This is a genomic window from Psychrobacillus psychrodurans (assembly GCF_050209195.1).
Taxonomy (GTDB): Bacteria; Bacillota; Bacilli; order Bacillales_A; family Planococcaceae; genus Psychrobacillus; species Psychrobacillus psychrodurans.
Genome location: NZ_CP189791.1, coordinates 576,715 through 634,385, shown reverse-complemented (window position 1 = coordinate 634,385; position 57,671 = coordinate 576,715). Strand labels below are relative to the sequence as shown.

The following is a 57,671-nucleotide window of genomic DNA, read 5'->3' as shown; positions in this document are numbered from 1 at the left end:
TAAAACAGAGCATTTTTGCGATAAGTTTGTCCTACTTCTTTTCGTTGAAAAGCACGCTTTCGTTGCTCTATCTCTGCTATTGTATTGGAAGTGCCATTACCAGTTGCTCTTACTAACGTCATCTTTTCCACCCCTTTCCATATAATTGTCCTTCTTAACATTTTACCACTTTCACCAAATATTCAATCTTACTTTTGTCATAGAATAGGTATGCACAAAGACTCAAATATTTTTTGGTAAAATTTACCGACTTTAGGTCTTTAGTTCTACAAAAATAAACCTCCGAAGTCGCTCTTTCGGAGGCCTATTCTAATATATTTAAATTTCTCGTTCGAATTAGATAGGAATAATTTGTTCCATATAATCCTTGATCATTTCTTCACTCATTTCCCCTGTGATGACTTTCTCTATTTTACCATTTGGGTTGATAAGTAAGGTGGTTGGTAAAGGATTAATCTTGTAAGTTTCCATCACACTTTTTTTGTCATCGATTAGTACTGGAAAAGTTAATCCTTTACGATCTATAAATTTTTGAACCGCAAAATCAGACTCTCCTATATTTACCGCCAATATTTCTAGTCCCTGGTCTTTATATACTTGATATTGTTTATCCATAAGTGGAAATTCTCGTTCGCATGGTTTACACCAGGTTCCCCAAAAATTTAAGAAGACTCCTTTACCTTTATAATCGGATAGTTGATGTTTTTCTCCATTCATATCCACAAGTGCAAAATCTGGAGCATCATCCCCTACCTGTATTAACGCGGTTCTCTCCTTCGTTAAATTTGTATAAATAGTAAAAACAATCGCCACTACCATTAAAGCTAAAATAATTGTCCGCATATAGAAGCGCTTTTTCTTTTTATCCATCGTTATGGCTCCCCCTTCTTTAATGACTTAATTACGTTTCCACAGCACTAGCATCATTCCCAATATAAATGTAAATGCAATGAATGCCAAAAATGGAATTGTTACAAAACCAAACCAATTGATATATTGTCCTGAACATGGAACTCCGTTTGTACATGCACTGAACACACTTAAAGAAGGAATTTTTTGCAGTGCATAATGATAACTTGATACTAGCATCCCAATCACTGACAGCGGAAGAATATACTTATAAATCTTTCCGTCATTCTGATAAAAAGCGATACCTAAGAAAATGACAAGTGGATACATCAAAATTCGCTGATACCAGCAGAGCGTACATGGTATAAATCCCATCCGTTCACTAAAAAATAAGCTACCTAACATCGCTATAATCGACGTTATCCATGCTAAGAGAAGCGGTTTATTTACCATCTGTTGACTCATCTACCATTTCCACAAAATCATCCATGGTTTGTCCAGTAAATTCTTTACCACCAATATAAATTGTTGGTGTCGAATTGACACCAAGATTATTTGCTGTACTCATATCTTTATCCCAAGCAACCTTTGCTTTTCCTTCACTGAAGGCAAGCTTCACTTTTTCAACTTCTTCCTGAGTTGCAACTTCTGCTAAAACCGCACTCAAAAACTCATCTGACATTAAATTCTCTTGACCTGAGTCGTTCGTTTGATTTTCGAATAGAAGATGATGGAACTCCCAGAATTTCTCGTTACCTAGTTCTTGATAAACCGATTCCGCAAATTGTGCTGACGTAATCGAATCTGCAGCAATAAACGAATAATTCATAAAGTAAAATTTTGCCTTACCTGATTCTATTAATTCCTCGTTAATCATCGGTAGGAGTGTGCTATTAAATTCCCCACAGTGCGGACATTTATAATCACCAAATTCAACTATCTCAACTGGTGCAGACTCTTCTCCCAGAAATGGTTGCCCCTTGTAATCTATTACTACGGAATCTTCTTTAGCATTCGTTAACATGACTATAGCAATCAGGCATATAGCTAAAACTCCGATGAACCAAAATATTTTCTTAGACAAATAAAACACTCCTCTTGTTAAATTAAAACTACATTATGTAGTGTAAAGTGATAAAAATTTACGCAAGAGCGTAAATAAAAAATGCACATATCAAAACAAATATAGCTAATGACAAAAATGCTTTTTTTAATGGAACCTGCCACCGAACATCCTTTAATGGATCTAATATATACTCAATCCGGTAATTTACAGATGTATCCGCAAATGATGCATAAGCAAATGGCATTTTTTCTTGCTTACCAACCTTCAACATCTTCAATAATGCACTACCTAAGTTCACAGATGTCTCCTGTTTACTAATAGCAAATTCATCTGCCAATACTTCCTTAATAATTCTATACTGATGATTGAACCACTTTAGAATCGGGATGTATCCAATTGTGGATCCACAAAGTGAAAGTATAAATATTTTTAATGGATCACGATTGTTCTTATGATACATCTCGTGAGAAATGACTGCTTTTAACTCATCATCCGTTAGTATGCTTATCAATCCTGTTGATATAACAATTTGGGGCTTTACGAATCCCATGGTTATAGCTATTGGTGCAGGATTCGATACGATAATGATATCTTTTTCCCCGCTACTATGTGTTTGGTTCATATTGTTCGTGAGCAAATTATCTTTATATCGTTCAAAATGTCTTTTCAATCGTGAAGAATAGAAAAATTGAGAACCTATTTGCCAAATGGTAAGCAACAGCGTATAGATTACGAGTGCATCAAGTGCATATTCAAGTGAAGACAGTCCGATTCCCTTCAACCAACTGTGACAAACTACCACAATATTAAATTTGACGTTCCAACCAGCCAACATAGACAGGACATATAAAGCCATTTGAATAAAAATCGTTCCTGAAATGACAAGTGACAAGAAAAATATAAATGAAGATTGACGTTTAGACATACACTACATATCCTTTTTCAATTCTTTAATTTTTTGCTCGAGCTTAGCAACTAAATCATCATCTACATCTTCTAGCGCGTCTAACATATGACTGACTACGACATTCCCGAACTCATCCATTAATTCATTTGTCATTTCTTTTGACTGCTGACTCAAAAATTCTACTCTTGACTGAACAGGCTTATAAAGAGATGACCTACCTTCTGCCCGCTTTTCAAGAATCCCTTTTTCAACTAAGCGGTTCATAACCGTCATCACTGTATTAAAGTTAGTCATCTTTTCCTTATCTAAAACTTGCTGAACATCTTTTATCGTCATTTCTACGTCATTCCAGAGAATGTCCATAATTTTAGCTTCAAGAGGGCCAAAAAAGCGGTTTAATCCACTTTCATTAATTTTAAACTTTCTAATCAACATCAATTTACCACCTCACATTACTCATTGTAGTGCAAATGTTTCTCGAATGGAAGTATTTTATTCAAGAAATACTGTTGTTCCAAGTTAACTAGAGCCGAACGCAGTCTGGTAAGCCTGTCGATTACTTCGATTATTCATTGCTCCCAATTGCTATTGTATAAATTTCACCTGAAATGTTCATACTTCCAAAAAAGAAGAAGGTGAACACTTTGACTAAGTTTGAATTAACCTTAAATGATTTTTATGTTGAAACTCTGAATGACATTGTTAGACAATTCAACGAACTTGTACCTGAGCATTCTTCATATTCTTATTCAGCGCAAGATGTAATTGAATTACTACTTGTTCGTGAACATGTGAATAGCGAATTAAAACTCATTAGACCTTGAAAAAGGTCTTCTTATATATTGAGATGTACTTTAATCGATTTATGATGTCTTTTTCAGCTTTTCAAAGCCACTAAATTTAAATAACTCTGTTATGGTTCATTATAAAAATAGAACTACAAAAAGGAGAAAGTAATTATGGAATTAGTTGTTCATGAAATTAAACGTTTAGTAGAAGATTATTACAAATGTCCTAACTTCCTAATTAAAGAGCAAATCCTTAAGGATATTGAACTCTTGAAAGATGCATTACTACTTTTAAAAATTGACTTTGAATTAGATACTCCGTTAAAACATACATGATAATACAATATCTTTTTTTAAACAAGAAGATGTGTAATTTTAATAATTAGCCTAAATATCTTCATCATCAGACGTTTACATATTTATGCTTTGCAAAAAGGAATATACTAATACTATAAAAATATAATAGAGGGATATGAAATATGGACAATTGTTTTTTCATCAAATATTTTTAGAATATTTCCACAACTTATCCACAATGTTGATAACTTATTAAGTTGGATTTTGCTTTCATAGCAGTCTTCACTTTCTTCCTCAATCTTCAATACTTCTTCAACTCATCTAATTCAATTAATCATCCGATATGTAAGAATGCCAATAATGGGATCTTGGCGAATGCATTAAGTTCCCAAGTTCCTCCGTCATCTTCAAGTAATCCATTAAGAATACTGTATAGAGCAAATTAAAGAGACTAAAAATGGATTGGTCAAATAATGACACAATCCATTTTTAGATACTAGCTACTCAAATTTCATCCCTTTTAATAAATCTGCAAAAGCATTATTAATCGGCTCTTCTTCTTTATCTTGTTGTTTCAAATACTTCTGAACAGATTTTTTATCTACTTTACCGCCACCTTCTTTTTTACGACGCGCTTCGAAAGCAGATAATTTCTCTCGATGACCACATTTACATACGAAAATTTGTCCTTCTCCTTCCCCACGAAGTTCTAATTTCTTTTTACACTGTGGGCAGCGAGCGTTAGTAACACGGGCTACATTCTTACGATGACCACATTCGCGATCTTGACATACAAGCATTTTGCCTTTTTTACCGTTTACTTCAAGCATTGGTTTTCCACAGTCTGGGCAGGATTTCGTGGATATGTTATCGTGCTTGTATTTTTTATCGCTACCTTTAATCTCCGCTACGATTTCTTTTGTGTAGTTTTTCATTTCTGATATAAATACTTCTTTTTTCAGTTTGCCATTAGCAATAGCTTCAAGTTTTTGCTCCCACTTAGCAGTAAGTGTAGGAGATTTTAATTCTTCCGGGACTAAATCAAGCAGCTGTTTTCCTTTTGAAGTTAGGTATATATCCTTTCCTTTCTTCTCCATTAAGAATGAATTAAATAACTTTTCGATAATGTCTGCACGTGTTGCGACAGTTCCCAATCCACCAGTGGATTTCAATGTTTCAGCAAGGTTTTTATTTTGTGTTTCCATAAACTTCGACGGATTTTCCATTGCCGATAGTAATGTTGCTTCATTAAAACGAGCAGGTGGCTTTGTTTGTCCTGAAATCTGCGCAATTAATGTTACGTTTAAAGTATTCCCTTTTTCTATACGAGGTAGAATTTGTTCTTTTAAGTCTTCCGAAGTATCATCGTCTTCGAATCGATTTTCATATACTTCTTTCCAACCACTTGATAAAATAGTTTTCCCACTAGCAACGAATTTTTCATCACTGATTTTTGCACGAAGTGTTAATTGCTCGTATTCAAATGCCGGGAATAATACTGCTAAGAAGCGTTTTACTACTAAATCGTAAATTTTGCGTTCTTTATCATTAAAAGCTGAGAAATTTACATAGCCTTCTGTTGGAATAATCGCATGATGATCACTGACTTTGCTATCATCGACAAACGTTTTCGAAGCTTTTATAGGTCTCTTTAAAATCTTATTGGTTAGCAAGCGATATTCCCCTATACCACAAGCTTTAAGACGTTCAGAAAGCGTTCCAACAATATCCGTCGAGATGAAACGTGAATCTGTTCTTGGATATGTTAATACTTTGTGCTGTTCATACAGCTTTTGCATTATATTTAATGTATCTTTTGCAGAAAAACCAAAGATTTTATTGGCATCACGCTGAAGTTCCGTTAGATCATATAGACCAGGTGAATATGTTTTCTTTGGTTTCCTTTCAATTTCCGTCACAGTCGCATTAGCATTGCCTAGTTTTTTTACAATCGCATCGATTTTGTCTTTATCGAAGCTCCGGCTATTTCCTTGAGCATCTTGCCAAGTAAGCTTTAACTTATCAATAGTTTGCGCTTCTATACCGTAATAAGTTTGAGCTTTGAAGTGCTTAATCTCTTCTTCTCGCTTAGCAATAATAGCAACGACTGGAGTTTGAACTCTTCCACAGTTTAGCTGCGCATTGAACTTTGTAGTTAATGCACGACTTGCATTTAACCCAATATACCAATCTGCCTCGGAGCGAGCTACAGCTGAAGCGTATAGGTTTTCATATGCTTTACCAGGTTTTAAGTTAGTAAATCCATCTTTAATCGCTTTATCCGTTACAGATGATATCCATAGTCGTCTAATTGGTTTATTTACTTTTGCTTTTGTAATAATCCATCTCGCTACTAATTCACCCTCACGACCGGCGTCAGTTGCTATAATAATCTCATTAACGTCTCCACGAGTAAGTTGAGATTTCACTGCATTGAATTGCTTTCCTGATTGTTTTATAACTGTAAGCTTAAGGTGATCTGGTAGCATAGGTAAATCTTCTAAATTCCACGATTTATATTTCACATCATAACTCTCAGGATCTGCCAAGGTTACAAGATGCCCTAAAGCCCAAGTAACAATATAGTCTTTGCCTTCTAAATAGCCATTTCCTTTTTTATCACATTTAAGTACACGTGCAATATCACGTGCAACAGATGGTTTTTCTGCTAACACTAAACGTTTTGCCATTAATAACATCCTTTCATAAATCCCTATCCTAAATATATCACACGTTTTATATTGGTTCAGTTTTGTCCTAAAAACATTACAACCTTATTTTAATATGCTACAAGGGTAATATAGTTTTAGCTACACATCAAATTACTACTACGATTAGTGTGTGTTTTCTATCATACGAATAATAGATTTTATTTAATTTTATACTCAATTCACTATAAATTATTCTGGAAACTCCAGTACCGGTCACATTTACATCATTTCGTTACTGAAACATTACTTTTTTCTCACAAATTATATTCAACAAATGATATTATTGACATAATAATAAAGGATGAAAGAGGTGAAATAGTTGGATGCATATAATACTTTTACACAAACAATATTAAATACTTCTGAGGATTTAATCCTCGTTTTGGACGAAACAGGCAAGATATTAAATAAGAATAATGCGTGGAATAAGATTAAGCATGTAAATGAATATACCCTACTTATTACAGAAAACTTTAACTTCACCGATTTATTGGAGTCAACCAATAACTACGAGCAACTAGATTCTATCCAACAGGTACTGCGTGGTGAAATCGATGAATTTCGAAAAGAATTTACAAGCCTTATAGAAAGTAACCACTATAGTTACTTATTCCATTCGTACAAATTGAATCTTTCTTCGAATAGAATAGGTGCAATTATTATATATTCATTATCGAAAAAGCATCTGGTAGTGAATTCAGAGACGACTAATATTTTAGAAAGTATGACAGATGCTTTCTTTTCTGTGGATAAACATTGGAATGTTACCTATATAAACGAATACGGAAAAACATTACTAAGCGAAGTGCATACAAGCTTTAACTATTGTAATTCCGAAAGTCCATCTTTAATAGAAACAGAATTTTACCCTTTCCTTCAACAGGTTATGTTAGAGAAAAAAACTAGGCAACAGGAAATTTATATCCCCTCTATCCCAACTTGGTTCGAGGTAAAAGCCTACCCCATGGCTGAAGGAGGATTGTCCGTATTTTTTCATCATATAGCCGAAAGAAAAAATATAGAGAAGGATTTAAGAAGTCTTGCTTATTATGACTTTTTAACGAACTTGCCTAATCGAAGAATGACTTACGATATTCTCAAGCACAAAATAAAAAAGAATCAGTCTTTTTCCTTTTTTTACATAGATTTAGATGGTTTCAAATTAATAAATGATATGTATGGTCATGCACGAGGGGATGCACTTCTTGTAGAAATAGCTAAGTTTTTTAACCAAAGTATGGAGATCGATAAAGTAGTTGCACGTGTCGGCGGTGATGAGTTTGTTATATTTACAGATGAAGTAAATAAGGAACAGCTAAGCGTTATAGCTAATAAACTGATTCAAGATTTCCAACAAACTTCCGAATCCAAATCAGTACCTTCTATTCCACTAAGCCTTAGTATTGGAATTTCCAGGTATCCTATGGATGCACCTGACACTGATTTACTGTTTCGTTACGCTAATATTGCTATGTATGATTCTAAGAAACGAAATGTTAATAACTTCAGTTTCTTTGAACACTCTATGATTGAAGAATTAGAAAGAAAGGTAAATATTGAAAATGAATTACACGGAGACTTAAGGGAAACATCGCTTCATTTTGTTGTACAACCTCAGTTCAATTCTATAACTAATGAAGTAATTGGAATAGAGGTACTCACGCGTTGGATTCATCCAAAATACGGATATATTACTCCCCCAGAGTTTATTGAAATTGCCGATAATAGTGGAAGAATTGAGGAACTAACAAAGTATTTAATCAGCGAGGTATTTGCCAAAGTTTCTAGTTGGATTCAAGATTATGGATTTGATAAGTCTGTAGCTATCAATATCACTCCTAAGCTACTTGGAAATAGGCAGTTTTTTAATGATTTAATCCATTTTATCCAGTACTATAGAGTTCCACCCCAAATGGTAGATATTGAAATTACAGAAAATGCAAACTTAGAAACTGATCAAAATATATTAGAAAATATTGCATTTTGTAGAAAGCATGGAATTCGCTTATCACTAGATGATTTCGGGACAGGATATTCAAAGCTAGCAGATCTTGTAGATTTTCAAATAGATAAATTGAAAATCGATAAGTATTTTGTGGACAAGATTGGAAAAGAAACAAATGCAGAGCTCATTCTACATACATTTATGAATCTTGCCAAAGGATTAAAATGCGATGTTCTCGCTGAAGGTGTAGAATCAAAAGAACAGGTAGACTATTTAAATACTCTTGGTCTAACATACTTCCAGGGATATTATTTCTCAAAACCTATTTCTTTCGATGAATTTGAAGAAAAATACTTACGAAGCAACTAATAGAGCAGGTGAAGAAAAATGTACATTTTTCTTCACCTGTATTTGTTATCTTGATGCAACTGCCTATTTTATTTGAATAGAAGCAGAGCCGTCTAAGTAATTGGGATATGCAATGAAATCTAGTCTAACTGGGTTAATTATATCTTTCTCATCTAAAGTATTTATAGAAAATTGTTCTTTATCGTTGCCATGATTACTCTGTCCAGGTATATCAACTATTTCACCTTTTGCATTTTCTCCTTGAGAAAATAAGGTATACATATAATTCTCTCTAATCGGATAATATTTAAGTTCGATTGTATTGCTGCCAATGTTTAATACTTCTATTTTTCCATGTGAAGGCTGTTCCAGGATTTCCTTCTTTGCAAAGTCTACTAGCAAATAGCTTTCCTTCTTAGGGAGTGCTTGCACTTTATCGAACTTTAAATATAGCTCTTTCGGCTCCTTAAAATAATTACTTTGTAAGAAGTACGTATTTTCTTTGTTTTGATTTTCACCGCGACCAGATATCCCATTACGAATAGAACTCCATATTTCACCGTTTTCATCTTCTATCCGCATATCCTCAAACTGCAATATTTTCATTTTGTTTTGTTTATTAAATTCTAATGTAACAGCTACTCTTAATGGATATATCTTTATTTTTTTTACTTTTATTTGTTGACCTTCTATCTCAACAGTTTCATTTAATGTATATATTTTCCCGGGCTTAATTTCTTTTTTGAGTGTAAAAGGTACATTGAAAGGCGTTGTTTTGTTATTTTGCTCTACATCAAACTGAATTTCAAATTTATTACTTGTAAATTGTTCTGTCTCTCCAAAAACAAAACTAAATTTGTCCACTATTCTATTTGCTGTTTCTTGGTCTGGTAGATCATAACCAACAGATGCTACTAGTTCGTGTCCATCGTTAAATACCTTAACTACTTGGTAACCCATGCCTTCAAGTGAATGGGGAGCTTCTAATGTATAAAAGACTTCTGCACCTGTTTCATCAATAATAATTCCATCGACAGTAAGGGTCATATTATCTTTAATTTGGCTTTTACCTATTGGTTCATAATAATCATTTTCAACGATTGCTTTCATGCCTTTATCTAGCTGAACGAGATGCACGAACCTATCCATGCCTGGTATTGCAGAAATAGCACTCGCAAATGCAGGTGATACACGAATGGATGTCACGAAGGTTAGTAGTAGAATTGCAGCAACTGAAAAAGCCCATAACGTCTTTTTACGCTTTTGCTTTTTGTTTTTCGCTTGGAGTACCCCTTGCTGAATAGCATCATTTACGAGTTGTTCAGGTACTTCAACTTTTTCTAACCTATTTTTAGTTTCTTCAAGCATTTGTTCTTCCTTTTCAAACATGGTCCGCATCTCCTTTCTCCGTTAGAAAACATTTTAATGACTTGAGTGCTTTGTGAAGCCTTGACTTGACAGTGCCTTCTGGAATTTTCTCTAGTTCTGCAATTTCTTTTATTTTCGTATTTTGAAAGTACTTTAGAAATATTAACTGCTGTTCAACACTAGACAAGGATTCTATTGCTTCGTTCATCTCTAGGTGAGTCGCATCTTCAAATCCTATCTTCTGTAGCACCTCGCTTGAACTATATCTTTTACGCTTTTTCAACTGGTCCTGACAGTAATTCATCATGATACGAACTAGCCATGTTTTCACGTAGCTTGGTTCTTTAACTGTATGTATTTTTTGATATGCTCGAAAAGTTACTTCCTGCATAGCTTCAAGAGCATCATGTTCATTTTTTAAAAATGCAAAAGCCGTACGATATAATGTATCTTTATATAATTGCATTAACTTTAAGAAAGCCTGGTCATCCCCTTTAATGGCTTTTTTAGCAATTTCTGATTCTACCACTCGGTCACCCCCCTTGTTCTGATATACATTAGACATTGCAAAGTCGAAAAAGTTCATTTAAATTTTAAATTTTTTTCCTATGAATGGTTATAAATGTGATTATTAAAATGGATATGATATTAAATTGTGGTTACTTGCGCACACAAGCTGGTTACTTGCTTTCAGCTCATTTTAACTTGCTCACCAGATAGATTTACTTGCGCTATTTTCTATTTACTTGCTTTCCCGTTGCTATTACTTGCCCTTAGGATATTTTTCCCATAAGCAGATCACTTTCTCATACTCTTTCAGCTACTAAGCATTTGTTACTCCATATTAAAAAAAAGATGTCTCGATTTACCGAGACATCTTAGTTTAACTTAGTGTGTATCTATTGTTTCCTTGCAGAGGTTTTTGCTCATTTCGGCGTATTGGACAAATACGCGAGCTAGCTCTCTTAAACGATCATGTACATCACTATCAATAATGACATTATTTTCATCGAAATGGTTTTTATGAGTATACACATAATTAGGTGTAACTAGGCATCTAAAATAATCTAATATCGGTTTCAGCTGATTTTCAATTACAAGATGATGCTGATATGTTCCTCCATTCGCCACGATTGATACTGGTTTATAGCGCATTGACTTTGGATGTAGGAAATCGAATGTGTTTTTTAGTACACCTGGTATGGACCCCTGGAAAATAGGTGAAGCAATTATAAAACCATCCGCTTGGTCAAATTTACTTACAAGCAGTTTCATATCATCGTTGTAGTTTTCAAATGGACGTCCATCTACAAATTGATGCTCGTAATTTGAAAGGCTAATAATTTCTAATTTGTATTCTTTATTAATTTCTTCTATATAGTCTTTCACTTTTTCTAAGATGACACCTGTTTTCGTGCCAATTATCGTTCCGTCTACGAGTAGAATTTTCACAATACAGAACCTCCTTATTCACCCTTATTGTATCAAAAAAAGGCGATATTTTTGCAAAATGAAACTGTATTTATTAAAGTTCATCCTTTTGACGGAGAGGTATTATCGTTATTTGACTCTAGTATATGTGTCGGAGGTGTCAAGCTCACGACAAGATCACCTGGATTTGCACTGAGCTCCATTTTGGTCGTAAAGAACTTTAAGGTGCCATCTGCTCGAAGGATATAGAGCAGAGTTGAGTCTTTAGCGCGAGCATCAAGGTATTGGTTGTAATCATACTGCTCTGTAATATTAGTCTTACGAATGACAAAACCTTTTAGCACAAGTTCCGTTAAATCATAAATATTCGCGGAGCTATTGAATAGTATTTTACCTCCAATAGATGGATGGTACTCACTTTCTGAAACATTGCTAGAAGCAGTTTGATATAGTGCATCTCGTCCCAACTCCACTACAAAGTTTGAGCAGATCAATGCATTATAAGCATCCATTTCTGTAGCGGCAATCATTTTAGGAAAAGGAGCCAAATCTAAGGAATACTCTGTTTGCTCGGACAATATATCCCCTGCATAAGTTGGTACTCCTAGTTTTCTTGCATATCTTAGTTGTTCCCATGAATTGTCCACTACTAGTACATCCATTTTCTCGTTAAGCAATGAAAGTGCGAGCTCTGCAGTGAAAGCATTTCCACCAACAATTAGTACACCTGGTTTTTCTGTGGCAACAAGCTTGAGTTTTTTAGCAACCCATCCAATGGAAAATCCGTGGAAAATAACGGTTGCAAATACGAGTGCAAAAGTTAAGGCTATAAGCATTTCTGCATCTTCATACCCGCTTTCTTGTAACACAGTAGCAAAATATCCGGAAACAGTGAGGGCCACTATCCCACGAGGTGCAATCCAACCGATTAATATTTTTTCATTGTTCATTAGGTCAGTCCCAATGGTCGATAACCATATTGATAAAGGGCGAACGATAAACAACATGGCTAATACAAATAATACGATTTGAGGATTGAAAATTTCCAATAAAATACTCGGGTCTAAGGACGCTGTTAACATTACAAAAATACTAGAAACAAGTAACACAGATATGTTTTCTTTGAAATGTCTCATATCGTTGATGGATGCAATATGCATATTTGCCATCGTTATGCCCATCGCAGTTACAGCAAGTAAACCTGTTTCATGCATTATTACATCTGAGAAAACAAAAACTAATAGCACAACAGCAAACACTACAGGTGCTTTTAAATACTCTGGAATCTGACCTTTTTCAAACATTTTCCCTAATACCCAGCCGAATAACCAACCTAATCCCCCGGCAAAAATAGAACCTGTAAAGAAAAGTAAAAACGATGTGAATGACTCATCGCCATTTATAAACTTAATAGCTTCAAATGCAAATACAGCTAATAATGCACCAAACGGATCTACTACAATTCCTTCCCATTTTAGAATTGCGGCTGTTCTGGATTTCAACTTTGCTTGTCTAAGTAATGGCAAAATAACCGTTGGACCAGTCACGATAAATAGCCCACCGATAACAAATGCGACAGCAACTGATAGCCCAGCAATATAATGCGCAGCAAGAGAGCCTGCGATCCAGGCTATGAAAGCTCCAAGCGTTACAATACGGGTAAGTGGCTTGCTAAAGCTTCGTACTTCACGGAAATCTAAATTTAAACTTCCTTCAAATAAAATAATAGCTACTGCTAAAGAAATAAGAGGGCTAAACAATTCCCCCAAGCTCTCTTGAGGGTTGACCAAACCCAAAATAGGTCCTATTAATAGTCCTACAATTGACATTAATACAATTGCAGGCATTCTTATCCGCCATGCTAACCACTGTGAAAATATTCCTACTACTACAACAAACATCAAAACAAATAACATCGAGTCAAACATAGCGTCTCCCCTTACTTATTGACTTTTTCCTGATCTACAAAAATATCTTCTCGCTTTTCCCAATTGAATAATTCTTCTCGTGAAATCGGCTGTTCCTCTATATCCTCTAAGGGTTTAGCGTTTAAAATATCTAATGGTCTATAGATTGTTACATCATTTTTAGTATTATGTATTGCGAAATGGTACATAGCAAAAGCCAATTGTTTCCCTTCAATGGACCGCATTCTTCTTAAAGGTCCTATTAATATAGGGTTTAAAAGTTGAAAAACACCTTCAGATAGGCGCTCTGCTAGGCGAAACTCGCCTCGGTCACCTGTTAGCAAGGATGGTTTATAAATGAAAAGATGTGGTAGCTCCATTTCCATTAACGCCTCCTCCATCCTACCCTTCACCTGACTATAGAAGAAAGGGGACTTTTTATTGGAGCCAACCGCTGAGATAACATGAAAATTTGGAATCCCACGTTTTTTGGCTAAAGAAGCAATTCGTAATGGGTATTCTAAATCTACTTTCTCAAAGTTCTTTTTTGATTTAGCTTTTTTCATCGTAGTTCCCAGACAGCAAAATAGGTCATCCGCAATATCTAAATCATCTTCCCCTAATTTATCAAAATCCTTTACTTGAATGTCTAGTTTGGCATGTTTATAAGAAAAATCTCTTCTGACGATGACTGAAACCGCAGCATATTCTTCACTCTCACATAGTTGTTTTACTAAAAACTGTCCAGTAAAACCCGTAGCACCTACTACTATAGCTACCCTTTTAGCCATTTTACTTTCCCCCTTGTCATAAGCACCTGTCCATTTCCATACACTAAAGAGATAACCTTTGGAAAGGAAGATGTAATTTGAAACTAGCTTATTTATTGAATACATTACCACACCGTGGACTTTATCCTGCAGATCGTGCAGTAGCATTGCTTGCTACTTTAAAACCAACTAACTTTGAAATTTTTGTGCTTAGCTCTAATACAAGCCTCATTCAATATTTAAAAAAACTACAGATTAAACCTCTTTTGTATAGAAATAATTCTCACCTGATAGAGGAAATGAGAGCTTTTAATCCAACTTGCATTATGCATGATGGGGGAAATTCTGAAAAAGATCTTATTCGCCGTTTAAAAGTGTTAGATAGTACGCTTATTCACTTGGACGACCATGGAGATGGTGGGGCTTTAGCTGATTTGGTTATTCAATCGTTGTATGAAAATCCTAAGGACGTAACGAAAGAGTGCTATGTATATGGTCCGCTTGGATATATTCCAACCAAACAAATTGTCTATAAAAATAATAACACGATACAGGATCCCCCGCATATAATCGTATCTTTCCCTCATGAAGATCCCGAAAATTTAACTTACCGAACTTTAAGGCATCTTGTACAGCTTCACATTCCACTTCAGATTAGCGTGTTAGTGGATGAGCATTACAAGCATGACATACTTGAACTAAAACGTTTTGCACTTACTCGTAAATCGATACAAATTATCTCTACATCGGAACCTGATACATTCATTTCTAATAGTGATATTGTCATAACTTCTGGATCATATATGCCATTCCTAGTGGCACAATTTCAAATACCTTGCATTGTTCTTTGTGCTCATGAAGAAGAAGTTAACTACGCATTCCCACAGGAAGGACATGGCTTCGCAAACTTAGGACTTGGTAGGAAGATAAAACAATCTTATCTTCAAAACGCAGTAATGGAAATTATCTTGCATGATAATAGAAGAAATGCCTATATACAAAAACAGAAACGATTTGATTTTAGTAATAACTTAGTAGAATTGGTAAAACTAATTGAACAAACAATTGCAAGTTCAAAAGAGGAACAAGAAATAGTACGCTAAGTCCATTTTTATGCTACAATAAATGCAAAATGCTGAAGGTGATCGATGATGACAAAATCACAGCTACAATCAGAAATTGCAGAGCTTAAATTGGACTATATTAACTTGCAAGGTGATATGGAAAAATTAGAATCAAATGGCCATCCTACTCAAGTTGAAAATGCTGAACGTAGACTAGCAAAAATGGAAGAAAAACTTGCAGAACTAAACAAACAGCTCGCGGACTTATCATAAGCCGCAGAGCTTTCTTTTTGGAGGAAATAAAAACATGAGCTTATTAGTAGAAAATTTAGGACATACATTCGGTGATCGTACGTTATTCAAGGAAGTTTCATTTCGCTTAGTCGAAGGTGAGCATGTAGGACTTGTAGGTGCAAACGGTGTTGGCAAATCAACATTGATGAATATTTTAACAGGAGAAATCATTCATGACGAAGGTCGAGTAGAATGGTTACCAAACACACATTATGGATATTTAGATCAGCATACACGTCTACAATCTGGACGCTCTATGTTTGATACGCTTCGTGATGCATTTTTGCCTCTTTATAAAAAAGAAGAAGAGTTAAATGAAATAATCGGTAAAATGGGCGATGCAACACCTGATGAGCTAGAAGTATTATTAGAGCAAATGGCAGAAATTCAAGATGCTTTAGATGCTGGCGATTTTTATTCATTAGATATGAAGGTAGAGGAAGTTGCTCGCGGTCTTGGATTGGATGCTATTGGACTGGACCGTCCAGTAGAAGCACTTTCTGGCGGTCAGCGTACAAAGGTTTTACTTGCAAAGCTATTATTAGAAAAGCCTAAAGTATTGCTGCTAGATGAGCCTACCAACTATTTAGACGAAGAGCATGTAAACTGGCTTTCCAACTATTTGAAAAACTATCCGCACGCATTCTTATTGATTTCCCATGATACAGAGTTCATGAATGGAATTGTCGATGTTATTTTTCACTTGGAATTTTCTAAACTTACACGATACACTGCATCGTATGAAAAGTTCTTAGAACTTGCCGAGCTGAATAAAAGACAACATATCGATGCTTATGAGAAGCAGCAGGATTTTATAAAGAAACAAGAAGATTTTATCGCCAAAAATAAAGCACGATACTCCACAACAGGACGAGCAAAATCTCGTCAAAAACAGTTGGATCGAATTGAACGAATTGATCGCCCTGAAACGGCAGCCAAACCAGAATTTAGCTTCAAGGAATCTCGTAGCCCTAGTCGCTACGTTGTAGAAGCTGAGCACTTGGAAATCGGTTACGATTCAGCGTTACTACCACCATTAACGTTTACGATTGAACGTGGTGAAAAAATTGCACTTGTTGGAATGAACGGAATTGGGAAATCGACCTTACTAAAAACTATTCTCGGCAAAATACCGCCTGTAAATGGGACAGTAACACGTGGTGATTTCTTAACACCTTGTTATTTCGAACAGGAAGTAAAACCTGGAAATATTACACCAATCGAAGCTATCTGGGAAACCTATCCAAGTATGGGCCAAGCCCAAGTGCGTGGTGCATTAGCTCGTACTGGCCTTAAGAGCGAACATATCTCCCGTCCCCTCTCTAGTTTAAGTGGTGGAGAGCAAGCAAAAGTTCGTCTGTGTAAGCTTATGATGGAAGAAACAAACTGGTTAATTTTCGATGAGCCCACAAATCATCTGGATATACATGCAAAAGAAGAATTGAAACGAGCAATGAAAGAATTCAAAGGTACAATTGTGCTAGTTAGCCATGAACCTGAGTTTTATGAAGACCTTGTAACGAAAGTATGGAACGTGGAAGAGTGGTTCTCTACTGGGAAAGAAGTTATTAAAGAATAATAAATACTCGAAGACCCTAAGTGTGTTTGCACTAAGGGTCTTTTCCGCTTATTGAGTATCATAGTATTTACTTCTATATGAAAAAGAGCCTCCCATCAAAATGGAGGCTCTTTACATTTATGCTAGCACTAATGAATCTTTTGCAATTTCATCATTCATTATTAATTCTTTCAAACGTTGTTTGGCACGGAACAATCTAGACTTTACTGTACCAATTGACACTTTCATAACCTCTGCAATTTCGATTAGTGAAAATTGATGTACATAAAAATACATTACTGTTTTCTGATATATGCCATCCAATTCACTGACCTTGGATCGAATCATTTCACCAACGTCTTCTTTCTCTAATTGCTCTTCAACAGTTAAAACATCTGATGCGATTAAGTCCAGCAAAGAAATATCTAATTGCTCTGGCTGATTTGCTACGTATTTGCTGCGTCTTACTTGTTTGCGGTATCTATCACGAAATGTATTCATACAAATAGTCGTTAACCATGCTTTTACATGATCCACTTCTTTCATATAAGATTCGTATCGCACTACTTTAACCCAAACTTCTTGCATTAAGTCTTCAGCTTCTATTTGATTTTTAGTTAATTTCAAAGATAAATAATATATGTAACGGTTATATTCCTCATAAATTTCTTCTAATTGAACCTGCATGTTATTTTTCCTCCGCTCGGCTTTTCTTGTTAACTCTATAATGCCAAACTTAAACCTTACCCTCCATCGTATTCTCTTTCAGAAAAATTACAAAGGTGTAAGCCAAAATTTAGGAGGAAAAGAAATTAACTATGCACTATTACTTGTTTTATTAGTGTTTTCTTGTTCCACTTGTTTCTTACATACTTACATCATACTCACCTACAGGAAAGAAAAAGGCTGAAGGCAAATTTAAACTGTACCCTTTGTAAAGGACATTTTGAAAAAGGTTAGGCAACTTGTTGAAGCTGCTGTCTGTATTTTGCAGGCGGCAGCTTTTTTAAATTCCATTGGCCTCTATAATAATTGTAATATATCATATAACACTTCACTTCTTGTTTTACTTCTTCTAATGTTTCGCATTCTTTTATATTTGTTTCATCTTTAAAATGCCCAAAGAATGATTCTTGTGGAGCATTGTCCCAACAGTTTCCACGGCGTGACATTGACTGTCCAAGATTCATCTTTTTCACTAATTTTTGATAGGTCGGATTTGTGTAATGAAATCCCTGATCCGAATGAATAAAGGCATCATTTCGAATATGTGAATGACGACGTCTTAATTGGTGAAGTCTATCTAATGCGATGTCTAATGTAATTTTATCTGAGACTTCATACGCTAAAATTTCATTCGTCTCTGCGTCTTTAATCGTGGATAAATAAGCACGCTTTCCGCTTCTGTAGTTTAAATATGTGATATCCGTTAATAACACTTTTCCAGCCAACCCTTGTTTAAAGTTGCGCTGCAATTCGTTCGGGCATGTGCGATGTTCTTTTGTTGCTTTCGCCATGCGGCGATAGGGATTCGCTTTTAGAATTGGACAAACAATCTCAAATTTCTTCATAATGCGGCGAATACGTTTTAAGTTATATGTAATCTGGTACTGGTTTTGGAGTGTCATTTTAATTTGGCGTGCTCCTTTTTTGCGTCCTCGGAAATGATACGCCTTTAAAATGATGTTTTTCACCACCTCGTCCGAACCGCCTTTAATTGCACGTTTTTGAATGGATTTTTCATCAAAGTAATTGTAGAAACCTGATCGAGATACATCCATTACCTCGCAAAGATAACTTACCATACGCTTTAACTTATACTTTTTAATAATCTGGTTAATGAGTTCGAATTTTAATTCTGGCGCAATTTTTATTTTTTCTTCACCATCTGCCTTTCGAGTAAATCGAGCTTTTTTAGGAGTTCGTTCTCTGCCTCAAGTAATCGAGTCTTCGCTTCTAATCGTGCATACTTTTCCTCGAGACTTAGTTCTCGTTCAAGTGGGCGACCAGAACTATATTTCCGAGAATCTTCTAACCCAGTAATTCCTTGGTTTTGGTATGCTGTTTTCCATCGAGCTGCCGCTTTATGAATGCGTGTCATCCCCATCATTTCGATATCAAATCCTGCATCTTCAAAAATTTCACGCGGAAACTTTCCAAATTCATTTTCAGTAATAAATAATCGTTTAAATTCATCTGTGTACGTAATCGCTTTATTGCTTACAGCTTTTACATATGGATTCTTTTTTAGTTCTTTTTGTTGGTTAGGTGTTAAATAATTTTTAGTCGTAATTTATCGCTCCGAATACTGTTTTTTTCATTATAAACAAAAAGACCCTATAAGATGACCTTTTTTAAAGTGGTACAGTTTAACTAGAATGCCCACCTTTTTAAAACTAAAGACTGAGCTGTAAGAAAGGCTTAAATTTTTAAAAGTTCCCCTTATCCACCCTCACGAAATGTAAATCAGTACGCGGTAGTTAATTGTTTACGTTATTTGTACTCATGTGACAGTGCTGGGTATAACTTGTATTAAGAGGAATTGAACCTCGAGGTTACCCCGAAACCTCTGCCCGTTGTCCAACTTGACCCGTTGGAGGGTTTGCACTCGCCTTTACATTTCGCTACCAACTTTCGACTATTCAATTACATTTGTAAGCCAGTTAATTTCTTGAATTTTAGTATCCAACATGCGATGTTTCTGGGATAATTCATCCACATATTTTTGAGTTTCTTTCACATTGATTGTCGTGACAAATTTAATCTCTGTTCTAGAGTATCTATCCTGTTGCATCGTAGCTGCCTCCAATAAAGCACTGTATACTTTTCTTTCTTGACCAAGAAGATCACGTTCCGTTAAAGCGTCGGCAAGAGATTGATGATCATCAAAAGCAGTCTGTAAATTTGTTCGATTAATATTTTTAATTAGTTGTTTTAGATCACTAAATATTTGATTCAGTTCTTTTTTTAATTCATAGGGATCCTCGTTCGGAGATTCCCCTTCTTGTATTTTAGCATTTTGAAGTAGTCGATTTCTCAGCTGTTCAATACGCTTTTGATAATCAGATCTTACTATTAAAGCTTCTCCTAATTTCATGCTTATCCCCCCTATCTGAATCTATTCGCTTTATGTCGGAGTAAGTCCTCTTTTTAATTTGTAAAAAATAGAGCCTTACTTCGAATTACACACAAAAAAACAAGGGGAGTTTAATCCTCTTGTTTTTCGACCTCTGTTTCAGTTGCTTCTTCTCTTTTAGTGATAGTCAATTTAACAATACGGCTGCGATCCATTTCGTTGATCTCGACCATTAAATCATCATAGGCGAATTGCTCATGCTCTTCGGGTACATGCCCTAATTGATCTAAGACAAAGCCACCTATCGTTTCGTTTTCATTGACTATCGAAATATTGAATAACGAATTGACTTCTTCAATTTCCATTCTTCCTGCGCAGACTAAACGGTTTTCCGTCATCTCATGGACAAGAATTTCTTCGTCATCATCCGTTTCATCTTCTATTTCCTGTCCAATCATTTCTTCTATTAAATCTTCATGGGTAACGATTCCTAGAGTTCCACCATATTCATCTAATACAACAGCCATATGTTTTTTATGGGTCAGCATTAGTTTAAATACTTTTTCTACACTCAAGCTTTGTACAACAAATACTGGATCTTTATCGATAAACGTTTCCAGTCTTTTAGAAGTATCCATTGACCATTCGATAAACTTTTTCGAATAGAACATACCAACAATGGTATCTAAGCTATCGTCATAAACTGGATATCTTGTATAATGATGCTCCAGAATAGTACCTCGAACCTCTTCATATGTGGCTTCAATTGGGATACCTACTACCTCTGTTCTGTGTGTAGACAAAACATCGGAGACATCCTTATTTGGAAAATCTAGCATTCCTTTTATACGTTCTGATTCTTCATCTTCAAAAGTTCCATCCGTTGAAGCTAGATCAACCATGGAAAGTAACTCTTCTTTGCTAATCGTCGTTTCTGTTATAGCACCTTTTGAACCAATTCGAATAAATAAATTCGTGATTTCAGCTATAAACGCTGTAATCGGACGTAAAATGATGACAAGTAAACGTATTAGTGGAGAAACTACATACACAACCCTATCCGAAAACGTTGCAGCAATTGTTTTTGGAAGTACTTCACAAAAAATAATAATAAATACTGTTAAAATACTAATAGACCAACCAATATGCCATTCAAAATGTTCCGCAATCAATATTAAAATTACAGCCATACTTATATTAGCTATTGTATTTCCTACTAAAATAGTGATAATCATTCGGTCCGGCTTTGAGAGAAGAGCAAGTAGTTTCTCCGATTTTTTATCTCCCTGTTCCACCCTTAGCTGGACCTTCGTCCTATTAACTGTCATTAACGCTGTTTCACTACCTGATAGAAAAAGGGATACAAGTACTGAAATAGCAAAAAGTACAAATTCTATGTACAAAATCGTTGCCTCCTGTGAGTATTAATACGTTCATATGTTTTCTTATTACTATATCATATTGTGATTTTAGTTGTCACAAAACTAATACCAACCATTACTAAATACACCTAGTACATACAAAACTTATGCTATACTATTTCTATTCACGAAATTTTTTGAAAAGAGGGATTGTAATGAGTCATTTAACTACACTAGACCATTATTTCACAGAGAAAAGAGAAGAACACTTAGAAGAACTAAAACAGTTTTTACGTATCCCTAGTATTTCTTCATTATCCGAACATAAAGAAGATATGCAAAAGGGCGCACAGTGGCTCGCAGATTCTTTGACTAATTCAGGTTTGGACAATGTGGTAGTCGATAAAACTAGCGGCCATCCCGTTGTCTATGCCGATTGGTTACACGCTGAAGGTAAACCTACCATGCTTATATATGGACATTATGATGTTCAGCCAGTAGATCCCCTTAATCTTTGGGATAGCGAACCATTTGAGCCCCAAGTACGAGACAATAAACTATATGCTCGTGGATCAAGCGATGATAAAGGACAAGTATTTATGCATGTAAAAGCTATAGAAGCACTTCTTCAAACAAATAAAACCTTACCTGTAAATGTTAAGTTTTTAATTGAAGGAGAAGAAGAAGTTGGTAGTCCCAACCTAGAAGAATATATTAATAATAATAAAAAAAAGCTTGCAGCTGACGTTATCGTAATTTCCGATACGGGTATGCAGGGTCCTGGACAGCCAGCAGTTTGCTACGGTTTGCGTGGGCTATGCGGTGTACAAATCGATGTAAAAGGTGCAAAAGGTGATCTTCATTCAGGTCTGTATGGTGGGGGAGTTCAAAACTCGATTCATGCATTAATTTCTATTTTGGAATCTTTCCGCGATGCTGAAGGTACAATTGAAGTAGAAGGTTTCTATGACAATGTCCGTGCTTTATCTACCGAGGAAAAAGAAGCGTATGCCTCCCTTGGCTTCGACGAAGACGAATTGAAGGCTGAAGTTGGTGTCGATGAATTATTCGGCGAAAAAGGCTACACTCACTTAGAGCGCGTCTGGGCACGCCCTACTTTAGAGATCAATGGTGTCTTCGGAGGTTTCTCTGGTGAAGGTATTAAAACAGTACTTCCAAGTGAAGCAGGTGCAAAAATTACTTGTCGACTAGTACCTGATCAAGATCCAGAAGAAATTGTTGCTAAACTAAAAGCACATATTGAAAAGAACAAACCTGTTGGTGTCACTGTTACATTAACGGAATTCGATAAAGGTAAGCCGTTCATCACTCCTTTTGACCACCCTGCTATTCAAGCAGCTGGACGCAGTTACGAAAAAGTATATAACGTTCCTACAGCATATACTCGGGGCGGAGGTTCTATTCCAATTGTTGCTGCATTTGACGAAATTCTTGGACTTCCGGTCGTATTAATGGGCTTTGGCTTGTCTTCAGAAAATTTCCATGCACCTAACGAGCATTTCCATTTAGAAAACTTTGACCAAGGCCTACGTGTAATTGGGGACTACTATTTTGAACTAGCTGAGCTTTCGAAAGAAGATTTAAAGAAATAACTGTTTAAGACACATGGATTATCTAATCCATGTGCCTTTTTAACATAGGAGGATAGTATGGATACAGGAGTTAGTTTCATCTCCCGCAAGCTAATTGCGACTTTTGTTACAACAATACTTGTTGCTATGGTTATGAGCCTTCTTAATATAGATATGACTATTTATGAGCAAGGTAATCATTTTGTAGGCTGGACTTTCTTTTTCTCCCTGTACGTCGGGGCAGTAATTTTAGTATACGGAAATATTATTTCAGTTGGAGTAGAATTATTACAAAAAAAATATTTTGTTCTTCACAGATGGCTATATGTAGGGATACTTGGGGTTTTTGGAGCATTATTCGGCATTGCTTATAAGGAATTGTCCTTAGCTATTGCTGGTTTTTCAAGCGCAATCTTCTTCGCTCTTATAGATTTATGGTTGATAAAAAATAGTTATAAAACAAAGCAATTATTCTTCCTAATTCTCTCTCCTTTTCTTATCTTATTCTCTCTGTGGTTGTATTTACAAGTCATGTCCCCTCCTCTCCCCCCATTTACACAGGAAGACGCAGTTTCGTATGCAACTTCGGGTGAAGGTACGATGATTAGTGATTTTCCGAAAAAAGTGGGAACATGGACCGGAATCGTTGATAACTATGAGGTAAAGAGGGAAACAAGTGTAACTTCCATTAGTGATGAGGAATATGTAGTAACCTTTTCAGAAGAATGGAAAAGAGGATACATCTCAGGTAGATATTTTACTTCTTATATCGTAGATCGAAATTCTATGACAATTAAAGAATCAGAAGGTAATTATCCTCCATATTATGCAAACCACCCAGCAAATAGTTATTCCCACTGAGAAGAATAAAAGTTGGTGTATGATTTCTTTAAAAACGAATAGTTGTAAATAGTATTAGATAAATAAACGAGTATTATAGAAAAAAAGACGGAAGCAATTAGCGCTAGCATAAGAAAAGCTTATTATCTAAGCGATATGCTTTGCCAAATACCTAGTAGAGCGATACTCCCTCTATTGAGAAAAATGACATGTGGCGACTCCAGCGGGATAAGCTTCACTACATTTTTATATGCTTTCTTTAAAAAAGCGAGTAAGAGACTAATGCCTCTCACCCGCTACTCTTTTAGTTAATCTTTTTTCTCAAATATCGTTACTAGGTCTTCTATACCTTTGCGATCTTTTGGTTTGGGCATTTCATCAAAGTATCCGACTTGGAGCATGCTTATTATGCGTTCACCTGGTTGAATTCCAAGGGCTTTACGAAACAATGGATTGTCTAAGTATCCTGGAGTTTTCCAACAAGATCCAACACCTCGGTCCCAAGCTAATAACTGTATATTTTGTACAAGCATACTTGCTGCGGCATAATCTTCTAAACGTTCTTTTTGACGAGCATCCTCAGGAACAACGACAAATACATATCCTCCAGGAGTCGTAAATTTCTTCATTTGTTTTTCTAAATCCTCTTCCGAAAGCTCTTTCCATTTAGGAACTGCAAATTCTTTTAATACACTATATAAATCATCTAATTCTTTTCCACACGCCACGATAAATCTCCATGGTTGTCTTAATTGATGGTTCGGTGCCCATACCGCATCTTCCATAATAGATAATAGTTCTTCTCTATCTACAGGCTGTCCATTAAATAATTTAATAGATCTTCTTTGAATTATCGCATCGCGTACTGTTAGTGATTGCACCATTTAATATTCCAATCTCCCTTTTTACTATTTGAGTTATTTTCTCCATCATACCAATTTAGTCGTCTATAAGAAAGTGACTTGATTTTTTTCCGTTATACTTGGATGCATTTAGAGTGTTATTCGATATTTTTTTCCTTGTCTGTGGTGTAAAATAAAATTTAAGATTCTAAGGTCCTCCTCCTTTACTTTACATACATACCTGAGGTGATATTATGCTTTACTATTGGTTGTTCAGCTATATTTTTGGTAACTTTCTTTCTGCTTGGTGGATTGGTAAATGCAAAAAAATTGATTTAAGGAAAGAACGAAGTGGTAATTTGGGTGCAAGAAATGCTGGGGCTGTACTTGGGAAATCCGCATTTCTCCTTACATTTTTGGGTGATGCTTTAAAAGGTGTTCTTGTAATATATATTGGTTTCTATTTTCAGTACTCTTTGCAATTTATTGCCATTGGTGGCGTAGCAGTAATTTTGGGACATCTGTTTCCATTTTGGTTAAAGGGTAAGGGTGGTAAAGGAATTGCCACGTTTATCGGTGTATCGATAGTAATAGAGCCACTATTGTTTGGTATGCTTGTCATTTGTTTTATCATTTTGATAGCGTTGCTTAGGAGTGCGACCCTAAGTATGACCATATCATTTAGTGTATACGTTATTTTGTCTTGGATAATACCTACATTTGCTTCCCTATGGCCGCTTTCTATTGCAATTCTCATTATTCTAGTTCGTCACCGATTCGATATCGTGGAATCATGGGATAAAAGATGGTGGAAACAGACAATTTAATGTTATTGTTTTTATAATATTTTACTGATACAATGCACATATATTAAAGACTAGTACGATTTAATTACTATCTTTTAAATAATAAATAAGTTAGGATGTTCGAAAATGACTTTGAAAGAAATCGCGTGGTTAGTCGATAGTAGTGCATATATGAGCAATACATTAAAAAACCACCCAGATGTATACACGATCCCACTTAATATTCATTTTGGTTTAGAACAATTTGTAGATGGCATAGATCTAACACCCGAGCAACTGTATGATCGTATACGTAATGGAACAGAATCAATTAAAACCTCTCAACCTTCTGCTGGTGAATTTGCAGTGTTGTATGAAAAGCTGAGTAAAGAATATGATTCTATCATAGCAATACACGTCTCTAAAAGTCTGAGTGGTACACTATCTTCGTCAATTAGTGGAGCTCAGGTTGCACAAGTCCAAGTAGAATTTATCGACTCACTTTCCTTATCAGCAGGTATTACAGGATTAGTTGAAAAAGGCTTGCAGTTACAAGAAGAGGGCCTATTCTATGAGGACATTGCAGCTAAGTTACGAGAAATGACTTCGAAGTTTCGTAATTATATCTTAATAGGTAACTTAACTCAGCTGTATAAAGGCGGAAGGTTGAGCAGTGCTCAATTCTATTTAGGAAGCCTACTGAAAATAAAACCAATTATTCAAATTACCCCACAAGGGGAGCTTAAGGAATTAGATAAAGTTCGATCTCATAAAAAGGCGCTCCAGTATCTTATTAATAAGGCGGTTGAAGCTGCAGACAAGGATGGTCTAAAGCATGTGTATATAATGCATGCAAACGCGGAGCAGCAGGCAATTGACTTAAAAGAAGCAATTTTACAACAAGCACCGCATTTACAGTTCACTATCGGTGAAATAAGCACATCCCTTGCAGTACATGCCGGTGAGGATACAGTTGCCTTACTTTGGTATTTGTAATACCTATCAAACTTTCAGTAATTTTTCCAAGTCTAGTAAACAGACATAAAAAAATTCGCAATTAAGGACAATTTTTTATGGCATGTTCATCGTATTTACCGCTTGGTTTGTAGCTACATCTAGCTTCACGCGACCATCGTTTTGAGTAGCAGGACCTTTTCTTGTTTCAACAAAGCTTTTTCGGAAGAAATAATCATAAGCAACTCCGAAAACTATGAATAACAAGGAAATTCCTAGTATTATTGAGATGAGCAAAATTTTCAGCTCCTTTCAATCTATTCTTTGCAGTCATTATACCATTATTTGATTGAATATTCAAATAACTATAATCGTAAGTCCCTTTTAAAAGCTTGCTGGATTAATTTAATACACAACTAATCAAAAACCTCTACTAAAATAACCTATAAAAGACTTCCGAAGCGTTACTATCGGAAGTCTTTTGAATTTAATCATCCCTATGATTCTTCATTTGTCATAAATCATCCTTAAAATTTATCTTTTATGTGGAAGAATATATACTTCGTTCTTGGTGTATGCGCATAAGAATCCTCGTAGCTCCAGTAACGATTACGGCTATTATTCGTATGTGCATTAACATAGGGAACGCCATCTTGGACACTTGTTACAATGGTAGAGTGATCGTATCTACCATCGCCTTGGAAATCATAAAAAATTAGATCACCTGGGATTAACTGATCAGGTGAATTAACTTGAGTTGCTTGAAGCCCCTTTGTCGAGCCAGCCAAGTACCAGCGCAATGAATGAGGAGTGCTCCAGCTCAGACTCCATGTTTCATTACTTAACCACCACCCGCGCTCCCGATTTGGTTGCCCTCTCATTGGGGCCCCCCCAGCAAACAAGCATTGTGAAATGTAATTTGTACAGTCTACATCGAACATTGGAAATCTTGGGTTATAACTATTCCACCACTTTTGTGCATAGGCTACTGCTGCCTCACGATTGTAAGTTGCCAATTTTCATCCTCCCTCTATTTTGTTTATATGATTAAACAGAAAATATATGCTAGTATGGAATTAATGAACTAATTTATTTTTTTGACAAATTACTTTAAGAAAGGAAGATGGCCAGTGAAACAGCATGCAGAAAAAGAAATTTCAGAGCCCACTTTACTTTGCGATAAAAAAGGTAATTTGAACCCAAAAGCAATTGGATACGCAAAGAAACCCATAATTGAAAGCAATTTAAAAGGTCACTATATGCGAAAGAAAAAGTGGAATTACTGGTGTGTCTTTGGGGATGATATTCTTTTTTCTGCAACTATCAGCCATCTAGATTACGCAGCAGTTTGCTTTGTCTATTTCCTTAACTATGAAACGCAACGATACGTAGAAAAAACAGTTACGATTCCTTTGGGAAATAAACTAAAAATGCCAACTAATATTTTGGAAAGTATTCAACTTCATTCTAAAGAAATGTCTATCCAATTATTATATATACAAAACGAAACTCATATGACGGTAACAATACCTGATTTTGATGGTGATTTACTACATGCTGATTTACATATATCTCACCCTGCTGAGGATGAATCTTTAAATGTAGTAATTCCTTGGAATCGGACCCAATTTCAATTTACCGGGAAGCACCATACACTCCCAACGTCTGGCTTTGTAAAGATTGGTGATTCACGTTACAGCTTCCAGCCAGAGGATAATTTTGCAGTACTCGATTATGGTAGAGGAGTTTGGCCAAGAGAAGCTGTATGGAACTGGGGATTTGCTTCTCAACGAGTTGGTTCTAAGAGAATCGGATTAAATTTTGGCGGGAAATGGACGGATGGTACAGGGATGACCGAAAATGCTATCATCATTGACGGTATAATGACCAAAATTCATGAAGATTTATTGTTTACATATAATACAAATGATTTTATGAAACCATGGAAGGTCAATACAAAGTTTTCTGATGAAGTGAATATGACATTCACTCCATTTTTCCACCGCATTGCTAAGACTGATTTAAAACTTATCTTCTCCGAGGTTCATCAGATGATAGGCTATTTTAACGGCAAAATTCAACTAGAAAATGGACCTACACTTGAAGTAAAACAATTACTAGGATGTATTGAAGAACACAAAGCTAAATGGTAATTTCAGAAAAAACGGACAAATAAACGCCCGGTCTTTAAAGTTCAAAACCTGTTTCAATTGTTTTTGAGGGCTTTGGACTGAGGTTTTACTATATAATTATCGAGTGAATTTTTAGTTCTATTGGTTGCGACATACGTCACAGCCAATAGAACTTTTTTTCGGTAATCTTATGGGTTAGTCTGTCACTTCTAGAAAAAGGTTTATGCACTTTTGGTTAACTGGAGAAAAGAAACTATCATATTCATAGAGGTAGCCCTCGAAGATGTAATTTTGTTTGCTACCACGCTTCTTTAAAGGGCAAACACTTACTATTTTTCTTTACTTCCAATAGTGTAAATTCTTAAAATACTATAAGCACTAGGTGTATGACTAAATACTCCATATTCTTAGCTTTTGAGAAAAGCATTTTGTTTTTACTTGCTCTCATCTATTATTTACTTGCTTCCATCTGTAGATACTTGCGCTCGTAAGGATTTACTTGCTCTAATTCTATATTTACTTGCGGTCAATTACCTTTTACTTTCGGACCGGATAATATTCCCAAGTCATTTAGTAATTCACAATCTAAATGTGCAGACTCTAATTTACTATCAATATAAAAAAGTTGTTTCCAAGTATAGATCACTTAGAAACAACTATTTGGTGGGTAGGTTAATTAAATGCATAATTTTTATACGAGTTGCTTTACTAGTTTTTTATTTCGTTCTTTAAATACTTCATTATGTGAAGATACCATCGCATATTTATTAGCATCTGGTTGAATATATTGCTTAGCCTGATTGACCGCATTTGCAGCATCTTGGAAGGTTCCAGCTATTAAATTTACTTTGCCTGGATATTGAATAATATCACCTGCTGCATAAATACCATCGATGGATGATTCACATGAGCTTGTGCCTCTTACATAAAAATCATCTGCGATTTCAATTGGTACTCCACTACTTTTAAGTAGTTCTGCTTCTCGGTCATAGCCGTGGTTTATAATAACCTCATCAATTTCTACTTGTGTTGTTTCTCCCGTTTCATTGTCAAAAATAGCAACTCGTTCTATCATATCATGGTTTGCATTAGCAATTAGCTTGGTAATCTTTGTATTGAAAAAGCAGGTTACAGAGCTTTCTAATAATTGTGTTACCTGTGCCTCGTGACCATTTAATGTATCTTTACGATAAGTTACATATACTTTTTTCGCAATCGGCTCTAGTTCATTAGCCCAGTCAATGGCTGCATTACCTCCGCCTGAGATAATAACTGTTTTATCCTTAAAACGTTGAATTGATTTGACCGTATAGTTTAAGTTGCTGACCTCGAAACGCTCAGCGCCTTCGATTTCTAACTTAGTTGGTTTTAAAATTCCACTTCCTACTGCAATGATAATAGTTTTTGAGTAATGTTTTACGCCTGAGGCAGCATGCAATACAAAAATACCATCTTCATTGCGGGTAATGGAATCTACTTTCTCATTAACTACAACTTCAGGGTCAAATGTTAGTCCTTGTTGAACTAATTGATCGATTAAACGCTCTCCTGAAATCGGAGTCTGCCCACCTACGTCCCAAATCATTTTCTCAGGGTAAACATGTAGCTTTCCTCCTAGTTGAGGTTGAAATTCTATAATTTTCGTTTTCATTTCCCTTAAACCACTATAAAAAGCCGAATATAGGCCCGCTGGACCTCCACCAATAATCGTCACGTCAAATACATTATGCATTTTCAGTCTCCCACCCTAAAAAATATTTTGTTGACATCAGTTAAATTATTAAATATAGTTGCTAATATGATAATGATAATCGTTATCATTAAAATAAGCAAGAATTAGTTTGGAGGTATTCAAATGGTTCGTTTATATACGGACGATTTATCCATTGGCTACGGTGAGCAACTCATCGTAAAGGATTTGTCTGTACAAATCCCAAATCAGAAAATTACTACGATAATAGGCCCGAACGGTTGTGGCAAGTCCACTCTTCTTAAAGCGATTACACGAATCATTTCTCATCATTCTGGTGCAGTTGTATTAGATGGTAAAAACGTTGCGAAAGAAAACACTAAAATCCTTGCAAAAAAAATGGCCATTTTACCTCAAACACCTGAGAGTGCAAGCGGCCTCACTGTAGGAGAATTAGTATCGTATGGGCGCTTTCCTTACCAAACTGGTTTTGGAAGACTTTCCAAAAAGGATTACGAGGTAATAGATTGGGCACTCCAAGTGACCAACACTAGCACATTTAAGTATTTACCAGTGGATTCTCTTTCCGGTGGTCAACGTCAGCGTGTTTGGATTGCGATGGCCCTTGCACAAGAAACAGAGATTATATTTCTTGATGAACCTACCACTTATTTAGATATGGCACACCAATTAGAAGTTCTTGAGCTCCTGCAACGTCTAAATCAGCAAGAGAAACGAACTATTGTAATGGTCTTACACGATTTGAATCAAGCAGCACGTTTTGCAGATTATGTCGTCGCTTTAAAGTCGGGTCAAATTGTGAAAGCGGGCTCTTGTGAAGAAGTAATTACGAAAGAAGTATTGCGAGATGTCTTTAATATAGATGCCGAAATCGGAATAGATCCCCGTACAAGGAAACCAATGTGTATAACATATGATTTACTAAAAGGAGAATAGACAGATGAAGAAGTTACTATTGCCGTTTACAATTTTACTAGTTCTTATCTTAGGTGCATGCAACAGTGAGACTACCGATACAAAAGCAAGTGAAACGAAAGATGAACCTACTACCATTACATACGAGTCCGAAACTGGTCCGGTAGAAGTTCCAGCAGATCCAAAACGAGTTGTTGTTCTTGCTACTTATGCAGGAAACGTAGCTGCACTAAATGTAAATTTAGTTGGAGTAGATTCGTGGTCAAAATCTAACCCAGGATACGATTCTTACTTAGCAGATGTGGAGGAAGTTTCGGAAGAGAACTTAGAAAAAATTATTGAATTAGACCCAGATTTAATCATCGGTTCCTCTACCACTCAAAACTTGGATAAAATTAAAGAAATTGCACCGACAGTAACATTCACTTATGGAAAAGTAGATTATTTGACACAGCATTTAGAAATAGGAAAATTGCTGAACAAAGAAAAAGAAGCACAAGCATGGATTGACGATTTCAAAGAACGTTCAGCAGTAGCTGGAAAAGAAATTAAAGCAAAAATTGGTGAGGATGCAACTGTTTCTGTTATTGAAAACTTTGACAAACAATTATATGTGTTTGGAGATAATTGGGGACGTGGTACAGAAGTTATCTATCAAGCAATGGGACTGAATATGCCTGAAAAAGTAAAAGAAATGGCTTTAGAGGCCGGATATTATGCTTTGTCTTTAGAGGTTCTTCCTGAATATGCAGGTGACTATGTCATATTTAGTAAAGTAGCAGATCAAGATAACTCATTCCAAGAGACAGACGTTTTTAAAAATATTCCCGCTGTTCAAAATGGACAACTGTTTGAAGCAAATGCAGAAGAGTTTTACTTTAATGATCCAATATCGTTAGATTATCAATTGGAGTTCTTTAAAGACAGCTTTTTAAAACAGTAAGTAAGTAATAATAGTGGAGGAATTCTTAGGGATTCCTCCACTATTTTTATAGAAAGGATAATATAATGAAAACCTCTATTCATTTTAGTTTTAAATTTGTTATTGGACTTATTTTGTTGGTAGCAATATTCTCCATTTCAATGGTTTATGGTGCGGCTTCGACATCCTTACAGGATGTATGGCAAGCATTATTTACTCATATAAAAAGCGATTCTATCAATATTTTAAGAGAGCTAAGACTTCCTAGAGAAGTGGCCGCTATGTTGGTTGGTGCCGCCTTAGCTGTGTCTGGTGCGATTATGCAAGGTGTTACCCGTAATCCACTTGCTGACCCTGGATTATTAGGTTTAACTTCTGGAGCAAACGCAGCACTTGCTATTAGCCTTGCGTTAATTCCGGGGATAAACTACTTTGGAATTACTATTGCATGTTTTATCGGTGCAGCAGTTGGTGCAGTAATGGTATTTGGTATTGGAGCAGTGAAAAAAGGTGGCTTTTCTCCATTACGAATAGTTCTTGCAGGTGCTGCGGTCTCCGCCTTTTTGTATGCGGTTGCTGACGGCGTTGGAATCTATTTTAAAATTTCCAAAGACGTCTCTATGTGGACAGCCGGAGGATTAATAGGAACCTCCTGGAGTCAACTCCAGATGATTACTCCTTTTATCGGGATTGGAATCGTTGTGGCTCTTTTATTATCTAGACAGTTAACTATTTTAAGTTTAAACGAAGAAGTTGCCGTTGGACTTGGGCAAAAAACTATTCAAACAAAAACGATTTTATTTGTAGTAGTTATATTACTTGCCGGCGCTTCAGTCGCACTTGTTGGAAATATGGCATTTGTAGGTTTGATGGTCCCTCATATTGTTCGAGCAATAGTTGGAACAGATTATCGATTAATAATTCCAATGTCTATTATTGCAGGAGCTATCCTTATGCTACTTGCTGATACAATTGGACGAACTATTAATATTCCATATGAGACACCAGTTGCTGCAATCATAGCTATTATGGGATTACCTTTCTTTTTAGTGGTCGTTCGTAAAGGAGGGCGAGTTTTTCAATGATTCATCGCCAGCTAGTAAAAAAGCAACGTATACTTTTTATCGTCTTACTATCCTTAATCATTATTACTGCTTTTATTAGTGCAGGAATTGGATATTCCACCCTTTCCTTTAATCGTCTTTTACCAACTTTTTTAGGGCAAGGAACATTTAAAGAGGAATTTGTTTTGTTCTCAGTTCGTTTACCTAGAATTATTATTACAATTCTTGCTGGTATGGCACTAGCGTTATCCGGTGCTATTTTGCAAAGTATTACACGCAATGATTTAGCAGATCCCGGTATTATTGGGATTAACGCTGGAGCAGGAGTGGCAGTTTCAATTTTCTTCTTATTTATACCGATTCAACCTGGTTCTTTTATATACCTACTACCACTAGTGGCATTTGTTGGTGCTTTAATTACTGCATTTTTTATTTATATCCTTTCGTACAACCGTGGAACGGGTTTGCAGCCAGTTCGATTAATATTAGTAGGTGTTGGATTCTCAATGGCTCTTTCAGGCTTGATGATTGTCTTTATCTCATCTGCTGATCGTCAAAAGGTAGATTTCATCGCTAATTGGATGGCAGGAAATATTTGGGGAGCAGACTGGCCATTTATCTTGGCTCTTTTACCTTGGTTAATTGTTCTTATCCCGTTTACGTTATATAAAGCAAATAAGTTAAATCTACTCAATTTAAATGAACCCGTTGCGATTGGTGTAGGGGTTTCAATTGAGAAGCAGCGAATTATTCTTTTATTAGCCGCTGTTGCTCTTGCAGCATCTGCTGTATCTGTAACTGGGGGAATTGCTTTTATAGGCTTAATGGCTCCTCATATTGCTAAATCTTTAGTAGGGCCGCGTCATCAATTATTCATACCTATTTCTATCCTAATCGGCGGTTGGCTTTTACTTTTTGCTGATACAATCGGTCGCAACCTTGTCGAACCAAATGGAATTCCGGCTGGAGTAGTAGTGGCTTTAATAGGTGCTCCATACTTTATGTATTTATTGATGAAGAAGTAAAGATAGTTTACTGCTTTAGAGATATGCGCTGCAGCCCAATACGCATGGGTTTTCAGTATGTGTCGTTGAGCTCCTAAGTAAATATATAGTTGTTGCTGATTTTTTAAGTCAAAATAAAAATGGACTACGCTTTTATCCGTAGTCCATTTCCTTATGATTGAAGATATTTCCACATTCTCTCTGGATAATCTGTGAAAATGGCATCTACTCCAACTTGTTTTAGCAAATCAGTATATTTCTCTTCATTTACAGTAAAAACACGAACATTTTTGCCGCTCGCAATCGCCTCCACACCCATCGGTCTAAGGACTGTCGGGAAAAATGCATGCAGTGCATCTGCTCCTACTTTGTCTGCATATATGTGCGGCTCTATCATCACTTCCATAAAGAGGACAGCTGTTTCTATTGAGGGAGCCAATTGTTTAAAGTTTCTTACCATCTCATGGTTAAATGAAGATATAACGACACGTGCTTCTAACCGATAATCATTTAACATTTGCAGTACCGCCTGTTCCATACCTTCATATGGAAATACATCAGATTTTAACTCTATATTAAGGTGATGATGTGTATCTTTAAATACATATAACACTTCTCTTAGCGTTGGGATTGTTTCTTGTTTAAACTTGGGGGAATACCAAGAACCAAAGTCAAATTTTTTCAATTCAGCTAACGTCAAATCTTTAATAAAACCTGTTCCATTCGATGTGCGATTAATGGTTTCATCATGTATAACAACCAATTCATGATCTTTCGTCATATGAACATCAAATTCCACACCATGAACAGGTAATTTTGCCGCTGCTTTAAAAGCAGCAATTGTATTTTCTGGATGCGTACCTGAAGAACCTCTATGGGCATAAATTTTCATAAAGCCTACCTCCTTGTACTATTATTAACTATATTATACCTCTTTACTTTCTATATAAGAAAGTACAGTCCAGCAGGTCTTTATTCCTCTTCTAAAATATCTTGTAAAAATTTTTCTCTATTTTGTAAAAAGTATTTGGTTATTTGAAAATGGTCCGTTTCCTCATATTCTATCTCTTTGATTTCCTCTTGGTCAAAACTAAGAATGTTTGCATTGGGGTAGCCTAATAGTATTGGTGAGTGTGTGGCGATAATGAATTGACTATCATCTTCTTGAACTAAATCATGTAGAATTCTTAGAAACGCTAGTTGTCGCGCTGGCGATAAAGCAGCCTCTGGCTCATCCAGCAAATAAATACCTCTGCCTCTAAACCTATTAGAAAAAAGGGAGAAAAATGCCTCTCCATGTGATTGATGATGCAAGGATTTTCCACCGTACGGTCCTGTTCCCATTGTATCAATATGAGAAGCGAAATTATAAAATGATTCCGCACGAAGAAAAAAACCATTTGCTACTTTTGGAAGCCATGACAGCCTGATATAATCTCCAAGTGCTGATTCTGATGCGTCTACGTCATAATAGTTATTCCTCCCCCCTCCTGCTGTATTAAATTCGCATTTATCTGCAATTGCTTCTAACAAAGTAGATTTTCCCGATCCATTTTCTCCAACGAAAAAAGTAACATTATTGTGTAAATCTAGTTGATGTAGATTTCTAATAGAAGGAATGGAGAATGGATACTGACTATATGATGGAATGAGATCCCGCTGCAGTGCAATTCTTTTTAGGGACATTTTATCACCTACAATTTCATTGTTATTTGAGCTCTATTATACATTACTAAAATTTCAACCTAAATGCTTCGTACAGTTATAGAGAGAACAATTCCAAACACCCTGTTTAATATTAAGAATAGTTATTGAGGTATTATCTAATTGTGTTTTTTGGAACCGCTCAGGTAGCAGCCTTTGCAATGTAAGTCCTATTAAAGCTCCATGGCTAACTACCAATACTCGTTTGTCACTATATGTATTAGTTAGTTCTGTTATAAATTCATATCCTCTATCAGATACATCGCTGAATTTTTCTACTCCAAGGTCTAATTCTCTCCAGTTACTTCCCCACTTTTTCAATCTTTCTTCTTCAGTTGTACCTTCAATTTCTCCGCAATTTATTTCTCGTATTCTTTTATCAAATACATTGATAGATAGATTTAGTTTAGCAGCGATTATTTGTCCTGTTTCTTTGGCACGTGCTAAATCACTGGTCACAATAACATCCCACCCCCCTTCTAATACGAGTCTATTTGCTAATGCACTTGCCTGTTGCTTTCCCAGATTATTTAAGGGAATATCTGATATACCTTGTGCTCTGCCGAGTACATTCCAATCCGTAATACCATGCCTTACAAGTCCAATAGTAGTCAAAATTCTTTATCTCCTTTTATTAGTTTCCCAGTAGAACTTTTTCCGCTAACATAATGTTTTCTTTTAGATAAACTGGTATATCTTCGTCCTCTAGAATTTGTTGTGTCGACATCCAAAAGACATCATTTACTTCATCTATACATTTAGCATAGGGCTCGCCAGATTGATACTCACAAAGAAAAACGATATCTACTACAGATAAGCCAGTATCCGTTTCAAATAAAGAACTATTAACATACCTAAGATTTGAAACCTCTACGTCTACTTCTTCTGTAATTTCTCTTTTTAGAGTTTCTTCTAATTTGATGTTATCAAGTCTTTTTCTACCTTACCTCCAACAAGGGATAATAATCCTCCTGCGTGCTCTTCTTTTTCACTTCTTCTTATTAATAACCACTAATCATTTTTGTAAATTGCTCCTTCAAAGTTAACTATAAACATTTACTTCCCTCCTTGTTTTTATATTCTATAGAACAAATCCCTTCTCCTTATTTGTTGCACTCATCTTGATGGAACAAAAAACAGCGAACAAATCAACACACAATTTGCTCGCTGTTCTCTTATAGGTTAACTCTTTTTGTAGAAATGGGTGTTACTCTCTGTGGTAAATCCTACTTTTTTATAAATGGAAAGAGCTTGATCATTGTCTGATTCTACATCCAAATAGACGGACGCTTTTCCCATACGATTGGCTTCGCACTTAGCCCAGTTTAATAAGTTGGTTGCCACACCTTTACCACGTGCATTTTCATGGACAGAGAGACCTGTGACCCATAGCTTGTCACCGTCTTCAACTAAAGTAAACGTCCCTACTAATTCGTCACATAATTTAGCAATCATCAATTGGCGATTTGGTGTTTGCGTATTAAAGTCGATTAATGCTTTAGCTTCTTCTTCATTGTCGCCAAATGCATTTACTAATACCCGAACCACTTCTGACTCCTCATTAGTATATCGCGAAACTTCCACTTCACTATCTAATTCTTCTATTACTGCTTCAGCTGCCATCGTTCTCTCTTGAAAATCAAAAGTATAACCAAATTTGTGAAGAAGCTCCTGACCTGCTACAGAGCTGTCTGGAATTAGAGCGAAATCCGTAGCAGCTCCTCTTATTTCTAGATTCCTACCCAATTCTTTTACTAGTCTTTCTCCTATACCCAATCTTCGAGCACTAGGTAGAACAACACCACTCCATTCAAAATCTAGTGTTGCTATTCGATCTATCGAGGTTAAAACGCCGACTAATCGGTCGCTATCGTCATCATAAGCTATTAAGCAAAAACCTTTTGTGTAAAAATCAGATAGCTCTACCACACTTAGTAGTGTTGTATAATCCACCTGATCAGCTGTTTCTGCTTCAGCTATTAATTGCTTTATTTCTTCCATTGTCTCCTGGTCTAACGGAAAGGACACAGCCATTACAGATATATTCATTTATTTCTCCTTAAATCTTTGAATTCGTTAACATACTATAATATCTACCTCGTTTTTGCAATAGCTCTTCCTGTGGACCGGACTCCACTAGTCTTCCAGCTTCCATCACGAATATTAAATCAGCCTGTCGTATAGTATTTAATCGGTGTGCTATGACAAAACTTGTTCTACCTTCCATCAATCGTTCAAGAGCCTCTTGAATTTTCATTTCTGTTACTGTATCGATGCTAGATGTTGCTTCATCTAACAACAGTATCGCTGGATCTGCAACAAGTGCTCGAGCAATGGATAATAACTGCTTTTGTCCTTGACTGATTTCCCCACCATCAGCCGATAAAATAGTATCGTATCCATTTGGCAATTTCATAATGAAGTCATGGGCATTAGCCTCTTTTGCTGCGTGGAGCACCTCTTCATCTGTCGCATTTAATTTACCGTATCGAATATTTTCTCTTACCGTCATTTCGAACAAAAATGGATCCTGTAGAACAAATGCTGTTTGGCTTCGTAGCGTATGTCGGGGCAACTTTTCAATAGGAATACCATCAACTAATATACTTCCACTATTTACTTCATAAAAACGGGCAAGTAACTGCATAATAGTAGTTTTTCCTGCTCCTGTTGCGCCAACTAATGCAGCAGTTTTTCCTGACTCCACATGGAAGGATACTTCGGAAATCGTCGGAGACTTATCTTCTTTGTTGTAATAAAATGTGACATTTTCAAAAGTCACATTCCCCTGTAGCTGATAATCTCCATTGTCTATAGCATCATCCTCTTCAATAGGCTCCTCCATAATAGCAAAAACACGTTCTGCACCTGCAATTGCAGAAAGCACCGTATTAAATTGGTTAGCTAAATCATTCAGTGGCCGTGTAAACTGTCTTGCATACTCCGAGAAAATAACAATTTCTCCAATTGTCACAAAGCCATGATATGCCAATACTCCACCCGCAGCTGCAACAAGCGTAAAGCTAGTATTATTCAATAAGTGCATCACTTTTGGAATAAAACCTGAATACGTTAACGCCCAAAATCCTGTTTGTCTTAACCGTTCACTTTTGACAGCAAACTCTTCTTGCATTCGTCCTTCTTGCGAAAAGGCTTTAACAATTCGTTGACCAGAAATCGTTTCTTCAATCATTCCGTTCAATTCACCAACAGCTTTTTGCTGCTCCTTGAACAATTTAGACGTCCTTTTCGTAATCCATCGCATAGCAAAATACATGAAAGGCACAATAATAAGCGTCACTAAAGTCATCAGAGGACTCAGTAAAAGCATAACGACTGTTGTCCCGACTAAAGTTAAAATACTTGAAAACACTTGGATAAGGGATGAGTTTAAAGTTTGGCTAACGTTTTCAATATCATTGGTCATACGACTCATTAACTCTCCGTGCTGGCGTTTATCAAAAAAGGACACTGGGAGCTTCTGTAAATGCTCAAATAATCCTGTACGGAGTCGATAAATTGTTTGTTGAGAAATACCAATCATCCAATAACTTTGCAAATAAGTAGCGAGAGAGAAAAACAAGTAAACGATGAGTAATACTCCAATAATTTTGGAAAGACCGATAAAGATATTTTGAGAAATATGTTCATCTACAATTACTCCTATTAAATATGGTCCAACTAATGCTAAAGCAGAGCTAGCAACTACCATCAATAGAACGACTATTAACAAAAATCGCTGTTCATCGACCAACTTCCATATTTGCTTTAATACTCCCTTCCAATCGGAAGCTTTATCGATTTTCTTTTTATGATTTCTTTTTAAATCTTCTTTAGTAATAATAGGCTCATAACCAAAAGGTTTACGAATGAAGTTCATCAGGCTCTCCCCCCTCTGCTTGCGATTCAGCTATTGCTTTATAGAGAGAAGAGTCCTTCAGCAATTCATCATGCGTGCCATAGGCAGATACTTGACCTTCTTCTAATAATAAAATGTAATCTGCACCCTTTGCAGTTCGGATTTTCTGTGTGATAACAAGCATTGTTGCATTTTCTTCCTCCAAAGCTTCCCATAATGCGTTTTCTGTCGAGACATCTAATGCACTGGTGCTATCATCCAGTAATAATATTTCTGGTTTTCTAACGAGTGCACGCGCAATGGAAAGTCTCTGCTTTTGACCACCAGATAAATTGACTCCCTTTTGACCAACTCTTGTATTGTATTGGTCCGGGAATTGTTCAATTGAATCATGTATTTGCGCTTGATTGGCAGCTTCTCTTAATAACTCTTCCGTAGCAGCCTGATCCCCCCAGCCAAGGTTTTCCTCTATACTTCCAGTAAAAAGAATAGATTGTTGAGGAACGAGTCCAATTATTTTCCTTAACTCTTTTAAGGGCCATTCTTTAACATCGATTCCATCTATTAATATAGTTCCTTCTGTTGCATCGAAAAACCTTGGTATTAGATTGAGAAGAGTCGATTTACCAGAACCAGTTGCTCCCATAATCGCCAGCTTGGATCCAGGTTTAACCATAAAGGAAACGTCTCTTAATACGGGTATATCAGTCGTAGGATAATGAAATGACACATGCTGAAACTCAATTTCACCTATTCTTGGAGTTGCTTCTTCAGAGTCTGTATTAATAACTTCAATTCCTTCTTCTACAAGGAGGACTTCTTCCATACGTTCAGAGGATGCTTTCGCTCTAGAGAAGAAAATAATAATGAAAGCAAACATTGAAAAGGCTCCCGTCATACGCATCGCATAGTTAATAATTGCTACTAACTCACCTAGTTCCACATTTCCTGTTCTAATTTCTTTTGCACCAAACCAAAGGACCGCTAACAAGCTAGCATTCATAATAAAAAGCAAAACAGGTAATATTAACTCCATGATTCGGAAAGCTTTTACATTATCCATTTTCAGATTTGCTGCCACAGTTGCAAAACGACTTGATTCAAAATTACCACGCAAATACGCTTTTATTAAACGTACCGCCTGTAAATTTTCTTGTATCTTTCTTGTGACCTGGTCCACCCTTTTTTGAACTTCCCCAAATAGTTTTAAACCATTCCGGCTCATAATATAAAGAAATAGTACTAAAAAAGGAGCACCTATTACTAGAAACATTGCTAAATATGGGTTCACTATAAAGGACATAATAATACTACCAACAACAAGCAAGGGTGCACGGAGCATAATACGTAATCCCATAAAAATAAGATTTTGTGTAATCGTCACATCAGTAGTTAAACGAGTGATTAAACTCGCTGTTGGAAACTTTAAAAAAGTGGCCATTGTAAAAGCCTGCACCTTCCTAAATAATGCTTGGCGTATATCGAACCCATAACTTTGTACTATATGAGAGGCGATAAATGTGTTAATAATTCCTGCTGCAAATGCCAATAAGGAAATTCCAAGCATGATACTACCCCAAAGAATAATTGCTTGTTGGTCCCCTGCCAGAATTCCATCATCAATAATGACCGCGATGAGCAATGGTTGAACTAGCTCAACGGAAAGCTCTATTAACATGAACAATAAAGCGACGATAACTAACATTTTATATGGAGATAAATAAGAAAAAATTGTCCTCAAAATTGAAACACCCCTAGATTCTTCGACACTCGAATTAATTCTTGTAAAATCTATTATGCCACAAACTCTTCTGAAGACATAGAAAAAGATGACTTAATATTTTGAAAGTCATCCTTTTCTTTTACTTATCCATTTAATTTCTCCTGCTACAGAAAGCCACGTGACAAATAGAAGCATTATAATTACCCCAATATATTGCCATACCCCCAGTATTTGATTGAACCAAAATACCGATATAATCATCGCAGTTAACGGCTCAATACTGGACAGTATGCTTGTTTCCACTGCTGTTATGTATTTCATACTCGACAAAAATAATATAAATGCAATGGTTCCTATCAATATAATTATTATTACAATTATACTTATAGGATATGCTGCAAGATGGACCCACTCATCCGTTTTCCATATCTGGGTCACGAACGCCAGTACTACCCCACCTATTAACATTCCCCAACCGACAACAACAAGGACACCCCATTCTTTCATCAGCCGAGCTGGATACACTGTATAAATAGAAAATGCTATCCCCACAGCCAAGCCCCAAAGTAACGCTTCCCTACTTATTAACAATATGCTCACATTTGCATTCGTGAGTAATAAAAACAAACCGATTAATGTACCGATAATACCTATAACCTGATATTTTGGTGGAAATATTCTGTTCTTCCATGATAAAAATAAAATAATATAAACTGGTCCCAAGAATTGAAGTAATGTAGCGATTGATGCATTACTCGCTTCAATTGCTGCAACAAATGTATATTGTACACCCAACATTCCTAGTACACCGAAAACTACTAATTGTTTAAGCCAACTAATATCTTTCCATATAAGAAACACTCGCTGACCAGTTATTAATAAAAACAACAATATACATATTCCAGCTGTTATTAAGCGAACCGTTAAGAAAAATGAAACGGATAAGCTTGTATTATTTAAAACCCATTCCATCATAGGTCCTGATGCACCCCATAGAATAGATCCAAGAACAATTAGTAGTATACCTTTGGACCTTGCAAATGCACCATCTTCCATTTTTTATCACCACTTTCAAAGGTACTTTTTACCCACCCATTTATATATCAATGAATATATGGTATTATACTAATGACCAATTTTTAGAAACTATATATAATAATATTAGACTATTTAAGGGGGCTTGAATATGTTTCTCAAAGAAGAATCTATAAACTTAAGTAACACAGTTTTTAGTCACTTGCCAACACCTAGTTTCATGACAAATAACGAAGGTAAGATTGTCTGGTGGAGTCAAGAGTTGGAAAAACAATTTGGCTACACTATCGATGATTTACAGGACACAGATATACCACTTTTTACAGACTATACATTAGGCCATTTCACCGCAAATTGGGAAACAATTTTACATACAGAAGATCCCTTTGAGGTAAGTCCAGTAATCCTTTATGCTAAAGATAAAACAGCTGTAAATACTTCCATTGTTGCAAAATCCTTTGCTTGGAACGATATGCGTTTCGTATTATTTCAGATTAAATCAGATACAAATAACTTAATGGAAGTATCTTCTTTCCATGAGCTTCAACTCATAAAAAAAGGATTATCCGATTCTTTCATGCTCCTATATATAGATCATGAAGGGCTAATCATGCATGCAAATGATAAATTCTTGAAAAAAAGTGCATGGACTCCTAAGCGAATTATCGGAAAATCTTTTTGGCAGTTACTCCCCGATACTCCTGAGCATATAGCAATTGGTAATCAAATTATTACTAAGCTTCGAGACGGAAAAGTATTTCAAGGAGCCGTTGAGAAAATCACAAAAGATGGAACTGCTTATTGGGTTAATTTGTTAGGTATTCCGGTATCCAATACTCAGAATAATACTCCATACTTTTTATTATTGGAAGAGGAAATTACTGAAAAGAAATTAATGCAAACAAAACTAGAACAAATTGCATATGTAGACACTGAAACAGGTTTGTTAAGCAGACATCGCTTAGAAGAAGTAGTGAATGAATATATCGATGAAAAAAAATCATTTTCCTTTGTTTTCATTAGCATCGATCAATTTTATACATTAAAAGAAATTTTTAATGATCAAACAGAAACAAAAATGTTAAATGAGTTTACTAAACGGTTGAAAATCTATTTTGAGGATTCTATTATTGCAAGATCCGGTAGAGATGATTTTGCTATAGTCACACCATTGAGTGATTGGTACATTCAAGGGTTTACAAACTATTTAAAGCAAAATCCAATTTACTTAGATAGCAAAATTATTCAAATTACTGTAAGCGGTGCCATTACTAGATATCCAGAGGATCAGCAATCTTATCTCCATTTATTAAAAGCTACTACTAATACGATTCAAAAGGTAAAACTAGAGGGCGGCAGTATGATTACCACTCTTTCAAAATCTGACCACTCCAAACTTTCTCGCAAGGTACAAATTGAGAGACGGTTATTAGAAGCATTAAATCGTAATGATTTACATGTCATGTTCTTGCCTCAAAAAGATGTGAAAACTGGTGCTATAACGTCCGTAGAGTCACTAGTAAGATGGGAAGATAGTGTATTAGGTACTGTATCTCCTGAAGAACTTATTCCAATTGCAGAAGAGACAGGACTGATTAACGAAATTGGTCAGTTTATGCTTGAAAAGTCTTGTGAACAGGCTGCTATTTGGCAACGAAAAGGAATACCTATCAAAGTTAGCTTCAACTCTTCTATTCGTGAGTTTAGAGACAAAAATATGGTGAAGACCATTCGAAAAGTACTAGAAAAGTATAATTGTTCTCCAGAGCTAATCCAAATAGAGTTCACCGAGAAATTTGCACTCGAAGCGGAGGCAGAAAAAGCAATTGTTAAACAAATACAAAAGCTACAGCAAGATGGCATTGTTTTTGTGTTAGATGATTTCGGAACAGGTTACGCCTCTTTACGCTATTTGCAAATGCTTCCAATAGGTAAATTGAAGATAGATAAATCATTCATATCTTCTGTTACTCAACATGAAAAACTTGAGAAACTCGTTCAAGGTTTAGTGCAATTTGGACAATCACTAAATCTTCAAGTAGTCGCTGAAGGCGTAGAAACTGCGGAACAGTTTGAGCTACTTAAACGAGTGGGCTGTGATGCGGTTCAAGGATATTACGTGAGCCTACCAATTTCCGCTGAAGAAGTAGAGGAAATGCTGTAAAAATACTTAATGTTTATGGAGGCTGTCCCTAGGGGCAGCCTCTTTTTTGAGAAATATATTATTTTCCGCGCTATAAACCTAGTGTCCCAGATATCTTGAAGAATAAAATCTACCAGAAATACTGCTGTTTTCCGTTTCAGTCGGCCGCTTTCCGCATGCAGTCCTTAAGCATCCCGTGGAGTCTTCCCTATATAATTAATCAGAGTAATTAATATAAAAGTTATAAATAAAACAATTTCATAAAGTATTTCCCTCTTCACTGAGCTCAATAGGTTGTTCGGGCAGCGCATATCATATTATAAATACTAGAGTTTTTACAATTTACTTGCTTATGCATGTATTTTACTTGCGTTAACTCAGCAATTACTTGTAGTACTCTAACGTTTACTTGCTTTCATTTTTCGTTTACTTGCACTTGAGGGTGATTTACTTGCGCTAAGGTAAATTTATCCTTTTTATGGAGCTACTTAGGATTATTGGATATTATAAAAACCGTGAGCAAAGTAAGTCTCTTTGTTCACGGTTTTGTTTTTAGTTTAACAATTGCTTTTGTCCAAAGCTGAGTAATTATTTCCGCAAATACTAAGCCCATTGCAATGGACCCCGAAATTAGTAAGGCTAGAGAAGCATATTCGAGAGCTAATGGATAATTCTTCTCCACAACACTTCTCATGGCATTATAGGCAGTGCCTCCAGGAACTAGCGGAATGATCCCTGCAACACTAAATATAATCATCGGCATTTTAAATTTTTTAGACATTATATGTGATACGAATGCAACGGTAAAAGCTCCCGCAAATGAAGCGCTAACTTGATCCTGATTCATTTGGTTAACATACATATAAACAATCCAACCTGTCGTTCCCACTATTCCACAGTAAAACAATGACTTTTTAGGTGCATTAAATACTATACCGAAGGCAGCGGCAGCGATAAAACTTAAAATACCTTGAGCTACATATATCAATACGAATCCTCCCTACAGTGATAGTACTAGCGCGACACCTGCTCCAATTGCAAACGCTGTTAGAAAGGCTTCCGCTCCCTTTGATAGACCTGACACAAAACTACCTGCCATTAAATCTCGAACTGCATTTGTGATTAGTAGACCAGGAACAAGTGGCATAACCGAACCAATAATGATTTTATCTAATTCACTACCTAAGCCACTAGCAACAGATATGGTTGCTATGACTGTTACGATGAATGCCGCAAAAAACTCTGCGAAAAATTTTACTCTCGTTCTTACCTCTAAACGATCTGATACCGCATAACCTATACCTCCAGCAATTAGGGCAGTTGGTACATCGAGTAATTTCCCTGAGAACAATAAGAGAAACGCACCTGATGCAATCGCTGCTGCAATTATTTGAATCCAAAAAGGATAGGTTTTATGTTCATCCTCAATCTGTTTGAGCTCACTATATGCATCTTCAATCGTAATGTCCCCAAAAGCTAATTTTCTAGATATATTATTTACAGAGGCTATCTTCCCCAAATCAGTTGTTCTTGCATTTATTCGTACTAATCTTGTTGGAAGGTTTTTATTTCCACTAAAAATGATTCCAGTTGGGGTGACAAAACTTTGAGATTGGGTAAGTTCCTGTGAAATAGCCATGCGGTCCATCGTATCTTCTGCTCGATACGTTTCAGCACCACTTTCCATCATTAAACGCCCCGCAAGTAAACAGCTTTCCACTACCAATTCATAATCTGCAGCCAATGAGGAACACCTTCTTTCTTCCATTTAAGCTAATCTTATAGAACCAACTGTGAAAAAACAAATACTGATGTAAGTTACACTTTATGAGTCAATTACATAGTAAAGTATGATTTAAACTGATTATGAAATTGACTTAATAAAAAAATAAAGAAAGTGACTATAGTAGCCACTTTCAGTACTTTACTAATCCAGTTTGTTTATAAGTATTCATATTATAGCTTTTAATTTCTTTCATCGCAATTGTATAAATTGTGTCTCCTGCGTAAACAATTCGTTGGATTGAACTTTCCCAATCCTCATACATTTGACCTGATACTTCTGGACGAAGTAGGTCTCCCTTTCGTTCAATGCCATTTTCTGGTGTTATTTCATAGATTAATGCTCCATCCTGTTTGAAATTGGCATACTCCTGTCCTGAAAGTTTTTCGTAGATAGAAACAGGGAATCCATATAAGTTATTCTTCTGATGTTCAAAAAGCGCATGATGATCATATTGTATTGGCGAATATGTGCCCTGATCACCTATCACTTCTGTATCTTTTTCTTTTGGATTTGCTAAGTCACTTACATCAAACAAGGAAATTTTCATACCTTCTGTCACGATTAGTGGCTCTTTTCCACCACTTTGTGTATCTATTCTTGTTTCATAGCCGAATCCAATAAGATGGTTTTCATCCAATGGATGCAAATAGTTACTAAAGCCTGGAATCTTTAATTCGCCTAACACTTTCGGTGAAGTAGGAGTAGCAACATCTATTACGAATAGGGGGTCTGCTTCTTTGAAAGTCACCATATAAGCTTTATCACCCATGAATCTTGCAGAATAAATTCTTTCATCCTTTGCAAGGCCAGTGAGTGAGCCAACCAAGTTCATTCCTTCATCTAATATAAATAAGTTATTTTCAGATACTTCCTTCTCATCCCAATTATTACCCTTAGTTGTTACTGTGCGGAAGTAACCATTGTACTCATCCATGGAAAATTGGTTTAGGATATGCCCCTTTAACCGATTAGAGGCTACAAATTGAATCGTTGTCTTATCTAGCGTAAATTTGAATACTTCGGTATCCATAGAACCTGGATTCCAAAGCATTTTATGGTTAGATGCACCTTCTTCATAAATACTTGATGTTAAAAATAGATTATTCTTCGACATATACAATTGTTCACTTCCACCTAGATATCCTTTTGTTATTACTTCATTTTTCTTAGGATTAGAAATGTCTAATGCTGTGATTATACTGTAAGTCGCTTCCTTAGAATTTGGTAAGATGGAGAGATCCTTGTAAGGTAAAGGCTGCACTGTATCTCCTTTTTCGGAATCATAGGTGTACGGCCGCAACTCTGTATTTTTTTGTTCTTCCATTATCCAAAAATTTGGGTAGACATTTGTTACATAATAGAGTGTACCATCGGTTAGCCTAGCTCCGGACATATGCCCTTCCGTACCGACCTCTCTTTGTAATATCGGGGCGGATGGATTGGAAATATCATAAAACAACGCTGTCGTCATTGAATCCATTGGCATAGACATCCGTGCTATATCTTCGTTACTTTGTTCATATGGTAATGCCTGAATAGAATTCTTTTGAGCCAAAACAATTAGCGTTTCATCGGTTAGGAATAGCTTCATTGGATAATAATCGCTCCCTAAACGAATTTTAGTTTCCTCTTTCATTTTCTTTGGATCTTCTATATTGACGATAGCAATGTTATTTTCCGTTATTGAGAATATATGGGTACCGTTTGTTTTTACTATATCAGCTTCATCTACTCCCTCAACCTGATTGTTCGTTGAAGAATAATCACTGCTACTCTTTGCATCTGAAGATTCGGTTGCCGAATCCTCCATTACTGCAATTTCTTTACGTGGAATATTTTGGAACTTCTTCACCATTTCAAAATGGGCTTTTAGCTCCTCTTTCGATTGAACGGTTGGTAGCACTTTATATATTCGAAAAGGAAAATCAGTTTTTGTTATTCCAAGTTTATCTTTCACATGCAAAGTATATGAGCCCTCATCCAAGCCATCAATTTCTAGAGACTTGCCATTTGAAGTAAGTGAATATTTTGCATCCACCTTCTTACCTTGTTGATCTTCCACATACACATCCCCAGTTTTCAATGCATCTTTACCAAGAGCGGAAGAAAAAGATGCTTTAAAAACCTGGCCAGATAATACAACTGATTGAGCTGTCACCGATAATTTGGTGAAATAAAATAAACTAGCTAAACTTACAACCAACCCTATAGCAACTATTGAAACAATCTTCCTTTTCAATATGGATCACCCTTCCTTTTTTCTTTGTTAACTCATTAGACTTTTTAAAAATGAATTAGTTACACCTGCAGAAAGAAAATTCTGAAAGTAGGTAACTAAAAAGATCTTCATCTTAATAACATTCGAAAATATACCTCTCTATGTACAGCTACTTTAATTTTCACCTAATTAGGTATGGAGCTTACTTGAGGTAATCAAGGATTTAGATGTTCCCGGCCATGCTCGTTCATTTGCAAAGCAAAACGCAAGAATGTTATCCACGAGTGGTAAACAACATTCTTGCGTTTTTAGTTGACGATTGTTTCGCTTGAAAGCGATTTATCCGATTATCTAATAATTATTCATCAAATGGCCACGTCGGTAGCGTATTACTGAGTGCTTTATCTTCTCGGTAACCGAGAACATATTCTGCTTGCATAATCGTATGAATCTCTCGCGTTCCTTCATATATAACTGGGGCTTTTGAGTTTCTCAAGTATCTTGCTACTGGGTATTCATCTGAATATCCATAGGCACCATAAACTTGTACCGCATCATCTGCAGCTTTATTGGCAAAATCACATGCTTGCCATTTTGCTAGCGATGTTTCTCTTGTATTTCGGACACCTTTGTTTTTTAGTTCGCCTACACGGTATACAAGGAGACGGCTCATTTGGAGTCCTGCTTCCATTTTGGCAATCATTTGTTGAACAAGCTGATGGCGGCCAATCTCTTTACCAAATGTTTGACGCTCTCTACTATATTTTACGCTTGCTTCCAGGCAGGCTAGCGATAACCCAACTGCTCCTGCGGCTACAGTGAATCGACCATTATCCAAGGCAGACATGGCAATTTTAAATCCTTCTCCTTCTTTCCCGAGAAGATTCCCCTTTGGCACGCGCATATTATCAAAAAATAGTTCTCCTGTATTTCCTGACTTGATGCCATATTTACCTTTAATCGCTTTAGATGAAAAGCCATCTAGCGTACGTTCCACGATAAATGCACTGATTCCATGATGCTTCTTGGATTTATCCGTATAAGCAAATACGATGAAATGGTCGGCCACATCGCATAGTGAGATCCATGTTTTCTGACCATTTAAAATATAGTCGTCTCCATCTTGCACTGCTACTGTAGACATTGAAGCTACATCCGAACCAGCACCTGGTTCTGTTAAGCCAAATGCTCCAATCTTTTCACCAGTAGCCTGTGGTATTAAATATTTTTGCTTCTGTTCTTCTGATCCCCACTGCATTAAAGTCATAGAGTTTAAACCAGTATGAACCGAAACAGCTGTCCGAAAAGCCGTATCACCGCGCTCCAATTCCTCACAAACTATAGCAAGTGAATTATAATCCATTCCACTTCCACCATACTTTTCAGGTATACATACACCCATCAAACCAAGGTCTGCAAGTCTTTTCCATATGGCAGGATCAAATGCGCCATCTGTTTCCCATTTTGCAATATGAGGAATTATTTCATTATCTACAAATTGACGAACAGTTTTGCGCAACAGCACTTGTTCTTCTGAGAATTCAAAGTTCATATTTACTCACCTCTAGTAATGGATTCTCTTATTTCTACGCCTCTTGCTGCCATTTCTCGGATATATAATTCTCCAGGAACGATTAGCTCTGGAGGATACACTCCTCGATTTTTAACAACTCCATTTCCAATCATTTGTGCAACAACTGAAATAGTATTGGCTGTTGCTCGAGCCATTGCGGTTTCACCTGAAAGGGAATCTTTTTTAGTCGCCATTTCGTACGTGAAGTTGGTAGGGGTACCATCTTTTAACCCTTCAACAATTACTCGCAGCAATACTGCATCCTCTTTATCCCCCAGTAATAACTGTGGGGTTAGGACTTCTTTCAATACATCTCGTGCTTTTACCATATTTCCGTTAACATTGACGACTGTTTTTTTGTTCGTTAACCCTAAATCTACTAGCAGTTTGAATTTATCTGCATGCCCCTTGTATCGAATTGTCTTATATTCAAGCGTATCTACATTCGGAAATGATTTTGCTAAAGTTGAAGTACCACCAGCTGTATGGAATGCCTCTAGTTCACCATAGTCCTCAAAGGTAATCGGTTCTACTTCTGTAAGGGATGGAACTTCCTGAAGTTTTCCTTCTCTTATAACATGTGAAGCATCTGTATAATGATCGAAAACTCCTTCCAATGAAAAGACAATATTATAAGCAAAGATTCCCTCGGGTTCAACTGGTATTCCTCCGACATACAATCGAATAGTATTTACCTCATCGAGTTTGGAAGCACCATATCCAGCCAAAATATTGATCATTCCTGGAGCAACACCTAAATCAGGTATTAGCGTAATTCCTTTTGCTTTTGCCTTTTCATGAAGTATTAAGACGTTATCTGTCGCCCCTCCAATATGCCCACCTAAATCGATAGAATGTACCCCTACTTCTACAGCAAGCTTAGCTATTTTTTCATTGAACGTATAAAATAATGAGTTTATTACTACATCCGATTCCTTCATTATTTTTCGTATACTATCGTCCTCGTTTGCATCAAGTCTTAATACTTCAATTTTGGAATTTTGCAATCTTTCCTTAAACATTTTTGCCTGTCCCACATCTAAATCACATAATAAAACCTTTTCCACATTCGGGCTTAATACTAAATCACGAGCTGCTTCCTTTCCCATTAACCCTGCACCTAATACAGCAACTATCATGTAATCATCCCCCTATTACTTGAGTGTCTATTTGTGCACGCTGTAATTTCCCACTGTAATCTATATATATGCTCTTCCATTCTGTATACACATCTAATGCTGCTACCCCTGAATCCCGATGGCCATTCCCAGTCCCTTTTGTTCCTCCAAAAGGCAAGTGGATTTCTGCTCCAGTTGTTCCTGCGTTAACGTATACTATCCCAGTATCCAAATCACGCTGTGCACGGAATACTTTATTGACATCTCTTGAATAGATGGAGCTGGATAGTCCAAACTTCACTCCATTATTTACTTCAATTGCTTCCTCTAGTGAATTCACTTCTATTAAGGAAACTACTGGACCAAATATTTCCTCCTGCGCTATTCGCATATTCGGTGTCACGTTAGTAAAAAGAGTAGGAGCATAATAATTCCCCTTTGCTAGCTCTGCCTCATTTAAAATTGTTCCCCCCGTTAAGAGAGTCGCCCCTTCCTCTTGTCCTATTTTTGTATAGGAATGGATTTTCTCCAGAGCATTTCTATTAATAACTGGGCCGATTTTGACCGTTTCATCTAATCCATCGCCAATCGTTAGTTTTTCCATTTGTTCAAGAAGCATTTTCTCTAAGTCTTCTCTTACATCTTTATGCACAATAACTCTGCTACATGCCGTACATCTTTGTCCTGCAGTTCCAAAGGCACTCCATAAAATACCTTCCACTGCTAATGAAAGATCTGCATCCTCCATGACGATTACTGCATTTTTCCCACCCATTTCGAGGGAAACTTTTTTTAGGTGACGACCACCGAGCTCAGCGACTTTACTCCCCGTTTCTGTAGAACCAGTAAATGAAATAACTTTCACTTCTGGATGCTCAAGCATTGCAGTACCTACTTGAGAACCTGATCCAAAAACAACATTAGCAACTCCAGGTGGTAAACCAGCTTCCTCGAAGATTTTAGCCATTTCATATGCCATCATAGGAGTTTCCGTTGCCGGTTTCCAAATGAATGCATTTCCAGCAACAATAGCAGGGAATGATTTCCAAGTAGCAATCGCAACCGGAAAGTTCCAAGGTGTAATGAGTCCCACTACCCCAATAGGTGCTCGGACACTCATCGCAAACTTATCTGCAAGTTCAGATGGAGTAGTCTCACCAAACAAACGACGACCTTCTCCAGCCATATATAATGCCATATCAATACCTTCTTGTACTTCTCCACGTCCCTCTTCAATCACTTTTCCCATTTCTTTTGTTAATACTTGAGCTAGATGCTCTTTCTTTTCTTTCATTATTCTACCAATCTCATATAAATAATCTGCACGTTTCGGCGCAGGAACGAGTGCCCATTTTTTTTGAGCTTTCACTGCGGCTTCCACTGCAATATTCACATCTTCCATTGTAGATAGCTTAACCTCTGCAAGTTGTTCCCCATTCGCAGGATTAAACACTGGGGTATACTCCGCTCTACCAACATCCTGCCATTTCCCATCAATAAAATTTGTTAACTTCATTCTATTCCCTCTTTTCACTTTAAAATGTAAACGCTTCCATTAATAATACATTCGATAAGTATTTGTAAATACCTTTAATAATTTAGAATTTTTAGAATGAAACTTTTTACCTTTCATATCGTATAATTGGGTAATAACAATTTAGGAGGAGCATGATTATGAATAACCATGAAATAGACTACAAACTATATGGAGACGATATGCAATTTGTAGAAATTGAATTGGATCCAAAAGAAACTGTTGTTGCAGAAGCAGGCAGCTTAATGATGATGGAAGACGGTATTTCAATGGAAACTATTTTCGGCGATGGCTCATCAGGATCTGGTGGTAGCAGTGGCGGACTTATGGGTAAATTAATGGGTGCAGGTAAACGTATGCTTACTGGAGAGAGTTTATTCATGACAACATTCACCAATACTGGTAGTGGCAAAAAACATGTCTACTTCGCATCACCTTACCCTGGAAAGATTATTCCTATGGACTTAAGCCAATACCGCGGAAAAATTATTTGTCAAAAGGATGCATTTCTAGCAGCAGCTAAAGGGGTTACGATTGGCATTGAATTTCAACGTAAGCTAGGAGCAGGTTTCTTTGGTGGTGAGGGTTTCATTATGCAAAAACTTGAGGGTGATGGCCTTGCTTTCGTGCATGCAGGGGGAACTATTCATAGAAAATCACTACAGCAAGGCGAGGTTTTACGAGTAGATACTGGATGTCTCGTAGCAATGACTGCGGATGTAGATTACAATATCGAAATGGTCAAGGGAGTTAAAACAGCCTTATTTGGTGGAGAAGGATTATTTTTTGCTACCCTTCGTGGTCCTGGTACCGTATGGATTCAATCACTTCCATTTAGCAGATTAGCTAGTAAAGTATTTGCTGCTGCCCCTCAAACACCAGGTGGTGGTTCAAAAGGTGAAGGCAGTATAGCAGGAGGATTATTTGACCTACTGGGTGGAAAATAGAAACAGATATTGAACAATGTCTGCTGATGTTTTAGTTATAGTGAAAAGAAAAAACGCTTAGACAAAATATGTCTGAGCGTTTTTGTTAGTTATTTTGTACTTACAACAGCTTTTGCTTGAGCTTTTCCATCTTGAGATTCATGTAATTTTACCATTGCAAAACGGGCAATAGGTTGAATTACTAAGCTTTCTGCAATAAGTACGATTGCGAAGTTACGCGGCCAATTCGTTAACCAGTTGCTGAAGATTTCCATTCTAAAGCCATTTCCTATAATATCACCAATAAGTGTCATAGCTGCAGACATCCCTAATACGGTAAAAAGAATTCGGAATAAAATTTTGGAGTTGAAGCTATCCGTAGGCTTAGTGAATTTTTTAACTAGTGCTTCTGCAATACGTCCAAAAATAGTTGGTTCAATAATCATAACAATAACCCAAATAATCGGTAGCGCTTTTAAGATGGTTAAAGCAACTTCTCCGTTAAATTCTCCAAAAGAGAGAATGATATTTAAGGAGGTCATGAATATAACCGTAAGTGTTGAGATAATTGTGCCGAATAATAGGCCTTCCTTTGCATTTCTTGGTAGTCTGTTTTCTTGATGCATTTTTTTCTTCCTCTCAAAGTTTAGTAAAGACCTTCGCTTTAAATTCCATTTTTTATAGCTTCTCCAACAAGTTCGGTAATAGTTCTGCAATTGTTTTTAAAGGATTCGTAGATTGTTTCGTTAAACAAAGCATCATGGCCCCTTCAATCGAAGCAGTCAACAATAACGATACAGAGACAGCTGTTTCATCCGAAAAACCATCGGATAATAGCTTAGCACAGTAGATGCGTTCAATATTTTCATATAACTCACTGCACGCTTTGCGAACTGGTTCACTCATTGTTGCCATTTCACTAACAATACTGCTAAATGTATAGCCAGTAATAGTACCTCTTTTTTCAAAGCTATTTATTAAAGTATCAATCGTTGAAATTATGGCGTCCTTAGTTGTAAGATGCTTACTAAAAATAGCTTCAATATCTGTGGTTATGTCTTCTTTTAAAGCGTGTAAACAAGTTATCAAGAGTTCTTCTTTGCCATCTGGAAAGTGATGATAAAGAGCACCCTTTGAAACATTACTAGCTTTTAAAATTTCATTGAGTCCTACAGTTTTGTAACCTTTTTCCTGAAAAAGAATTGTAGCAGTTTCAATCAAGAGTGATTTAGTATCCATAGCTATTCCTCCTAACATACCAACGGGTCTGTTTGTAATTATAACAAATTTTAAGCTACATTCTAATATTTTGTTTATTTAATAAAAGACCAGCATTATGAGCCCATCTCTGCAATGAATCTGCAGATTGTTTATGCCCCTCCTCCATACCCTTCATATAATATGTAAAGGGACATTGCTTCTTGGAGTTCCTACATTATAGGATGGGAGGTGTGGATGTTGGATTCTTCTACAGGATTATGGGTTGGTTTGTTGGGTATAGTCTTAGGGGTACTTGGTTTCTTTTATGCTCCCCTTTGGCTAGGTGCTGGTGCAGTTCTGTTAGGACTGGTAGCTTTAGCTTATTCTCACAAGTTAGTTGTAGGGTGGATATCTTTAATACTCGGAGTAATTGTTTTAATACTGACATTTATGTCATAACTTGAAACAAAAAAACGTATTGTATTAATAGCCACTAAGTGTTAAGATTATTTAAATTTAAAATTTTGATAATTTCATATATTTTTTCTTATCCAGAGAGACGGAGGGATTGGCCCTTAGATGTCTCAGCAACCAGCCACGCTTAGGTATGGTGCTAATTCCAATAGACGTATGACGTCTTGAAGATAAGAAGACAAACTTCGATATTTACTTGAGGGTTCTCTTCTTATTAGAGAATCCTCTTTTTTATTTTAATTGTAAAGGATGAAAAATTATGCCAAAAAACAGTATTGATACACAGTTAGTTCAATTGGGAAATCATAGTGATGAAAAAACCGGGGCGGTAAATCCCCCCATTTATCTCTCCACAGCATACAAACACAATGGGATTGGGCAGTCTACAGGATACGACTACACACGAACTAAGAACCCGACACGAGCTATTTTAGAGGAAGGAATTGCAAAGTTAGAAGGTGGAGACGCTGGCTTTGCCTGTAGTTCTGGTATGGCTGCAATACAATTGGTTTTATCTCTTTTTAAGTCAGGAGATGAGTTAATTGCTCCTGATGATTTGTATGGTGGTACATACCGATTATTCAACCAGTACGCAGATTCATATAATATCCGTACTACTTATACAAAATTTGAATCAGCTGAAGAAGTAAAAGCATTAATAACAGAAAATACAAAAGCCTTATTTATCGAAACACCCACTAACCCTTTAATGCAGGAAATAGACATACAGCTATTTGCGGATATAGCAGAAGAGCATAATCTATTGTTAATCGTAGACAATACATTCTTAACCCCTTATTTACAGCGACCTATTGAATTGGGTGCCCATATTGTCATCCATAGTGGCACAAAATATATTGGGGGACATAACGATGTACTTGCAGGATTGGTGGTCACAAAAGGTACTGAGCTAAGTGAACAATTGCAAGTCAACCATAATGCTGCAGGTGCTGTCCTTTCTCCTTTCGATTCTTGGTTGTTAATAAGAGGATTAAAAACACTTCATCTACGTATGAAGCAGCATGATTTAAATGCAAAAAGAATTACTGAATTTTTAATACAGGAACCTGCTGTTAAGGATGTATTATATCCAGGGGTTGGCGGGATGTTATCCTTCCGTTTACAAAAAAGCGAATGGGTGGCTCCTTTCCTAAAGAATTTGAGACTGATTGTATTTGCTGAAAGTCTTGGTGGTGTAGAGAGCTTTATCACGTATCCTACTACACAAACACATGCCGATATACCTGAAGAGGAACGGAATGCACGAGGCGTTGATAATAGTCTCCTTCGTTTTTCGGTTGGGATTGAAGAAGTAGAAGATTTAATCGCAGATTTAAAACAAGTATTAAATACATTAGAAAAGCGAGGTCATAATTAATGAGTGATTACAAAGAGTCGTTGGAGACTAGTATAATTGTTGCCTCTACACGCGGAGATTCGGAGATAAAAACTGGATCTGTAAATGTTCCTATCTATTTATCCTCCACTTTCCATCAAGAAAGCTTTGATGATTTTGGACCTTATGACTATAGTCGATCGGGAAATCCTACGAGAGATGCACTCGAAAAAACGATTGCTGAATTAGAGGGGGGTACTAGAGGATTGGCATTTGCATCAGGAATTGCGGCAATTTCTTCTGCATTTATGCTTTTGTCTTCAGGCGATCATATCGTTATTACAGAAGACGTATACGGTGGAACCTTTCGTTTTGTTACAGAAGTATTGCCTCGTTTTGGAATTGAGCACAGCTTTGCAGATTTTACGAACGTGGAAGCCATTGCAAGTGCAATGCAATCTAATACAAAACTGATTTACATCGAGACACCTTCGAATCCATGCTTAGGTATTACTGATATTATGGCTGTCGTGGAGCTTGC

General features: G+C 36.3%; 55 protein-coding genes, 1 pseudogene and 1 riboswitch (2 of these 57 only partly in view). Of the genes and pseudogenes, 20 read left to right on the top strand and 36 right to left on the bottom strand.

Features of this window, described 5'->3' with window-relative positions:
• The 6 genes from ACQCPR_RS03115 to ACQCPR_RS03090 all read right to left on the bottom strand — a co-directional run.
• Positions 1 to 122, bottom strand: the 5' portion of a protein-coding gene (locus ACQCPR_RS03115) for a hypothetical protein (protein WP_427138147.1). The gene continues 559 nt to the left of window position 1, outside the view; only the first 122 of its 681 coding nucleotides appear in the window; it begins with the start codon at positions 120 to 122; its stop codon lies off the left edge, out of view.
• A gap of 214 nt (positions 123 to 336) precedes the next feature.
• Positions 337 to 870: a thiol-disulfide oxidoreductase ResA gene (resA, locus tag ACQCPR_RS03110; RefSeq protein WP_427138146.1), complete on the bottom strand. Its 534-nt coding sequence runs from the start codon at positions 868 to 870 to the stop codon at positions 337 to 339.
• Positions 871 to 897: 27 nt separating this feature from the next.
• Positions 898 to 1,302: a disulfide oxidoreductase gene (locus ACQCPR_RS03105; RefSeq protein WP_427138145.1), complete on the bottom strand. Its 405-nt coding sequence runs from the start codon at positions 1,300 to 1,302 to the stop codon at positions 898 to 900.
• Positions 1,292 to 1,942 carry a DsbA family protein gene (locus ACQCPR_RS03100; RefSeq protein WP_427138144.1) on the bottom strand — a complete coding sequence of 217 codons (651 nt, stop codon included), beginning with the start codon at positions 1,940 to 1,942 and terminating at the stop codon, positions 1,292 to 1,294. The genes ACQCPR_RS03105 and ACQCPR_RS03100 overlap by 11 nt, the downstream gene beginning before the upstream one ends.
• Before the next feature lie 49 nt (positions 1,943 to 1,991).
• Positions 1,992 to 2,840, bottom strand: coding sequence for a M56 family metallopeptidase (locus tag ACQCPR_RS03095; RefSeq protein ID WP_090564597.1), 849 nt, complete (start codon positions 2,838 to 2,840; stop codon positions 1,992 to 1,994).
• Positions 2,841 to 2,843: 3 nt separating this feature from the next.
• Positions 2,844 to 3,257 (bottom strand): BlaI/MecI/CopY family transcriptional regulator, encoded by a 414-nt coding sequence (locus tag ACQCPR_RS03090; RefSeq protein ID WP_090564599.1) that lies wholly within the window; start codon positions 3,255 to 3,257, stop codon positions 2,844 to 2,846.
• A gap of 209 nt (positions 3,258 to 3,466) precedes the next feature.
• Here ACQCPR_RS03090 and ACQCPR_RS03085 point away from each other — a divergent pair, with 209 nt between their 5' ends.
• Both ACQCPR_RS03085 and ACQCPR_RS03080 read left to right on the top strand, forming a co-directional pair.
• Entirely contained in the window at positions 3,467 to 3,646 is a 180-nt protein-coding gene (locus ACQCPR_RS03085; RefSeq protein ID WP_090564601.1) for a hypothetical protein, read from the top strand.
• 135 nt (positions 3,647 to 3,781) lie between these two features.
• Positions 3,782 to 3,946, top strand: a complete 165-nt coding sequence (locus tag ACQCPR_RS03080; RefSeq protein WP_427138143.1) for a hypothetical protein — start codon at positions 3,782 to 3,784, stop codon at positions 3,944 to 3,946.
• A gap of 461 nt (positions 3,947 to 4,407) precedes the next feature.
• Here the strand turns inward: ACQCPR_RS03080 and ACQCPR_RS03075 are convergent, their stop codons facing one another.
• Positions 4,408 to 6,597 carry a DNA topoisomerase III gene (locus ACQCPR_RS03075; RefSeq protein ID WP_427138142.1) on the bottom strand — a complete coding sequence of 730 codons (2,190 nt, stop codon included), beginning with the start codon at positions 6,595 to 6,597 and terminating at the stop codon, positions 4,408 to 4,410.
• Between the two features lie 340 nt (positions 6,598 to 6,937).
• Between ACQCPR_RS03075 and ACQCPR_RS03070 the strand changes: the two genes are divergently transcribed.
• The gene (locus ACQCPR_RS03070) at positions 6,938 to 8,932 is read left to right on the top strand and encodes an EAL domain-containing protein (RefSeq protein WP_427138141.1); all 1,995 of its coding nucleotides are present in this window, start codon (positions 6,938 to 6,940) and stop codon (positions 8,930 to 8,932) included.
• A 63-nt stretch (positions 8,933 to 8,995) separates the two neighbouring features.
• On the opposite strand, the gene ACQCPR_RS03065 is transcribed toward ACQCPR_RS03070, so the two are convergent.
• From ACQCPR_RS03065 to ACQCPR_RS03045, 5 genes are all read right to left on the bottom strand, one after another.
• Complete coding sequence (locus ACQCPR_RS03065) at positions 8,996 to 10,300, bottom strand: DUF4179 domain-containing protein (RefSeq protein ID WP_427138140.1); 1,305 nt, start codon at positions 10,298 to 10,300, stop codon at positions 8,996 to 8,998.
• On the bottom strand, positions 10,293 to 10,808 hold the full coding sequence (locus ACQCPR_RS03060) for a sigma-70 family RNA polymerase sigma factor (RefSeq protein WP_427138139.1): 516 nt from the start codon (positions 10,806 to 10,808) through the stop codon (positions 10,293 to 10,295). The genes ACQCPR_RS03065 and ACQCPR_RS03060 overlap by 8 nt, the downstream gene beginning before the upstream one ends.
• Positions 10,809 to 11,167: 359 nt before the next feature.
• Positions 11,168 to 11,731, bottom strand: a complete 564-nt coding sequence (locus ACQCPR_RS03055; RefSeq protein ID WP_427138138.1) for an NADPH-dependent FMN reductase — start codon at positions 11,729 to 11,731, stop codon at positions 11,168 to 11,170.
• An 80-nt stretch (positions 11,732 to 11,811) separates the two neighbouring features.
• On the bottom strand, positions 11,812 to 13,638 hold the full coding sequence (locus tag ACQCPR_RS03050; RefSeq protein WP_427138137.1) for a cation:proton antiporter: 1,827 nt from the start codon (positions 13,636 to 13,638) through the stop codon (positions 11,812 to 11,814).
• 11 nt (positions 13,639 to 13,649) lie between these two features.
• Positions 13,650 to 14,408, bottom strand: a complete 759-nt coding sequence (locus ACQCPR_RS03045) for an NAD(P)H-binding protein (protein WP_427138136.1) — start codon at positions 14,406 to 14,408, stop codon at positions 13,650 to 13,652.
• A 77-nt stretch (positions 14,409 to 14,485) separates the two neighbouring features.
• On the opposite strand from ACQCPR_RS03045, the gene ACQCPR_RS03040 reads away from it, so the two are divergent.
• From ACQCPR_RS03040 to ACQCPR_RS03030, 3 genes are read left to right on the top strand one after another with little or no spacing between them, the layout of a single operon-like run.
• Positions 14,486 to 15,490 (top strand): hypothetical protein, encoded by a 1,005-nt coding sequence (locus tag ACQCPR_RS03040; RefSeq protein WP_427138135.1) that lies wholly within the window; start codon positions 14,486 to 14,488, stop codon positions 15,488 to 15,490.
• 45 nt (positions 15,491 to 15,535) lie between these two features.
• A complete protein-coding gene (locus tag ACQCPR_RS03035) occupies positions 15,536 to 15,724 on the top strand; it encodes an SE1832 family protein (RefSeq protein ID WP_241595070.1) in 189 nt (62 codons plus the stop codon).
• A 34-nt stretch (positions 15,725 to 15,758) separates the two neighbouring features.
• On the top strand, positions 15,759 to 17,324 hold the full coding sequence (locus tag ACQCPR_RS03030) for an ABC-F family ATP-binding cassette domain-containing protein (protein ID WP_427138134.1): 1,566 nt from the start codon (positions 15,759 to 15,761) through the stop codon (positions 17,322 to 17,324).
• A gap of 117 nt (positions 17,325 to 17,441) precedes the next feature.
• On the opposite strand, the gene ACQCPR_RS03025 is transcribed toward ACQCPR_RS03030, so the two are convergent.
• The 4 genes from ACQCPR_RS03025 to ACQCPR_RS03010 all read right to left on the bottom strand — a co-directional run bounded on the left by ACQCPR_RS03025 (position 17,442) and on the right by ACQCPR_RS03010 (position 21,782).
• Positions 17,442 to 17,990 (bottom strand): RNA polymerase sigma factor, encoded by a 549-nt coding sequence (locus ACQCPR_RS03025; protein WP_090564627.1) that lies wholly within the window; start codon positions 17,988 to 17,990, stop codon positions 17,442 to 17,444.
• Between the two features lie 269 nt (positions 17,991 to 18,259).
• Positions 18,260 to 19,596 (bottom strand): IS3 family transposase gene (locus ACQCPR_RS03020; protein WP_427138897.1). Its coding sequence is split into 2 segments (ribosomal slippage): positions 18,260 to 19,206 and positions 19,206 to 19,596, totalling 1,338 coding nucleotides; the frame shifts between segments, so codons are not numbered across the junction.
• Between the two features lie 345 nt (positions 19,597 to 19,941).
• A complete protein-coding gene (locus ACQCPR_RS03015) occupies positions 19,942 to 20,400 on the bottom strand; it encodes a DIP1984 family protein (protein WP_427138133.1) in 459 nt (152 codons plus the stop codon).
• Positions 20,401 to 20,510: 110 nt separating this feature from the next.
• Positions 20,511 to 21,782: a hemolysin family protein gene (locus tag ACQCPR_RS03010; protein WP_427138132.1), complete on the bottom strand. Its 1,272-nt coding sequence runs from the start codon at positions 21,780 to 21,782 to the stop codon at positions 20,511 to 20,513.
• A gap of 173 nt (positions 21,783 to 21,955) precedes the next feature.
• On the opposite strand from ACQCPR_RS03010, the gene ACQCPR_RS03005 reads away from it, so the two are divergent.
• Together ACQCPR_RS03005 and ACQCPR_RS03000 are read left to right on the top strand one after the other, a co-directional pair.
• Positions 21,956 to 23,353, top strand: a complete 1,398-nt coding sequence (locus ACQCPR_RS03005) for a dipeptidase (protein WP_427138131.1) — start codon at positions 21,956 to 21,958, stop codon at positions 23,351 to 23,353.
• A 57-nt stretch (positions 23,354 to 23,410) separates the two neighbouring features.
• On the top strand, positions 23,411 to 24,193 hold the full coding sequence (locus tag ACQCPR_RS03000; RefSeq protein WP_427138130.1) for a hypothetical protein: 783 nt from the start codon (positions 23,411 to 23,413) through the stop codon (positions 24,191 to 24,193).
• Between the two features lie 287 nt (positions 24,194 to 24,480).
• Here ACQCPR_RS03000 and ACQCPR_RS02995 read toward each other — a convergent pair whose 3' ends face one another.
• Positions 24,481 to 25,056 carry a nitroreductase family protein gene (locus ACQCPR_RS02995; RefSeq protein WP_427138129.1) on the bottom strand — a complete coding sequence of 192 codons (576 nt, stop codon included), beginning with the start codon at positions 25,054 to 25,056 and terminating at the stop codon, positions 24,481 to 24,483.
• 212 nt (positions 25,057 to 25,268) lie between these two features.
• Between ACQCPR_RS02995 and ACQCPR_RS02990 the strand changes: the two genes are divergently transcribed.
• Positions 25,269 to 25,841 (top strand): glycerol-3-phosphate acyltransferase, encoded by a 573-nt coding sequence (locus ACQCPR_RS02990; RefSeq protein WP_427138128.1) that lies wholly within the window; start codon positions 25,269 to 25,271, stop codon positions 25,839 to 25,841.
• Positions 25,842 to 25,946: 105 nt separating this feature from the next.
• On the top strand, positions 25,947 to 26,795 hold the full coding sequence (locus tag ACQCPR_RS02985) for a DegV family protein (RefSeq protein ID WP_427138127.1): 849 nt from the start codon (positions 25,947 to 25,949) through the stop codon (positions 26,793 to 26,795).
• A 75-nt stretch (positions 26,796 to 26,870) separates the two neighbouring features.
• Here the strand turns inward: ACQCPR_RS02985 and ACQCPR_RS02980 are convergent, their stop codons facing one another.
• Together ACQCPR_RS02980 and ACQCPR_RS02975 are read right to left on the bottom strand one after the other, a co-directional pair.
• Positions 26,871 to 27,050, bottom strand: a complete 180-nt coding sequence (locus ACQCPR_RS02980; RefSeq protein ID WP_090564641.1) for a hypothetical protein — start codon at positions 27,048 to 27,050, stop codon at positions 26,871 to 26,873.
• 230 nt (positions 27,051 to 27,280) lie between these two features.
• The gene (locus ACQCPR_RS02975; protein WP_090564643.1) at positions 27,281 to 27,769 is read right to left on the bottom strand and encodes an amidase domain-containing protein; all 489 of its coding nucleotides are present in this window, start codon (positions 27,767 to 27,769) and stop codon (positions 27,281 to 27,283) included.
• Positions 27,770 to 27,883: 114 nt separating this feature from the next.
• Here ACQCPR_RS02975 and ACQCPR_RS02970 point away from each other — a divergent pair, with 114 nt between their 5' ends.
• On the top strand, positions 27,884 to 28,906 hold the full coding sequence (locus ACQCPR_RS02970; protein WP_090564645.1) for a DUF2804 domain-containing protein: 1,023 nt from the start codon (positions 27,884 to 27,886) through the stop codon (positions 28,904 to 28,906).
• A 670-nt stretch (positions 28,907 to 29,576) separates the two neighbouring features.
• Here ACQCPR_RS02970 and ACQCPR_RS02965 read toward each other — a convergent pair.
• Positions 29,577 to 30,617, bottom strand: coding sequence for an NAD(P)/FAD-dependent oxidoreductase (locus ACQCPR_RS02965; protein ID WP_427138126.1), 1,041 nt, complete (start codon positions 30,615 to 30,617; stop codon positions 29,577 to 29,579).
• Positions 30,618 to 30,740: 123 nt separating this feature from the next.
• On the opposite strand from ACQCPR_RS02965, the gene ACQCPR_RS02960 reads away from it, so the two are divergent.
• From ACQCPR_RS02960 to ACQCPR_RS02945, 4 genes are all read left to right on the top strand, one after another.
• Complete coding sequence (locus tag ACQCPR_RS02960) at positions 30,741 to 31,532, top strand: ABC transporter ATP-binding protein (RefSeq protein ID WP_427138125.1); 792 nt, start codon at positions 30,741 to 30,743, stop codon at positions 31,530 to 31,532.
• A 4-nt stretch (positions 31,533 to 31,536) separates the two neighbouring features.
• Positions 31,537 to 32,454, top strand: coding sequence for an iron-hydroxamate ABC transporter substrate-binding protein (locus ACQCPR_RS02955; protein WP_090564652.1), 918 nt, complete (start codon positions 31,537 to 31,539; stop codon positions 32,452 to 32,454).
• A 65-nt stretch (positions 32,455 to 32,519) separates the two neighbouring features.
• Positions 32,520 to 33,518 (top strand): FecCD family ABC transporter permease, encoded by a 999-nt coding sequence (locus tag ACQCPR_RS02950; protein ID WP_427138124.1) that lies wholly within the window; start codon positions 32,520 to 32,522, stop codon positions 33,516 to 33,518.
• Positions 33,515 to 34,522 (top strand): FecCD family ABC transporter permease, encoded by a 1,008-nt coding sequence (locus ACQCPR_RS02945; RefSeq protein WP_427138123.1) that lies wholly within the window; start codon positions 33,515 to 33,517, stop codon positions 34,520 to 34,522. The genes ACQCPR_RS02950 and ACQCPR_RS02945 overlap by 4 nt, the downstream gene beginning before the upstream one ends.
• Positions 34,523 to 34,673: 151 nt before the next feature.
• On the opposite strand, the gene ACQCPR_RS02940 is transcribed toward ACQCPR_RS02945, so the two are convergent.
• The 8 genes and pseudogenes from ACQCPR_RS02940 to ACQCPR_RS02905 all read right to left on the bottom strand — a co-directional run bounded on the left by ACQCPR_RS02940 (position 34,674) and on the right by ACQCPR_RS02905 (position 42,843).
• Complete coding sequence (locus ACQCPR_RS02940; RefSeq protein WP_427138122.1) at positions 34,674 to 35,393, bottom strand: glycerophosphodiester phosphodiesterase; 720 nt, start codon at positions 35,391 to 35,393, stop codon at positions 34,674 to 34,676.
• 80 nt (positions 35,394 to 35,473) lie between these two features.
• Positions 35,474 to 36,187 (bottom strand): AAA family ATPase, encoded by a 714-nt coding sequence (locus ACQCPR_RS02935; protein ID WP_090564659.1) that lies wholly within the window; start codon positions 36,185 to 36,187, stop codon positions 35,474 to 35,476.
• A 54-nt stretch (positions 36,188 to 36,241) separates the two neighbouring features.
• Positions 36,242 to 36,820 carry a histidine phosphatase family protein gene (locus ACQCPR_RS02930; protein WP_427138121.1) on the bottom strand — a complete coding sequence of 193 codons (579 nt, stop codon included), beginning with the start codon at positions 36,818 to 36,820 and terminating at the stop codon, positions 36,242 to 36,244.
• 19 nt (positions 36,821 to 36,839) lie between these two features.
• A pseudogene (locus ACQCPR_RS02925) lies at positions 36,840 to 37,207 on the bottom strand (NUDIX hydrolase).
• A gap of 180 nt (positions 37,208 to 37,387) precedes the next feature.
• Positions 37,388 to 38,254, bottom strand: coding sequence for a GNAT family N-acetyltransferase (locus ACQCPR_RS02920; RefSeq protein WP_427138120.1), 867 nt, complete (start codon positions 38,252 to 38,254; stop codon positions 37,388 to 37,390).
• 10 nt (positions 38,255 to 38,264) lie between these two features.
• Positions 38,265 to 40,085 carry an ABC transporter ATP-binding protein gene (locus ACQCPR_RS02915; RefSeq protein WP_427138119.1) on the bottom strand — a complete coding sequence of 607 codons (1,821 nt, stop codon included), beginning with the start codon at positions 40,083 to 40,085 and terminating at the stop codon, positions 38,265 to 38,267.
• Entirely contained in the window at positions 40,069 to 41,805 is a 1,737-nt protein-coding gene (locus tag ACQCPR_RS02910; RefSeq protein WP_427138118.1) for an ABC transporter ATP-binding protein, read from the bottom strand. The genes ACQCPR_RS02915 and ACQCPR_RS02910 overlap by 17 nt, the downstream gene beginning before the upstream one ends.
• Positions 41,806 to 41,913: 108 nt before the next feature.
• On the bottom strand, positions 41,914 to 42,843 hold the full coding sequence (locus ACQCPR_RS02905) for a DMT family transporter (RefSeq protein ID WP_090564668.1): 930 nt from the start codon (positions 42,841 to 42,843) through the stop codon (positions 41,914 to 41,916).
• Between the two features lie 130 nt (positions 42,844 to 42,973).
• Between ACQCPR_RS02905 and ACQCPR_RS02900 the strand changes: the two genes are divergently transcribed.
• Positions 42,974 to 44,986, top strand: coding sequence for an EAL domain-containing protein (locus ACQCPR_RS02900; protein WP_427138117.1), 2,013 nt, complete (start codon positions 42,974 to 42,976; stop codon positions 44,984 to 44,986).
• Positions 44,987 to 45,503: 517 nt separating this feature from the next.
• On the opposite strand, the gene ACQCPR_RS02895 is transcribed toward ACQCPR_RS02900, so the two are convergent.
• From ACQCPR_RS02895 to ACQCPR_RS02870, 6 genes are all read right to left on the bottom strand, one after another.
• Complete coding sequence (locus tag ACQCPR_RS02895; protein WP_090564672.1) at positions 45,504 to 45,953, bottom strand: threonine/serine exporter family protein; 450 nt, start codon at positions 45,951 to 45,953, stop codon at positions 45,504 to 45,506.
• A gap of 12 nt (positions 45,954 to 45,965) precedes the next feature.
• Entirely contained in the window at positions 45,966 to 46,709 is a 744-nt protein-coding gene (locus ACQCPR_RS02890; protein ID WP_427138116.1) for a threonine/serine exporter family protein, read from the bottom strand.
• Between the two features lie 172 nt (positions 46,710 to 46,881).
• Entirely contained in the window at positions 46,882 to 48,990 is a 2,109-nt protein-coding gene (locus tag ACQCPR_RS02885) for a beta-propeller domain-containing protein (RefSeq protein ID WP_427138115.1), read from the bottom strand.
• Between the two features lie 337 nt (positions 48,991 to 49,327).
• Positions 49,328 to 50,521 carry an acyl-CoA dehydrogenase family protein gene (locus tag ACQCPR_RS02880; protein WP_427138114.1) on the bottom strand — a complete coding sequence of 398 codons (1,194 nt, stop codon included), beginning with the start codon at positions 50,519 to 50,521 and terminating at the stop codon, positions 49,328 to 49,330.
• A gap of 2 nt (positions 50,522 to 50,523) precedes the next feature.
• Complete coding sequence (locus ACQCPR_RS02875; RefSeq protein WP_427138113.1) at positions 50,524 to 51,681, bottom strand: saccharopine dehydrogenase C-terminal domain-containing protein; 1,158 nt, start codon at positions 51,679 to 51,681, stop codon at positions 50,524 to 50,526.
• 4 nt (positions 51,682 to 51,685) lie between these two features.
• The gene (locus ACQCPR_RS02870) at positions 51,686 to 53,176 is read right to left on the bottom strand and encodes an aldehyde dehydrogenase family protein (RefSeq protein ID WP_427138112.1); all 1,491 of its coding nucleotides are present in this window, start codon (positions 53,174 to 53,176) and stop codon (positions 51,686 to 51,688) included.
• 158 nt (positions 53,177 to 53,334) lie between these two features.
• Here ACQCPR_RS02870 and ACQCPR_RS02865 point away from each other — a divergent pair, with 158 nt between their 5' ends.
• Positions 53,335 to 54,141, top strand: coding sequence for a TIGR00266 family protein (locus ACQCPR_RS02865; RefSeq protein ID WP_090564685.1), 807 nt, complete (start codon positions 53,335 to 53,337; stop codon positions 54,139 to 54,141).
• Positions 54,142 to 54,230: 89 nt separating this feature from the next.
• Here ACQCPR_RS02865 and ACQCPR_RS02860 read toward each other — a convergent pair whose 3' ends face one another.
• Entirely contained in the window at positions 54,231 to 54,746 is a 516-nt protein-coding gene (locus ACQCPR_RS02860) for a DUF2798 domain-containing protein (protein WP_427138111.1), read from the bottom strand.
• A gap of 52 nt (positions 54,747 to 54,798) precedes the next feature.
• Complete coding sequence (locus ACQCPR_RS02855; protein WP_090564688.1) at positions 54,799 to 55,359, bottom strand: TetR/AcrR family transcriptional regulator; 561 nt, start codon at positions 55,357 to 55,359, stop codon at positions 54,799 to 54,801.
• Between the two features lie 219 nt (positions 55,360 to 55,578).
• Here ACQCPR_RS02855 and ACQCPR_RS02850 point away from each other — a divergent pair, with 219 nt between their 5' ends.
• The 3 genes from ACQCPR_RS02850 to metC all read left to right on the top strand — a co-directional run.
• Positions 55,579 to 55,779: a C4-dicarboxylate ABC transporter gene (locus tag ACQCPR_RS02850; RefSeq protein ID WP_139219667.1), complete on the top strand. Its 201-nt coding sequence runs from the start codon at positions 55,579 to 55,581 to the stop codon at positions 55,777 to 55,779.
• 85 nt (positions 55,780 to 55,864) lie between these two features.
• A riboswitch (SAM riboswitch) is annotated at positions 55,865 to 55,971 on the top strand.
• Between the two features lie 82 nt (positions 55,972 to 56,053).
• The gene (locus ACQCPR_RS02845) at positions 56,054 to 57,172 is read left to right on the top strand and encodes a methionine biosynthesis PLP-dependent protein (RefSeq protein ID WP_427138110.1); all 1,119 of its coding nucleotides are present in this window, start codon (positions 56,054 to 56,056) and stop codon (positions 57,170 to 57,172) included.
• Positions 57,172 to 57,671 carry the 5' end (the start) of a cystathionine beta-lyase gene (metC, locus tag ACQCPR_RS02840; protein WP_427138109.1) on the top strand. The gene runs 688 nt beyond the window's last position, so only the first 500 of its 1,188 coding nucleotides appear in the window; the start codon lies at positions 57,172 to 57,174; the stop codon falls past the right edge of the window. Before ACQCPR_RS02845 ends, metC begins: the two co-directional genes overlap by 1 nt.

Excerpts from the sequence above, each read along its gene's own strand:
- ACQCPR_RS02940 (WP_427138122.1), bottom strand. The coding sequence starts at position 35,393 with ATGAAAATTTATGCCCATAGAGGTTCTTCAGGTACGCATCCAGAAAAT.
- ACQCPR_RS03000 (WP_427138130.1), top strand. The coding sequence starts at position 23,411 with ATGGATACAGGAGTTAGTTTCATCTCCCGCAAGCTAATTGCGACTTTT.
- ACQCPR_RS03035 (WP_241595070.1), top strand. The coding sequence starts at position 15,536 with ATGATGACAAAATCACAGCTACAATCAGAAATTGCAGAGCTTAAATTG.
- ACQCPR_RS03015 (WP_427138133.1), bottom strand. The coding sequence starts at position 20,400 with ATGAAATTAGGAGAAGCTTTAATAGTAAGATCTGATTATCAAAAGCGT.
- ACQCPR_RS03105 (WP_427138145.1), bottom strand. The coding sequence starts at position 1,302 with ATGGTAAATAAACCGCTTCTCTTAGCATGGATAACGTCGATTATAGCG.
- ACQCPR_RS02870 (WP_427138112.1), bottom strand. The coding sequence starts at position 53,176 with ATGAAGTTAACAAATTTTATTGATGGGAAATGGCAGGATGTTGGTAGA.
- ACQCPR_RS03065 (WP_427138140.1), bottom strand. The coding sequence starts at position 10,300 with ATGTTTGAAAAGGAAGAACAAATGCTTGAAGAAACTAAAAATAGGTTA.
- ACQCPR_RS03080 (WP_427138143.1), top strand. The coding sequence starts at position 3,782 with ATGGAATTAGTTGTTCATGAAATTAAACGTTTAGTAGAAGATTATTAC.
- ACQCPR_RS02990 (WP_427138128.1), top strand. The coding sequence starts at position 25,269 with ATGCTTTACTATTGGTTGTTCAGCTATATTTTTGGTAACTTTCTTTCT.
- ACQCPR_RS02905 (WP_090564668.1), bottom strand. The coding sequence starts at position 42,843 with ATGGAAGATGGTGCATTTGCAAGGTCCAAAGGTATACTACTAATTGTT.
- ACQCPR_RS02935 (WP_090564659.1), bottom strand. The coding sequence starts at position 36,187 with ATGTCCCTAAAAAGAATTGCACTGCAGCGGGATCTCATTCCATCATAT.
- ACQCPR_RS02900 (WP_427138117.1), top strand. The coding sequence starts at position 42,974 with ATGTTTCTCAAAGAAGAATCTATAAACTTAAGTAACACAGTTTTTAGT.
- ACQCPR_RS02945 (WP_427138123.1), top strand. The coding sequence starts at position 33,515 with ATGATTCATCGCCAGCTAGTAAAAAAGCAACGTATACTTTTTATCGTC.
- ACQCPR_RS02855 (WP_090564688.1), bottom strand. The coding sequence starts at position 55,359 with ATGGATACTAAATCACTCTTGATTGAAACTGCTACAATTCTTTTTCAG.
- ACQCPR_RS02875 (WP_427138113.1), bottom strand. The coding sequence starts at position 51,681 with ATGATAGTTGCTGTATTAGGTGCAGGGTTAATGGGAAAGGAAGCAGCT.
- ACQCPR_RS02865 (WP_090564685.1), top strand. The coding sequence starts at position 53,335 with ATGAATAACCATGAAATAGACTACAAACTATATGGAGACGATATGCAA.
- ACQCPR_RS03095 (WP_090564597.1), bottom strand. The coding sequence starts at position 2,840 with ATGTCTAAACGTCAATCTTCATTTATATTTTTCTTGTCACTTGTCATT.
- ACQCPR_RS03030 (WP_427138134.1), top strand. The coding sequence starts at position 15,759 with ATGAGCTTATTAGTAGAAAATTTAGGACATACATTCGGTGATCGTACG.
- ACQCPR_RS02860 (WP_427138111.1), bottom strand. The coding sequence starts at position 54,746 with ATGCATCAAGAAAACAGACTACCAAGAAATGCAAAGGAAGGCCTATTA.
- ACQCPR_RS03050 (WP_427138137.1), bottom strand. The coding sequence starts at position 13,638 with ATGTTTGACTCGATGTTATTTGTTTTGATGTTTGTTGTAGTAGTAGGA.
- ACQCPR_RS02915 (WP_427138119.1), bottom strand. The coding sequence starts at position 40,085 with ATGAACTTCATTCGTAAACCTTTTGGTTATGAGCCTATTATTACTAAA.
- ACQCPR_RS03005 (WP_427138131.1), top strand. The coding sequence starts at position 21,956 with ATGAGTCATTTAACTACACTAGACCATTATTTCACAGAGAAAAGAGAA.
- ACQCPR_RS02985 (WP_427138127.1), top strand. The coding sequence starts at position 25,947 with ATGACTTTGAAAGAAATCGCGTGGTTAGTCGATAGTAGTGCATATATG.
- ACQCPR_RS02880 (WP_427138114.1), bottom strand. The coding sequence starts at position 50,521 with ATGAACTTTGAATTCTCAGAAGAACAAGTGCTGTTGCGCAAAACTGTT.
- ACQCPR_RS03090 (WP_090564599.1), bottom strand. The coding sequence starts at position 3,257 with ATGTTGATTAGAAAGTTTAAAATTAATGAAAGTGGATTAAACCGCTTT.
- ACQCPR_RS02955 (WP_090564652.1), top strand. The coding sequence starts at position 31,537 with ATGAAGAAGTTACTATTGCCGTTTACAATTTTACTAGTTCTTATCTTA.
- ACQCPR_RS03075 (WP_427138142.1), bottom strand. The coding sequence starts at position 6,597 with ATGGCAAAACGTTTAGTGTTAGCAGAAAAACCATCTGTTGCACGTGAT.
- ACQCPR_RS02960 (WP_427138125.1), top strand. The coding sequence starts at position 30,741 with ATGGTTCGTTTATATACGGACGATTTATCCATTGGCTACGGTGAGCAA.
- ACQCPR_RS02950 (WP_427138124.1), top strand. The coding sequence starts at position 32,520 with ATGAAAACCTCTATTCATTTTAGTTTTAAATTTGTTATTGGACTTATT.
- ACQCPR_RS02965 (WP_427138126.1), bottom strand. The coding sequence starts at position 30,617 with ATGCATAATGTATTTGACGTGACGATTATTGGTGGAGGTCCAGCGGGC.
- ACQCPR_RS02995 (WP_427138129.1), bottom strand. The coding sequence starts at position 25,056 with ATGGTGCAATCACTAACAGTACGCGATGCGATAATTCAAAGAAGATCT.
- ACQCPR_RS02920 (WP_427138120.1), bottom strand. The coding sequence starts at position 38,254 with ATGAATATATCTGTAATGGCTGTGTCCTTTCCGTTAGACCAGGAGACA.
- resA (WP_427138146.1), bottom strand. The coding sequence starts at position 870 with ATGGATAAAAAGAAAAAGCGCTTCTATATGCGGACAATTATTTTAGCT.
- ACQCPR_RS02845 (WP_427138110.1), top strand. The coding sequence starts at position 56,054 with ATGCCAAAAAACAGTATTGATACACAGTTAGTTCAATTGGGAAATCAT.
- ACQCPR_RS03025 (WP_090564627.1), bottom strand. The coding sequence starts at position 17,990 with ATGCAGGTTCAATTAGAAGAAATTTATGAGGAATATAACCGTTACATA.
- ACQCPR_RS03045 (WP_427138136.1), bottom strand. The coding sequence starts at position 14,408 with ATGGCTAAAAGGGTAGCTATAGTAGTAGGTGCTACGGGTTTTACTGGA.